The organism is Paenibacillus sp. J2L1-98 (assembly GCF_056269405.1).
In genome coordinates, this window is sequence record NZ_JBWDNW010000031.1 from 1 (window position 1) to 57,671 (window position 57,671).

Here is a 57,671-nt window from a genome sequence, read left to right on the forward strand (position 1 = left end):
GTCCTGTTCGGGGAGCCAGATTTGGAGAGATACCCAAGTGGCTCAAGGGGACCCTCTGCTAAGGGGTTAGACTGCGTAAGTGGTGCGAGGGTTCGAATCCCTCTCTCTCCGTTCTCTTTTTTTCAAGGCCCGTTGGTCAAGTGGTTAAGACACCTCCCTTTCACGGAGGTAACAGGGGTTCGAGTCCCCTACGGGTCACCATATTATTTTTAACGACGCGGGGTGGAGCAGCCCGGTAGCTCGTCGGGCTCATAACCCGAAGGCCGCAGGTTCAAATCCTGCCCCCGCAACCAAATCGCCTTATTAAAAGGTGGATATCATCCACATGCCGTTGTAGCTCAACTGGTAGAGCAACTGACTTGTAATCAGTAGGTTGGGGGTTCAAGTCCTCTCGACGGCACCACTTTTTCTCATGATACAGTTTGGATTTTACCAGATTCAGTATCACAAACCACCGCATTAGGGTGGAAATAACCGATGTGCCGTTGTAGCTCAACTGGTAGAGCAACTGACTTGTAATCAGTAGGTTGGGGGTTCAAGTCCTCTCGACGGCACCACTTTTTCTCACGATGCAGCTTGGCTTTGCCAGAACAGCATCACAAACCACCGCATATGGGTGGATATATACGATGTGCCGTTGTAGCTCAACTGGTAGAGCAACTGACTTGTAATCAGTAGGTTGGGGGTTCAAGTCCTCTCGACGGCACCATCTTTTCTCGGGACGTAGCTCAGCTTGGTAGAGCACCTGGTTTGGGACCAGGGGGTCGCATGTTCAAATCGTGTCGTCCCGACCATTATTTAAATCAATGAATAACACATAAAACCGCTATCTTCAAAGTCTGATGGACTTATGAGGGCAGCGGTTTTTTTATGCTGCAATGGGGGAATATAAATGCAAGTTATCGGTTCATCGCCATAAACATCAATCGAACAAGGAGGGCTTTGCACTTGAAGCTGAATTTGAGGATAGCCGCACTGTTTGCAGTAATAATATGGAGCTCATTAACTCCTGCTTATGCTTTTGGACAGCCCGGCGCGTATCATTTTGGTTTTAAGAAAAGCGTTAACGGCCGTTTGCCTTCTATAGATGAGGAAGGCTTTAAAAATATCGTTACGAAGCACGGAGCGCTGTTTCTAGGGGATACGAGTCAGAAAGAGCTTTATTTAACGTTCGACAACGGCTATGAGAACGGCTTTACGCCAAAAATTCTCGATGTGTTAAAAGAGAAAAAAGTGCCTGCCGCATTTTTTGTAACGGGACATTATGTGAAGGATCAGCCGGAGCTGCTAAAACGAATGGTAACGGAAGGCCATATCGTGGGCAATCATTCTTGGAGTCACCCGGATATGTCCCAGCTTTCGGAGGGGAGCATCCGGACGGAGCTCGACAAGGTGAAGGAGCAGGTTGAGGTCATTACAGGCCAGAAGGAAATGAAATACTTGCGACCGCCGAGAGGCATTTTTAACGAACGAGTGCTCGCTGCGAGTAAACAATTCGGCTACATAAATGTGTTTTGGTCGCTTGCTTATAAGGACTGGGACGTAAATGCGCAAAGGGGCTCCCAATATGCATATAGCGAGGTAATTAAACAGCTGCATCCTGGCGCGATCATTTTGCTGCATTCCGTGTCTAAGGACAATACAGAGGCTCTTGGCAGAATCATTGACGAAGCACGCCGGCAGGGCTATGAATTTAAAAGTCTGGATCAGCTGAGCGTAACGGATAATAATTCTTAATGCACTAACCAACCTTACCCCTGAACGAGGGTTAAGGTTTTTTTGTTGAATGGGACATTCTGTCCCTCTAAAGCATCGTTCCAAGGGCAAGACTATGTGTATAATAACGAATGAATGCAAGACACTGAAATCGTCATAAATGAGCTGTAAACAAGGAGCTTTGGATATGAAAAATATGACATTGCTGCGTGAACCGAATCAGCGGAAATTATTATTTAGTGCCGGTCTTAGCTGGCTTTTCGACGCCATGGAGGTCGGGATGATTTCTTTCATTGTAACCGCCTTAGCGGCGGAATGGCGGTTGGGCGCCCAGCAGATCGGGCTGCTAATGGCTATAAATGCGATTGGCATGGCTGCCGGAGCGGCTGTTTCCGGTTTGCTCGCAGACCGGTACGGACGGCGGGCGATATTGATCTGGACGCTCCTTATTTTCTCTATAGCCAGCGGCTTGTCCGCTTTGGCGACTGGCTTTATCGTCCTAAGCGCACTGCGTTTCATTGCGGGGTTCGGTCTCGGCGGGGAGTTGCCTGTCGCTTCGACGCTTGTTTCGGAGTCGGTACCGGTTAAGGAGAGGGGGCGTGCCGTCGTGCTGCTTGAAAGCTTTTGGGCAGGCGGCTGGATCGTTGCTGCTTTAATCGCCTACTTCATCATTCCCAAATTTGGATGGAGGACAGCTTTTTTTATCGGGGTATTACCTGCCGTTTATGCTTTATATTTGAGACGCTCCATTCAGGATGCGCCTAGTTTCAAAGCGCAGAAAAATCGGAAGCTGACGTTTGGTCAGAGGATGACGTCCCTTTGGTCATCAAAGCACCGAAAAGCAACGGTCACGCTGTGGATTTTGTGGTTCACGGTCGTATTTTCTTATTATGGAATGTTCCTATGGCTGCCTTCCATTATGGTGCTAAAAGGCTATGATCTGGTGAAAAGCTTTCAGTATGTCCTAATCATGTCGCTCGCGCAGCTGCCTGGCTATTTTGCCGCGGCATACTTTATTGAAAAATACGGGCGTAAGTTCGTGCTCGTTACTTTTCTTCTAATGACTGCAGGAAGCGCTCTCTGGTTCGGCAATGCCGAAACGGAGGCGATGCTGATTTTGTCGGGAATTTGTCTCTCTTTCTTTAACCTTGGCGCATGGGGAGGAATGTACGCTTACACGCCGGAGCTGTATCCAATTGCGGTTCGCGGGACGGGCGTTGGCTTTGCCGCTTCGTTTGGACGTATCGGCGGAATAATCGGTCCTTACCTTGTGGGAATGCTGGTTGCACAAAAGATTGCGGTCATTTCTGTTTTTATGGTATTTTTTGTTACGATCGTCATCGGAGCTTTAGCCGTGCTGTTTTTCGGAATAGAAACAAAAGGAACGAACCCGGATAAAGACGCAGACCAGGAGCATAGCGCCATGTGATTTTGGTCATCATAATAGCTGAGTTCATAGAGAATAGGAGGGATTACAATGGCCAAACCGGATAATCGTGCAGATAACGATGAGCGCCTGCAATCACATATCGATCACACGATAGCTAAATTGCAGGCAACAGAGGATTATCTTGATGAGCATGCAAGTGAAATTTCTGCTGATGAGAAGCAAACACTTGAAGCTAAAAATGAACGACGCAAAGCGAGTATTGAGGGATTCGCAGAAGAAAAAAAAGACGAAGCGCAGCAATGACAGCTCAGTTCAACTGCGTTCCGTAAAAAACATTTTCTACCACGATCAGTGTAAAGTGTAATTAGAATGGTCCCGCCGAGCACGTTGCTGTGCAAGGCGGGTTTCTTTCGTTAAGCGCCGCTTACTTGTTTCGAAAAGAACGTTTTAAGCGCTTTATAGACCTCGCCTTTCTCCTTAATGACCGAGTACATAAATTTTTTATGGTTGATATGCTTATACGCCGACATCAGTGTGCTGCTCCGATTGTATTGGTTGACCTCGCCGTAGCCGAACATATTGCTTCTCTCCATGAGCTGGCCAATCAGCTTTACGCAGCGCTCGTTGTCCGAGGTGAGGTTATCGCCATCCGAGAAGTGGAACGGGTAAATGTTCCAATTGGAAGTCGGATAACGGCTGTCAATGACCTCGATTGCCTTCTGATAAGCTGAGGAGCAGATAGTGCCACCGCTTTCACCGCGGTTAAAAAATTCCTCCTCCGTGACCTCCTTGGCCTCGGTATGATGTGCGATAAACACAATCTCCACATGCTCATACTTCCTGCGCAGGAAACGGGTCATCCAAAAGAAGAAGCTGCGGGCACAATATTTTTCGAACGACCCCATGCTTCCCGACGTATCCATAAGCGCAAGGATGACGGCGTTGGATTGGGGCTTTACGATTTCGTTCCAGGTTTTATAACGAAGATCGTCAGGCGAAATGCCTCCGATACCGGATTTACCCGCGTTGGCGTTACGGCGCAGGTTTTCAATTAATGTGCGCTTCTTATCGATATTGGACATAATGCCTTTTTTGCGAATATCGTGAAAAACAATTTCCGTCGTTTGTAATTGATCCTTTTGCTTTTGCTCCAGATTAGGGAGCTCCAGCTCCTCGAACAGCATATCCTCCAATTGGTCGATGCTGATCTCGGTATCGACGACGTCCTCACCCGGCTGGTCGCCGGCATCTTGGCCTTTTCCCGGCCCCTTGGCGGCTTGCGGGTCGACGCCGAGCACATCGCCAACCTGTGAATCTCCATCGCCTTGTCCGACGTGCTGCTTCTTGTTGTAGTTGTATATAAAATGAGATTCGTCGAGACTTTTAATGGGAACCTTGATCGTGCGCCTCCCATCGGACAAAACGATGCTTTCGTCGGAAACCAGATCGGGAAGGTTTTGCTTTATTGCTTCTTGTACCTTCTCCTGATGTCGCGCTTGATCCTCATAGCCTTTGCGGTGGAGCGACCAATCCTCCCTTGACACAACAAACAGCGGCTCTGACTCCATTTCCCTCACCTCATTCCAATAAGTTAACGTTTCAGCATGCAAGAAACTTGAGCAACCTTCGTTTATTTCTTGTCTGTTACTCAATATATTCAAGAGAGGGGCGGTTATGTGAAGGAAAATTAGTCCTTTTCTATTAATCTATCTGATGGCTTGTACAGCTCTATTTGACATTATGTTAAATAAACGGCTTGTTTTTTAACCATTGTGTATAATGTAATTATTATCATGTGTTATATAATATTACATATAAAGGAGCCGATCTATCTCGTACCTGACATAAAAAATAGCATAAACAATGAGGAGGGATTACATGCATCTGTCCGAAGCTGCTAAACAGGCAGAAATCATTGTCGATCAAGTATCGATGCGTTTTGGCAAAAAAGGTCATGAGGTTACGGCGCTTCATCAAGTCAGCTTTCAAATCTATCGGAATGAATTTATTTCGCTCCTCGGCCCCTCCGGCTGCGGAAAGTCCACGCTGCTTCGGTTAATGGCCGATCTGCTTGAGCCAACCGAAGGCCAAATCACGATTCAAAATGAGCATCCTCGCGAAGTTCGCCTCCGCCGAAAGTTCGGTATCGTATTTCAAAATCCCACCCTGTTCGAATGGAGAACAGTTAAAGAAAATATTGAGCTTCCGCTCGAGGTGCTAGGGCAAAAAAAGTCCCAGTATCACGAGCTGACTGAGCAGCTTATCGAAATGGTAGGGCTGTCCTCCTTCAAAAAATATTATCCTTGGCAGCTAAGCGGCGGTATGCAGCAGCGTGTTGCCATTGCCCGCGCGCTTTCCTTAGACCCGCCTATTTTATTTATGGATGAACCATTCTCCGCTCTTGATGAATTTACGAAGGAGAAGCTGCAGCTGGAGCTGCTGGACATTAAGCGTAAAACGAATAAAACGATCGTATTCGTCACGCACAGCATTCCCGAGGCCGTATTTTTGTCAGATCGCATCATCGTGCTTTCGGCTCATCCTGGAAGAGTCCATTCCATTGTGGATATTACAAGGGAGGAGGGCGATGCTGTACATATTCGTGAAACGGAGCGCTTCAACGAAATGACGAGGAAGGTCAGGAATTGCTTTTACGAGGAGAGTGGCTTCCTTGATGGGCAAACGGTTTAGACGCTATGGCCAAGGCGGCGCAATTGCGTTATGGGCGGCAGGTGTGCTCTTGTTGTGGGAGGCTTCGGCATGGTTCATCGCTAACGTTGCGCAGACGATCAATCCGGCCTCTAAGCTGCCGTACTTGCACTTGGTAGCCGGCACATTGATCGACCATTTTCCGGCTTTGCTTGCGCAGGGTACAATTACGTTCGGCAATTCCATTACCGGTTTTGTCATAGGTTCTATGATCGGCTTCCTGCTGGCCATAGTAATGAGCCTATCTCGAACGGTAGAAAACATGCTTTCACCCTATATGGTTGCCTCGCAAATGATTCCGATTATTGGCCTTGCGCCAATCATTTACGGCATTATTCAAGATGCCGCAGTGTCCCGCATACTTATGGCAGGTTATGTCACTTTTTTTCCTGTTACCATAAATGCGCTGCGGGGTTTACATAGTGTAAAGTCCGAGCAGCTTGAGCTAATGCGCTCTTATGCTGCTTCCACGTGGACCTTGTATGTGAGGCTGAAGCTGAAAGCGGCGCTGCCGGGGCTCTTCGCCGGACTTAAGCTATCCGCTCCGCTTGCGATTACGGCTTCCATTATCGTAGAGCTTATGGGGGCTCCGGACGGTATCGGTGTTCTCATGGTTAGCTCTCTGTATTACGGTTCGTCGCAGGTGTATATGTTCTGGTCAACCGTTCTGATTAGTATGGCTATTGGCTTATGCTTGTATCTGATTATTTGCTCGCTGGAGAGGTGGATTACGCCTTGGCAGCCTGAGTTTCGTGCGAAGGGGAGTGAGGAGGAATGAAGGAAATGACTGCAGCCCGCTCAGTCGACAACGTCCCCTCCAAGCCTTCGAAACTCATAATAAACACAGGCCGCATGGGCAAACGTCCAGCCTTTCTGCTTCCGCTTGGATTTGGAGTGCTGTTTCTCGTCATTTGGCAGCTTGAAGGCTTTCATAAGCTATTCGCTTTGGAACAATATCAGCTGCCGATTCCTTCATCGATTGCGGCTTCCATTCGGGACAATATCGATGTTCTGTGGAGCTATTCGCTGTATACGGGAAGCGAAATGATTGGCGGTTGTCTAATCGGATCGCTGCTCGGCCTTCTTGCGGCAGTAGCAGCCTTATGGTTCCCCCGGATGGGCAGAGGCGGCATCACGATGATGGCATCCTTAAATGCGGTGCCCATCGTTGCTCTGGCGCCTGTAATGAACAATTGGTTCGGTGATGGCGTCGCCTCCAAGATGGCCATCGTATCTGTCATGACAATGGCAACGATGGCGGTTACTGCCTTCAAAGGGCTGCGTTCTATCGATCCGATGTCGATTGAGCTTATGCATTCGTATGCGGCGGGAAAGTTTCAGGTGTTCATGAAGCTCCGGCTTCGGACCGCGCTTCCGTATCTTTTTACCGCACTCAAAATCAATATGTCAACGAGCATTATCGGAGCGATTGTGGGGGAGTTTTTTATTTCGTCCCGCGGCCTCGGGTACCTGCTCTCCGACCAAATCAAGCTGGCAAACATGCCGCTGGCCTGGTCCTGCATCGTTATTGCGGCTGTGCTCGGCATTCTGTTGTATTACCTCGTTCAGCTCGCGGAACGGCTGGTTATCCCGTGGCATGTAGCGCAGCGAAAGCGGTAGACAGCTGTAGGCAAATAAGACAATTTGTTCGGCATTTAAGCTGGATCAGGGACTGTCAGAAGCTCTTAGATAGAGAATCGATAATGGAGAGGAATGGTCTGCATGACAAAGAAAAGCCGTATGCTGCAATCCGCTTTAACGATGATGCTAATGCTGGCGCTGCTCGTTGTATCTGCTTGCGGCAACGCGAATGAGCCTGCAGCTTCCACGGATGATCCGGCGGTGACCGGCAAGCCGGCTGCTGAACCGCTCAAGAAGGTAAAGATTCAACTGAAGTGGGTGCCGCAGGCGCAGTTTGCCGGCATTTTCGTCGCGAAGGAAAAAGGCTTCTACGAGGAAGAAGGGCTGGACGTCGAAATCATCCCGGGCGGGCCGGATGTCGTGATCGAGCAGCAGGTCGTAAACGGGGCTGCAGATATTGGGGTAACCAGCTTCGACAGCCTGCTTGTGAACCGTGACAACGGGCTGCCGCTCGTCTCGATTGCGCAAATACTGCAGAAGAGCTCTTATCGCTTCGTGGCGAGCAAGGAGTCCGGCATTGATGAGCCAGCGAAGATGAAGGGCAAGAAGGTCGGCATGTGGACGGGCAGCCAGCAATTCCAAGTGCTTGCGTTCATGGAGAAAAACGGGCTTGATCCGAAGAAGGACGTTGAGCTGGTGAAGCAGGGCTTTACGATGGACCAGTTCTTTAACAAGCAGCTGGACGTCGCCGTCTCTACGATTTACAACGAATACCATGTTGTGCTAGAGAGCGGCGTAAAGGAAGAGGACTTGTACGTTTATGACTTTGAAGATGCCGGCGTCGGAATGCTGGAGGATACGCTGGTCGTGAAGGAAGAGTGGCTGAAGAACAATCGCGACCTTGCCGTCAAAGCGATTAAAGCGACGATGAAGGGCTGGAATTATGCGATAAAGAATCAAGCCGAAGCGGTTGATATTGTGATGGGCGCCGTAACGGAGGGAAGCACGACGAAGGAGCATCAGACGACGATGCTGATGGAAATGGCAAAGCTTGTTAAGCCGGAGGGCTTTACGGAGGCGCAGGTAGGATCGTTTGTGGATGAAGCGGTGCAGCGGACAGTCGGAATAGCGCTCAAATATGAGCTCATTAGGAAGGCTCCCGACCTGGCAGCCGCAATCGACAAAACAATTTTGGAAGATGCGGCGAAGTAGCCGCATAAGCTAGTCTGTAAGGATCGCGGATGGTCTCATCCGCGGTCCATTCTACTATAGAAGCGGCAGCCGCGAAGGAGTGAATGCAGTCTATGGGCGGAAAAGAGACAGCAATGGATACGGAAGCGAAGGAAGCGCTGCTAGAGAAGGACCGCAAATATTTGTGGCATCATATTTCTCCCCATAACGAAAATCCGATGGTTATCGTATCTGGGGAAGGAAGCTGGATTACCGATATTGACGGCAACCGCTATTTGGACGGCATGTCCGGGCTATGGTGCGTCAACGTTGGCCACGGACGAGCGGAAATTGCCGAAGCGGCTGCCGGGCAGATGATGAAGATCGCATATTCGACGCTGATTCAATCGCATGTTCCCGCCATTGAGCTTGCTGCCAAGCTGAGCGAATGGCTGGAGGGTGATTATCGGATATTTTTCTCCAACTCAGGTTCGGATGCGAACGAAGTCGCCTTCAAAATCGGCCGTCAATATCATCACCAGCGTAGAAAGCCATCCAAGCATAAGTTTATTTCGCGTCACCGCGCCTATCACGGCAACTCCATGGGCGCTCTTGGCGCCACGGGGCAGGCGCAGCGCAAGCTGAAATACGAGCCGCTTGGCGTCGGCTTCACACATGTTCCTCCTCCTTATTGCTATCGTTGTCCCTTCGGACAAACGAAGGGGGCCTGCAAGCTGCAATGCGCTCAAGCTTATGAGGATGCGATCGTTTGGGAAGGTCCGGATTCGGTGGCTGGCATTATTGTAGAGCCGGCCATTACGGGCGGGGGAATGATCGTGCCGCCGGACGATTATTTGGCGAAGCTGCGGACAATTTGCGACAAGCATGATGTGCTGCTTATTGTAGATGAGGTTATTTGCGGCTTCGGTCGCTCGGGCGAGAAGTTCGGGCATATGAACTTCGGCGTCCGTCCCGATATTGTAACGATGGCGAAAGGGCTCACGAGCGCATATTCTCCCTTATCGGCAACGGCTGTATCGGCTGATATGTACGAGAGCTTCAAAGAGAGCGGCCCAGACAGTCATTTCCGGCATGTAAACACCTTCGGCGGCAATCCTGTTTCCTGCGCGGTGGCGCTGAAAAACATTGAAATATTGGAGCGGGAAAATTTAGTCAGCCGCTCTGCATCGATCGGCAAAGAGCTGTCCAGCCGTTTGAAGCCGCTCAATGCGCATCCGCATGTCGGAGAAATCAGAATATTTGGCTCGGCGATCGGCATTGAGCTGGTGGAGGATAAACAGACGAAGGAGCCTGCTTCTGCTGCGAGAGTGGCGGCCATTATTGCAGGCTGCAAGGAAAAGGGACTCCTAATTGGCAAAAATGGCGATACAGTACCGGGCTTTATGAATATTTTGACGCTTAGTCCTCCTTTGTCGGCGACGGATGATGAAATCGTGTTTATTACAGATACGCTGCTTCAGGTTTTTGGGAGGGCTGAGAGAGGAGGCGAAATGGATGAAGGCATCGACGGAAGCAGGCATTAATTCCAAAAGGCTGCATGAACGCATTTTTGAGCTGGCGCAAATCGGGAAAATCGGAGATACGGGCGTCTGCCGCTTAGCGCTGTCGAAGGAAGACCGTGAAGGCGTCGAGCTTGTGCGGAGCTGGATGATTGAAGCCGGAATGGAGGCGCGTATCGATCCGTTCGGCAATTTAATCGGGGTACTAAAAGGAGCCGATCGGGCGGCGCCGGTATTAATGCTTGGTTCTCATGTCGATTCGCAGCCGTATGGCGGCAGATATGACGGCGTTATCGGCGTACTGGGGGCTATCGAAGCGGTTCAGACGATGGTCGAGAAGGGCTTTCGGCCGGCAAGGAACATTGAGGTAGTCGCTTTCTGCGATGAAGAGGGCTGCAGGTTTAACAAAGGGTTATTCGGCGTCAGAGGAATGACGGGAAGGCTTGAAGAATGCGAGCTGGATCGAACCGATAAGAACGGAACGACCCGAAGGGAAGCGCTGCTTGAATTTGGCTGCGATCCTGCTGGGTTTGCCGGCTATACCTTCCAGGAAGGACGGATCGGCGCTTTTCTGGAGCTGCATATCGAGCAAGGTCCGGTGCTGGAGGCGCTGGGCGAGCCGATCGGGATCGTTAGCGGCATATCCGGTCCGGTCTGGTGGACGGTTGAAATGACCGGCTTCGCAGGGCATGCGGGCTCCGTGCCGATGCCAATGCGTCAGGATGCGCTGGTCGGCTGCGCGAAGGTCATTGTAGGACTGAATGAATTGGCGCGTCAGGTGCCCGGCGTGCCAACAGTCGGGACGGTCGGCTCGCTGTCGGTATTTCCGGATTCCCGGAACATTATTCCCGAGAGGGTGAGCTTTACGGTCGACTTCCGGGATATCGATCTCACTCGCAGAAACGGTCTGGAGGAGCAGCTTCTTTCTCTTATTGACTCTGTTTGCTTGGAGCATGGCTTGACGTATACCATACGCGAGGATACGAAGAGCGATCCGCGCTATTGCGCGCCAGAGATAAGATCGCTTATGCAGGAGCAGGCAGCGGAGATGGGACTCGCGCCGCCCGAGCTGATGAGCGGCCCCTTTCACGATTCGTTAACGATGTCCTACGTGTGCGATTACGGTATGATTTTTGTCCGCTGCAAGGAAGGAATCAGCCACAATCCGAAAGAGTATTCGTCTCCGGAGGATATTGAGCTTGGAGCGGAGCTGCTCTACAGGACGGCAAGAAAAATGAGCGAATAGAAAGGGGGGATGACAGATGACCAAAGTAAAGATCGGATTGATTCAAGCGTCAAACGATTTGCATGGCGATGAGCCGGTTGATGCCCACAAGCGCTTGGCGATTGAGAAGCACATCGGACTTGTGCGCCAGGCGGCGGCCAAGGGAGCTCAGATCATTTCCTTGCAGGAAATATTTTATGGGCCGTACTTCTGCTCGGAGCAGCAGATGAAGTGGTACGCAGCGTCGGAGGAAATTCCGGACGGGCCGACAACGAGGCTGTTTCAAGAGCTGGCAAAGGAGCTTGGCGTTGTCATCATTCTGCCCATCTATGAGCGGGAGGGGATCGCCACCTATTATAATACGGCAGCTGTCATTGATGCGGACGGCGCGTATCTCGGGAAATACCGCAAGCATCATATTCCGCATGTAGCGGCTGGCGGCGGCTCCTGCGGCTTTTGGGAGAAGTATTATTTTAAACCGGGTAATTTGGGTTATCCCGTCTTCGATACAGCCTTTGCCAAGGTCGGCGTATACATTTGCTATGACCGGCACTTTCCGGAAGGCGCGCGTGCGCTTGGGTTAAACGGAGCGGAGATTGTGTTTAACCCTTCCGCAACGGTTGCCGGCACGTCGGAATATTTGTGGAAGCTGGAGCAGCCGGCGCATGCGGTGGCAAACGGTTATTATGTAGCGGCAATCAACCGGGTAGGCATAGAAGCCCCTTGGAATATGGGCGAGTTTTACGGTCAATCGTATTTGGTCGATCCTCGCGGGTCAATTGTTGCTATGGGCAGCAGAGACCAGGACGAGGTCATCATCGGCGAAATGGATAAGGAGCTTATTCGCGAGGTCAGAAACGTATGGCAGTTTTACCGTGACCGCAGGCCGGAAACGTATGACAATATCGTAAGTTTATGAGGAGGGGATTGACATGAGCATGACGGTCAATGCGGCGTTTATCCCCGTCGATTCGCTAAGGCGGAATTTTGCCGAGGTGAAGGCGGGGATGCGGCCGAAGGAAGCTGTGGAGGAATCGAACCGCTGTCTGTATTGCTATGATGCTCCTTGTATTAAGGCGTGCCCGACCGGCATCAACATCCCTTCTTTCATTAAAAAAATTGCTTCCGGCAATATGAAAGGGTCGGCGCGCGCCATTATGGATGCGAATCCGGTAGGCGCTTCCTGCTCACGGGTTTGCCCGACAGAAGAGCTTTGCGAGGGAGCATGTGTGCTGAATCATTCGTCTAAGCCGATAATGATCGGGGATCTGCAGCGCTATGCGACAGATTGGGCGATCAAGAACGAGCAAAACTTGTTCTCGGCCGGTCAAAGCAACGGCAAGTCTGCCGCGATTATAGGCGGCGGTCCGGCGGGACTGTCCGCGGCGCGCGAGCTTGCGAGATTCGGCTTCGCCGTCACGATATTCGAAGCGAAGGAGCAGGCGGGCGGCCTTGACACGTACGGCATTGTTTCGTTTCGCTTGCCGCAGAGCATATCGCTTTGGGAAGTCGAGCAGGTAAAGCAGCTGGGTGTCGATATTCGGACAAATACAAAGGTTGGCACCGATGTCAGTGTGGATGATTTGCTTGGGCAGTATGATGCGATTGTGCTGGCGGCCGGCATGTCCAAGGTGCCTGATCTCGGCATTGAGGGCGAACAGCTTACAGGCGTATACGATGCAATCGATTTTGTGGAAGCGACTAAAACGGAGCTTACGACTGATTTTATCGGCAAACGGGTAGCCGTCATCGGGGCCGGCAATACGGCGGTTGACGCCGCAACCTGTTCGGTGAGATTGGGAGCGGCAAACGTGAAGATGGTTTATCGCCGGACGAGCGAGGAAATGACCGCATATGATTTTGAATTCGAATTCGCAAAGCAGGACGGCGTGGAGTTTGTGTGGCTGAGCGCTCCAAGCCGGATTATCGGAGATGAAGGCGGAAACGTCAAGGCGCTCGAATGCATGAAGATGAAGCTGGAAGCAGCTGCTGATGGAGGCAGAAAAAGACCGGTTCCCGTAGAAGGCTCCGCATTTCTGCTGGAGGTTGACGCCGTCATTAAGGCGATTGGGCAGACGCGGCATTTGCCGCTAATCGAGCAGCTTGGTTTGGAGCATAAACGCGGTATCGTAAAGGTGGATACTAAAACGTATCAAACGTCCAATCCCCGCGTTTATGCGGCAGGCGACGTTGTTTTCGGCGGGGGCCAAGGCGAAGCGATGGTGGTAGCCGCAGCGCAGCAGGGCAAGCTGGCCGCATACTCGATTTACAATACGCTTATTGCAGGGAGGGAAGTTTATGGCTGATTTACGTATTCAGTTGGCAGGCATTTCTTCGCCCAATCCATTCTGGCTCGCTTCGGCGCCGCCAACGAATACCGGGTATCAGGTGCAGCGCGCTTTCGAAGCGGGCTGGGGCGGAGCCGTATGGAAGACGCTTGGCGATCCGATCATCAATACCTCGTCCCGTTTTGCCGCGGTTCATTTCAATGGCCAGCGCGTAGCGGGCTTCAATAACATAGAGCTGATTACGGACCGGCCGCTCGAGGTCAATCTGAAGGAAATCTATGAAACGAAAAAAAGGTTTCCGGATCATGCGCTCGTCGTATCGTTGATGGTGGAGCCAAAGCGCGATAAATGGCATGAAATTGTAAAAAGAGTCGAGGATGTCGGCGTTGACGGACTGGAGCTGAACTTCGGCTGTCCGCACGGCATGGCTGAACGGGGAATGGGCGCCGCTTCCGGACAGCAGCCGGATCTGGTTGAAATGCAGACGATGTGGGTCAAAGAGGCCGCAAAAACTCCGGTTATCGTCAAGCTTACGCCGAATATTACCGACATTACGGCTACGGCCAAAGCGGCCGTTCGAGGGGGAGCAGATGCGATATCGCTGATCAACACGATAAACTCGCTTGCCGGTGTAGATATCGACACGTGGAATACGATTCCGCATGTTGGCGGCAAAGGGGCGCATGGCGGCTATTGCGGTCCTGCGGTTAAGCCGATCGCGCTTAACATGGTTGCGGAATGCGCCCGCAATCCATTAGTCGGCGTTCCCATCTCAGGCATCGGAGGCGTATCGAACTGGCGGGATGCGGTTGAATTTCTGCTGATGGGCTCGACAGGCGTACAGGTGTGCACGGCAGCGATGCATCACGGCTTCAGCATCGTAGAGGACATGATCGACGGCTTGAACAATTACTTGGATGATAAGGGTCTGAAATCCGTCAATGAACTGATCGGCAAATCAGTAGAGCGCTATTCGGATTGGGGAGATCTCGACCTGAATTATGCGGTAGTCGCGCGAATTGAGCAGGATAACTGCATCGTATGCAATAAATGCCATATTGCTTGCGAGGATACGTCGCACCAGTGCATCGAGCGGCATACGGACGATAACGGCACAGCATATCTCAAAGTTCGCGAGGAGGATTGCGTAGGCTGCAACCTCTGCTCGATCGTTTGTCCGGTGGAAGGCGCGATTTCGATGATCGAGGTTCCGTCGTCGGAGCTGCCGCTCAGCTGGAATCAGCGGCAAGCGGCGATTGGAGCGATAGGGAAAGGCAAGGAATCGGACGGTACCGATAAGAAGGAGGCGGTGTAGGATGACGGCCAAGCTAATTAAAAACGGTACGATCGTAACGGCAGCCGATACGTATGCAGCTGATGTGCTGATTAAAGAGGGCGTGATCGCCAAAATCGGCTTTGACTTAGAGGCGGAAGCGGATGAAGTGATCGATGCTTCAGGCAAATACGTGTTTCCCGGCGGCATTGATCCGCATACCCATCTCGAAATGCCGTTCGGCGGTACGGTTACGGCCGACGATTTCGCAACCGGCACAACGGCGGCGGCATTCGGAGGAACGACGACGATCGTCGATTTTTGCCTGACGACGAAGGGGAAGCCGCTCAGCGAGTCCATTGCGGCGTGGCATAACAAAGCGAATGGAAAAGCCGTTATCGATTACGGCTTTCATCTCATGATCGGTGAAATTAACGATGAGGTGCTGGCTGAGCTTCCGTCGATTGTCATGGAAGAGGGCATTACATCCTTGAAGGTATTCATGGCTTACAAAAACGTGTTTCAAGCCGATGATGGCACGCTATTCCGCACGATGCTTGCTGCCAAGGAGCTTGGGGCGATGGTGATGGTGCATGCCGAAAATGGCGACGTCATCGAATATCTCATTAAGAAGGCTTTGGATGAAGGTAACACCGAGCCGATCTATCATGCGCTGACGAGACCTTCGATTATTGAAGGGGAAGCGACAGGACGCGCGGCTAAGCTGGCTGCGCTTGCCGGGGCAAGGCTGTATGTTGTTCATGTAACGTGCGCAGAGGCTGTGCTGCAAATCGCAGAGGCGCGAATGCAAGGCGTGGATATTTGGGGCGAGACCTGCCCGCAATATTTGGTGCTGGATCAGTCGTATTTGGAGAAGCCGGATTTTGAAGGGGCCAAATACGTATGGTCGCCGCCGCTTCGCGAAACGTTCCATCAGGAGATGCTGTGGAATGCGCTGAGGAACGGTCAATTGCAGACGCTGGGCTCGGATCACTGCTCTTTTAATTTTATCGGGCAAAAGGATCTCGGGCTCGGCGATTTCAGCAAGATTCCGAATGGCGGACCCGTCATTGAGGACCGTTTCTCGCTCTTTTATTCGGAAGGCGTTAACAAGGGGCGCATAACGCTTAATCAATTCGTGGATATCGTATCGACGCGCAATGCGAAGCTGTTTGGTCTCTTCCCGCGGAAGGGGACGATTGCGGTTGGCAGCGATGCGGATATCGTAATCTTCGATCCGCTAGCGCAGCGTACGCTCTCAGCGGAAACACATCATATGAACGTGGACTACAATCCGTTTGAAGGCATGCAGGTGACCGGCTTGCCGGTGAGCGTGCTGTCGCGCGGCGAGTTTGTCATCCAAGACCGGCAATTTGTTGGTGCGCTTGGAGCGGGACGATACTTGAAGCGGGCGCCATATACTTCGGTAAGCGCAGCGGCGCCCGCATCGTTGGAAAAGGTCGAGCAATAGTGCCGAAGGAGGAGTAGGACATGTCCGCTTATGAGCAATTTGCAGAAGAGAAAAATAAAATTGATGCCTATATGAAGCAGCAATACGTCATTACGGGCGTCCGCGAAGGCTTAAGCGGCGATTGGCTGGAGCTAAAGCATCCCGGCGGCGATCAGGCCTCTCTGCTCGTAGAGACGGCGGATGCCCGGAAATATTTTGCCAATCTATTGATTAAACAGTCCCGTATTCCCTAAGCGATAGGGCCATGCACGTACTCATATGCGCGCAGCGCGAGCTCGATGGTTAACCTTTTGCCGGGCTCCATAAAATCATCTCCAAGCAGCGCAGCGAGCTTATCGAGCCTGTGATAGAGCGTCTGCCTTGCGATGAATAACGCCTTGGCCGTTTCCTGCTTAGAGCCGGACAGCTTCAAATACAAATTTAAAGTTTGCAGCAGATGGCCGTTCTTCTCCTGGTCGCTGGCGACGACGGGCCCGATATAGTCCTCCATTAAAGCAGGGAGGGCATCCGCCTTTTTAAGTGTGTAAATGATTTTGTGCAGATGCAAATCGCTATAGAACGGCGATGGCAGCGACCCGATATCCTTTTGAATCGAAATCGTTTCCTTGGCGGTCTCATAGCTTTCCTGCACATTCGTTAATTGCGTCATATAGCTGCCGATGCCAATATGCGACGAGAAGAAGGCCGGCTCCTGAAGCTGTTCCGTTTTTTGCAGGCGGTTAATTGCCCGCAGCAGACGTTCCTTGTATTTAACGGCGCCAAGCTGGTCAAGCACGATGAATACGATTTGGCCGTGCAGAAGCAGCGGCAGGAGCAGGAAGCCTTCTCCTTCAAAAATTGCGCGGGCAACCATGTTTTTCTGAATGAGCAGAGCGCCGTCTTCCTTGTCGGTCAACTGCTCCGCGTTATTGTCAAATTCAAAGAGGCAGACGGTTACGCCCGTCAGCTTGGCGCTCGGCTTAAGCGAGCGGAAGTAGTCGCGGATCTCATTAGCCGAATGTTTGCCGCTAAGCCAATCCACCGACCACAGATCCTCCTTATGACGGCGCCGCTCCTCCATGTACTTGGTCCGCATCATTTCCTGGGCAATGGCAGTTGCAGCGCGATCCAGTGCTAATATTTGAAATTCACTTAGTTCTTGCTTGCCTTGCAGCAGCAAATCGGCGAATAAATGATCGAGCGCCAGTATCGGACGATGAGCGATTAGGGGCTTCTGCTGCGGCTCGGCGAACATTTTGCCATAAATCCATTGCTCATAAAAGCTGTCGGCCTTGGCCTTTGGCACATGAGGGATGAAATGCGCCTCTGCCCCTAATGGAAAGAAAGCGACCTGAGCGCCGGTCGTTTGATGCAGAAGCCGCAGCAGAGACATCATTCCTTTGCCGGAGAGCAGCAGTTGATTGAGTGCGGTAGACAAGGTCTCCAGCTCAGATACCATGCGATGATGCTGATGAATGAAGTAGGCGTGAAGATCCTGGGTGATGTCGATATAGCGGACCTCTTCGTGGAAAAAAATGAGGGGGAAGTTCTCGCGCACGGCGAGTTCCTTCATTTTATCGAACGGCTGCTTGGCGTAGAGGCCAAGCTCAATGCATAGACCCGACGCGCCGCTGTCGATAAGCTGCTGCAGAAACGATAAGCTAAGCGCTTCGTCGTCATGCCACCCGATACCGGTGCACAGAATAAGCTCATGGCCGTTTAAGAGATGACCGACTTGGGTTACTTCCATGATATGAACCCATTTTACAGTGCGGTTCAGCGCTTCCTCGCTGGCGATGGCTTCCGCTTTATGAAACAGAGGACGCTTCAAAATTTCTTTTACCGTAAGCTGCAGCACCGTCTTTACCATAGGCAGTCACCGTCCATATCGGATTTGTAACGCTTTTTTTACGATTATACAAGATGTCCGATTCATTGTGTGGAATATTTGTATGATCGGGAGCTGATGGAAATGGTCATTGAACCAATTACATTGCAGGAAAAGCAATTAGGAGGCGGATTGTGATGGAGATAGGTGTTCCCAAAGAGCTGAAGAATCAAGAAAATCGTATCGCCATTACTCCGGGCGGCGCTCATGAGCTAATTCGTAACGGGCATCAGGTATTTGTAGAAAGCGGGGCGGGGATTGGCTCCGGAATAACAGATGCGGAGTTTCAAGCAGCCGGGGCTGTTATCGTACCCTATCCGGAGGATGCGTGGAGCAGGCAGCTTGTGCTAAAGGTGAAGGAACCTCTGAAAGAGGAATTCCGGTATTTTCACGAAAAGCTGTTATTGTTTACTTATCTGCATCTGGCTGCTGAGCCGGAGCTGACGGAGGCGCTCATCCGCAATAAGGTGACAGCAATTGCCTACGAAACGGTCCAGCTAGCTAGCGGCCAGCTGCCGCTATTGACGCCTATGAGCGATATTGCAGGACGCATGGCGGCGCAGATTGGAGCTCAATTTCTGGAGAAGACGCATGGCGGACAAGGAATATTGCTTGGCGGCGTTCCAGGTGTCAGAAAGGGCAAGGTTACGATTATAGGCGGGGGTGTTGTCGGAACTGGCGCCGCTCTGATTGCCGCCGGGTTAGGCGCAGACGTGACGATTATGGATACCGATGCCAATCGTCTTCGTTACTTAGACGAACGCTTTGCCGGTCGGGTCCATACGCTCGCATCATCATCGAATCAAGTGCATGATGCGGTAGCTGTATCCGACTTGGTTATCGGCGCGGTGCTTATTCCGGGAGCGCGAGCGCCAAAGCTGGTGCAGGAAGCTGCCGTGAGCGCCATGCGCAGCGGGTCGGTCATCGTGGATGTGGCTATCGATCAAGGCGGCATATTCGAGACCGTTGACCGAATTACGACGCATGCTTCACCTGTCTATGAGAAACACGGCGTGCTTCATTACGCGGTTGCTAATATGCCTGGAGCCGTGCCGCAAACCGCAACGGCAGCTTTAACGAATGCAACCTTGCCTTATGTGCTCTCGCTTGCAAATACTGGATTGATGGCGGCGCTGTTTAACAATGATGCTTTAAGCAAAGGGGTAAATACGATGGCGGGCTATGTCACATACGAGGCTGTCGCCAAAGCACATGGACTGGTCTACAAAAAGCTGAATGAATGCCTGCAGTCGATATCGGCATGATGAACAAGAAGGAATCTTATCCAATTAGATGAAAATGCCCCTGCGGCCCGCTGTGATTCAGCGCGTGCAGAGGCATTTTTTATTAAAGCACAGCATTCCTTTTCTTAAGCATTAGGAAGAGGATGAGCGAGGTGACTGAGCAGAGCAGCGCGCAGCTCCCTATGAAAATATATCCGCCCTGCAGCCCGGCGATGAGACTGGCTTCTTCATGCCCGCCATAGGCAAACAGCTGCTTCGTCCATTCCGTAATGGCGCCTATTGCCAGGTTGCCGATTACACCGGCAATGCCCATTAAGGTAACGGTAAAGGTGATGGCCGTATCGGCGTTGTTCATGTAACGCCTCGCAAGCAAGGCCATTACAGTCGGATAGATGGGTGCGATGCCGACGCCTGCCAGCGCAAATAGAAAGGCGCCCGGCTCGCCTATAATAATCGCGGCAATTGAGCATATACCGGAGAATGCCGATAACAGAATGAGAGACTTGGTATAGCCGATCTTGTCGGTGATTGGCCCGAGAACCAGCCGGGCAAGCATAAAGCAAAAGAAAAACGCGGATAGCATTTTGGCCGATGCGTCGCCGCTCCAGCCATACGCCTTCTCCAAAAAGTTTACGAGCCAGCCGCCGATGGCGAGCTCCGATATGACGCCGAATGACAGCACCGCTACGATAACCCAAGCGATCTTATCCCGCGCATATTCCTTTAGCGATATCCGTTCCTCATGCTTGTCTTCATCACTCGTATACCTGGCGAACAGTCCGGGCAGCAGCGGCAGAATGGAAAGCGCGAGCATGAGCATATACATCCCGCGCCAGCCAAGCGCGGAGCCAAATAACGGAACACCCATCAAAGACGCAGCGATAATTGGCGCGAAGGTCGAGCTGAGCCCGTAAAAAAAATGCGCGAGATTCATCATGGTACCCGTGTTTTTGATAAAGATCCGGGCAGCTAGTATGGCGAGAGCGATTTCCAGTATCCCGTTGCCTACGTACATCAGGAAGTAGGCGGAGGAGAGAGAGGTGTAATTGGCAGCAAAATACATACAAACACCCGATATGACCATGGAGCCGAACGCTAGCGCGAGCGTCAGCTTCATGCCTGCTTTACGGGCTAGCCAGCCGGTAAAGCTGCATGCCAGCAAATACCCAAGGGAGTTAAAGGCAAGCAAAATACCAACCTGCAGCTCATCGAGCGCAAGATCAGCCTGCATCCTGGGGAGCGCAGGTCCCTTTATATTTTCCGAAAAGCCAAAGATGAGAAAGCCTCCAAATACGACGATAAGCAGCAGTATGTAGTTTTTGGATAAAGTGGCAGTTAGACGAGACAAGGTTTGTTGACCTCCACAAATATACTTATAATAGTAGCAGCTGCTAGTGAACGGAGCTTGAACCGCTCTTAACTTTAACTCGAATTCCAGCGCTGCGCAAGGCGCGATGAAAGCTGTAACTGCTGTACTATGCGCGGCGCCGATACGAATGGTAATATAAATGATAGAATTACAGGCTGATAGACTTGATTATCGATGAGCCGGGAAGGGATGTTTGGAACGAATGAAGCTATTTCATACCGCGGACTGGCATTTGGGCAAGCTTGTTCAAGGCGTTTATATGACGGAAGACCAGCGCTACGTGCTGCAGCAGCTGCTGCAAGCGATAGAAGCGGAGCGGCCGGATGCCGTGATTATAGCAGGAGATCTCTATGATCGCGCTGTTCCGCCGACCGAAGCGGTTGAGCTGCTCGACGAGGTTCTAGCACGTATCGTAATCGATTTGAATACACCGGTGCTTGCTATTTCGGGTAATCATGACAGCCCGGACCGGATTAATTTCGGCACAAAATTAATGGAAAGCCGCGGGCTTCATCTGGCCGGTCAGCTGAAGAAGGAGCTAAAGCCCGTCGTGCTCCGGGATGCGCATGGGGAGGTGCATTTTCATCTCGTGCCCTACGCTGATCCCGCGCAGGCTCGGTATTTGCTCGGCGATGACTCCATACGCACGCATGATGATGCTATGCGCGTAATAACTGCGAAGTTGGAGCTGATCATGGATCCAGCGGCTAGGCATGTGTTCATTGGGCATGCTTTCGTCACGGCGGCAGGAGAGCCCGGGCTAAATACGAGCGACTCCGAACGGCCATTGTCGGTTGGCGGCGCTGAGCACGTGAGCGCAGCCTATTTTGATAAATTCCATTACACAGCGCTCGGTCATTTGCATCAGGCGCATTTCGTTCGGGACAATACGATAAGATATGCCGGCTCGCCGCTAAAATATTCGATTTCAGAGGAAAACCATGCGAAGGGCTATTTCGTTATTGAGCTTGATGAGGCTGGCGGCGCGGCGGTAGAGAAACGCGAGCTGCAGCCGCTGCGGAACATGCGCCGGGTAGCGGCTTCTATCGAGGAGCTGGAGAAGCATCCGGTTAACGAGGATTATGTGTTTGTCACGCTGCTTAACGATAATCCCGTTTTGTTTCCTATGGAGAAGGTACGGGCGGTTTATCCGAATGCACTTCATGTGGAGCGCCGGCCATCGCTCTCCGGCAGCTTGAGCGGGGAGGGCCAGTCCGCGGAAGCAGGCGGCAGTGCGGGAAGGCGGGAGGCTGATCCGATCGAGCTTTTTACAGCTTTTTATCAGGAGATTAAAGGACAACAGCTAACCGATGCGAAAAAACGGCTGTTTTCGGATACGTATGCGGAGCTGCTGCGTGAAGAAGGAGGCGCTGTATGAGGCCGATTAAGCTAACGATGACTGCTTTCGGTTCCTATCGCGATACCGAAACGATTGATTTTAGCCTGCTGGAGCATCGTAGATTGTTCGTAATATCGGGAAATACGGGAGCAGGCAAGACATCGATATTCGATGCGATTTGCTATGCTTTTTACGGGACGGCCAGCGGTGAGGACCGCTCTGATTCCCGTATGCTGCGCAGTCATTTTGCCGCTGAGGATACGCATACTTGCGTCATATTCGATTTTGCGGTAGGGCGAAGAAGCTATTTGGTTATCAGGCAAATGCCTCACCGCAAGGCAGGCAACAAAAGCGAGACGGGCGGCAAGGCAGAGCTGTACGAAACGACTAGCGGCGAAGCTATTCCAGCGGTGGACCGTTTTATTGTCTCCGATGTGAACGCCAAGCTCGAGCAAATTATCGGATTGACCAAGGAGCAATTTAGTCAGATCGTCATGCTGCCGCAGGGAGAATTTCGCAAGCTGCTGACCTCCGATACCGATAATAAGGAAGAGATATTGCGGCGAATATTCCGCACTGAGCTATATGAACGGCTGGAGAACCGTTTTCAGCAAAAAAATCGCGGTTTGCAGGACCAGCTTAAGGAAGCGAAGGCCACGGCGAATGCTTATATGAAGCAGGTGCAGGAGGCGCTCCCTGAGCGGGCGGACAGCGAGCTGTCCCGCACGTTCAAGCAGGAAGTATTTAATGCGGCCCAAGTGACTGAGGCGCTGGAGCTGGAGTTTGAATTTTACAGGCAGCTTGCGGAACAAGCGGAGGAGCAGAAAGAAGCGCTCTCGGTTCTGTTGGAGGAACAGGAGGCGCAGCTGCGACTAGGTATGGCGCTAAATAGCAAGCATGAGGAGCAGGAAAGGAAGCTTGCCCAGCAGGAGCAGCTTGATGGACAGAAGGCGGACTATGCGGCCTTGGAGCAGCGCCTTGCGCTTGCGGAGAAGGCTCGGCATCTGACACCTTATATGGAGCTCGCTGAGCGGACAAGCGCCGACGAAACCGCAAAGCGGAACCAGCTTGCCGTAAGGCGCGATGAACTTGAGATTGCCCAGCGTGAGCATGCGCTTGCTGCTGAACGATATACGGCAGAGGAGCAGCGCGAGGAGGAACGGCGCGAGACCGAGCGCGAGTTAAGCAGGCTGATGGAGATGGCTCCAGTCGTGAAGACGCTCGCTGGTCAGCAGAAAGAGATCGACAAGCTGGTGCAGGGAGAGAAGGACTGCACGGCTAAGCTGCTGGCTTCGGATGCCGCGCTTACGCAGCTGCGCGAAACGAAGCAGACTGCCAATGTTCAAGTCAAGGAAATGGAGCTTCAAACGGCTGAATTAGCGGATAAGCTGGACAAGATGCGCCTTGTGGAGCAGCAGGGGAAGCAGCTGAAGCGGTTGGTAGATGTGGAGAAGGAAATGACGCGCTTTACCAAGCTTGAGGCTGAATTTGCTCAGTCGCTCGCCAAAGCGAAGGACGAGCATGACCGGCTTGAGGCTTCCTGGATCGAAGGACAAGCATCACTGCTAGCCGCTCATTTGCATGACGGCCTGCCTTGTCCAGTATGCGGCAGCGAGGAGCATCCTATTAAGGCGGTCATGAACGCGGAAGTACCTTCCCGGGAGCGGCTGCTGGAGACTAAGGCGCAGCTAAGCGCTGTGGAGCGTGAATGGCATGAAGCACGCGCCCAAGCAGCGGCTGCAAAAGCGACTCGTGAAGACGGGGAGCGGGAGCTGGCTGAATTTGGCTTGCAGGCTGTGAGGCTGGAGGAGCAAAGAGCGCAGCTGCAGCAGCAATGGCGCATACTTAAAGAAGAAACGGATAATCTTCTGCATAAGTCGAAGCAGCTTCCGGAGCTCAAGCAGCTGATCGAGCAGCAGGAGCAGCTGCTTGAGAAGCAGCTGCTTGTGAAGGAACAGCTGCAGCAAGAGCAGCAGCGGTTAATCATTGAGCGGACTTCGCAGCAATCGGCGCTGCAGAAGGAGCTGGACCGCATTCCGGAGACGCTTCGTTCGCCGGAGCTGCTGACAGCAAGGCTTAATGAGCAGCAAGCAGCCTCTGACAGGCTGGCTGCAGCTTGGAAGTCCGTTCAGGAACAGCTTCAAAGGAGGACTGCAAAGCTGGCCGAGCAGAAGGCCTATGTGGATCAAGCGGAGAGTCAGCTTGCGGAGGCGGAAAACAATAAGCAGCTTGCAGCGCAGCGGCTGCAGGCGGAGCTTCTGAAAGCAGGCTTTGAAACGGTTCAGAAATATCGTGATGCAGCACTGTCAGAAACCGCAAGTGATCTTCTTAAGCAGGACATTACTGCCTATCGCTCGGCGGTTACGCTGTTAATGCAGCAGCTAGCAGAGCTTCAAACCGAGCTTGCCGGCAGGCCGAGAGCCGATCTTGCCCAGCTTCAGGAGCGGCTTGCTGCATTGAAGCAGCGGTTGGAGCAAATGATTAACGCCGCTCAAACGGCGCTGCGCACCGGTCAAGTGGCTCAGCGCTTGTCGGCCTCTATCGGAAAGGCAAACGAACAGGTGAAGGAGCTTGAAGCGAAGCTTGAGGAAGTCATGGACATCTTCCAAATGCTGAAGGGCGATAACGCACTTAAAATTTCGTTCGAGCGTTATATTCTTATCGAGTTTTTGGAGCAAATTTTGTTTGCGGCAAATGCGCGGCTGCGCGACTTGTCGAATGGCCAGTTTTCCTTGCAAAGAAGTGACCGCCTTGAGAATCGGGGGAAACAGAGCGGTCTCGGGCTCGATGTCTATGACGCTTATACGGGTCAAAACCGTGATGTGAAGTCGTTATCCGGCGGCGAGAAGTTTAATGCGTCTCTTTGTCTGGCGCTCGGAATGACGGATGTCATTCAGTCCCATTTGGGCGGAGTGACGATCGAAATGATGTTCATAGACGAAGGCTTTGGCTCGCTGGATGAGGAATCGCTGCAGAAGGCGATTACCGCGCTCGTTGATTTGCAGAAGGCCGGAAGAATGATCGGCGTGATATCCCATGTGCAGGAGCTGAAGGATGCATTCCCGGCTTGCCTTGAGGTTAATAAGACGAGGGAAGGCTTCAGCCGCACTCGAATTACAGTGAAGTAGGCGGAAGGAACAAAAAAAGTCTGCTTCAAGCACGCCATTTGAGGCCGAAGCAGACTTTCAACATTATGGTTTAAACGGCGACGTTAGAAGCAATGGCAGCTGCGCCTGCAAAAAACAATCCGATACCGCCTACAAAAGCGAGAACGTTCAGCACGATGCCGATAACGCTGAACAATTTGCGGCGTTTGCTGGAGAATGCGCCGATAATTGCCAATATAAGGCCGACAAGCGAGAGTAGACCTGCTCCGAAGATGCTGAAAACGGCCACCATAACAGAAACCAGCACTTCTTCTCCGAGCGCTTCGATAGATTCTTGAATTGCTGCTGTATCTGACGGGTCAGCTATGGTCAGGTCGGTATTTGCGATTTGATCAACGAATGAGGAGCCTGAGACGAAAGCAATTATAAGCAATACGGCTGATAGTAAGCCAATGATGAAGGATGCTATGCCTAGTCCAGATTGCTTCTTCGGACCTTCTTGAACGGCAAGCTCGTTTGAGAAGACCGGTCTAGCTGCATAAGGGTCATCAGGGGAAAGATTGTTGGCCTCATTTCTCGGTTCATTATCCATTTAGATCGTCTCCTTTACTAATTACGGTAAAATTATACACAATTTTGAAAGGAATGAAAACCACATGTTTCCAAAATATTTTGCAATTGGTGCCATAAACGCTGCGATTGCGATCGCGCTGGGTGCCTTCGGGGCACACGGTTTGGAGAAGCATTTGTCAGACCATTACATTGAAATTTTTGAAACGGGCGTTCGATATCATATGTACAGTGCCCTGGGACTTATGCTCATTGCCTTGTTCGCCAAGCAAATCGGAGCAAGTAAGCTGGCATTAAACGGAGGACGTCTTATAGTTGCGGGAATCGTGCTTTTTAGCGGCAGCCTCTATGTGCTCTCGCTTAGCGGCGTTAGCAAGCTGGGTATTATTACCCCTTTTGGCGGCGTGGCACTTCTTGCAGGCTGGACCTGTATTATCGTTGCAGCATTCAAAAAAGCATAATTATCAGGTTAAAAAATATGTCATAAATTGCGTTGGCGGCAGAATAAGTTGTAAAGTAACAAAAAAATAAATAACTTTAGTAAATATTTCTATACCGGAACTGATACATCGTTTATAATAAAATGAACACTCACTTGACTCGAAAAAGAGGAAGGACGTTTGTGCGTGACGAAACGGATGGATGGTTTTCCTGAAAGTAGCAAGAGACAGCCGCTCAAGCAATCTTTGAACGGATCGTTGTTCATCAGCGTTCTGCTAACAGCACTCGCATCGGTTTGGATCGTTGTATCTTTTTTATTGATTTCTAACTCGATGTACAAATGGACCGCCGCCGCAATAGCCGCATCGTTATTCGTAACCGCAATAATTGTTTATATAAAACGCAATGAGAATTTCAGCTTCCAAAACTACCACACAGCAATCGTTGAAACCTTGCTTCGCTCGGATGCCGTTCCGCTTGCTGTATTGGATAGAAGCGGGTTAGTGCTCGAGATAAACGAAGCGTCGAGCCGCATGCTTGGGTATCACCGCTCTGAGCTTATCGGAGCGCCGATATCACGAATGGTCGAGCCCGCCAGCCGCCAATCGCTGCATGAAACGTTTGAGCAGGCGCTGCTCGGAGAAACGAAGCAGATGAACATTAGCATTACGCATGGTTCCGGTTTCCCGCTTGAGCTTCAAGTCATTTGCTCTCCGATGATTCAAGATGATGAAGTCATCGGTACCTTATTAATAAGCCAGGATTTAAGCGATAGGAAACGGAATGTTGAACGGATCCGCTACATGGCTTATTACGACGATATGACCGGCTTGCCGAACAGGACATTGTTTCAAATGAAGCTGACCGAGACGCTGGCAAGAGCCAAGGAAGAAGAGCGTGTCGTCGGGATATGTTATTTGGATCTGGACCGCTTTAAGCTGGTTAACACATCCTTCGGACGTGAATCGGGCGATATTCTTCTAATGCAGGTCGCGGAGAGACTGAACCGAAACCTCTCCGACAATGATTTTGCAGCCCGTATGGAAGGTGATGAATTCGCCCTTTTGTTTTGCAACTTAGAATCGGATCATCATTTGCTTGAGCTTTCGAAGCAGATCCTCAAGTCGATTGAAGAGCCTTATGAGCTAAGCGGTTTCCCCTTACATATTACAGCAAGTATAGGCTCTGTCACGAATAAGAGCGAGCATGATGACAGTTATGCGCTGATCAAGAAAGCCGATATGGCGCTTGTAAAGGTAAAGGAAAGCGGAAAGAATGACTGCCTGCTTTATTCGGAGAGCTGGAGCAACTCATCGCTTGAGCGCCTTACGCTTCAACATGAGATGTACCGTGCCATTCAGCGGGGGGAGTTCATTCTACTTTATCAACCGCAATATGATTTGGGTTCAGGAAAGATGGTTGGCGTAGAGGCGCTTGTGAGATGGAATCACCCGCTCAAGGGAATGATTCCGCCAGGCAGCTTTATTCCATTGGCCGAGGAGAGCGGAATGATCGTTCAGATTGGCGATTGGGTTCTGGAAGAGGCATGCCGCCAAAACAAAGCATGGCAAAATGCGGGTCTTCCGTCAATTCCGGTATCCGTTAACTTATCCATTAGACAATTCGTCCAAAATGATTTAGCAAGCAAGGTATCCGCTGTACTCGAAAAAACAGGTTTGGATGCAAAATATTTGGATTTGGAAATTACGGAGTCGATGACGATGGATGTTAGCCATGTATCGCGCTGCTTGTTGGATCTAACGGAATTAGGCGTCAACATTAGCGTCGACGATTTCGGCACCGGCTATAGTTCATTCCATTATTTAAAAAATTTCCCGATCGATCGTTTGAAGATCGACCGTTCCTTTGTACGCGATATTCAGCAGGACCCGAGCGATGCAGAAATCGTTGCGGCCATAATTGCAATGGCGCATAATCTGAACATTCAGGTTATAGCAGAGGGTGTGGAGACAGAAGGGCAAATGGAGTTTTTACGGAAGCATAAATGCGATGAAATGCAGGGCTACTTCTGGAGTCCTCCCGTATCAAGTGAAAATATTAAACAGATGCTTTCCCCTGGTTACATATAAAAAACCGTTCTTTGGCTGTTTTGACAGCGAAAGAACGGTTTTTTACGTTACATCGTCATTAATAAGAAAAGTCCTCAATTTCGTTTAACCGGAACGTATATACTTGCTTCTCATCGACATGGTAAACCGTAATGAAATTTTCGGTTTCATCCACATTAATGATTCTGCAAGGTATGCTGAGCTTTATGCCTAGTCCTTTATTTACGATCAGCCGGATTAAGGTGTTGTTTTTCATAAGCGTTCTTATTTTTTCAAAATAGCATAAAGTTTCTAAGGACTCCTGTGCGGGCTTGGCGGCGTTTGCGGTCTGGCTGGATACGGGAACGGGATGAACGGAAGTTGCGCCGCTTCTTCGTTCATCGATTTGCTCTCCAAGCAAGATGCCGGACAGTATGCGAAAATCGACGAAATTAGAGTTGTTTAAATTGTGCAGTAAGTGCTCCAGCGCAGCTGCGTTGTTTTTCCCTTCAACAAGCACCTCAATATTGAAAACAAAAGATGATTGGTCTTGGGATGAGGGATGTTTTTTCATAGGACCTCCGAACTTGTAATATAGTACTAATATATCACTAAATCGGCCTTCCATGTAGTACTATAAATGCGCATTTAGCCAACACTGTAAAATTTTTTTTGCATATAATGATGTTGCAGGTGCAGTGCCTCTTATTACTAAAACGAAGGGGGTGGATCCTATATGATGCGGATGGTTCCTTTTACACTTGAGAATGGGGAAACCGTTCTAGGCGTTGAAGTGAAGCTGCCCAAAACAACTTTGCTCGCGATTATGACGGACAAAGGATACATTATGTGCGGTGCGCTTGATGTTTCACTACTTAATAGCAGGCTTAAGGACCGGGAGATATTGGCCGGTCGCGCAGTTGGAGTAAGAACGTTGGAGGAGCTGATGGAAGCCCCTTTGGAGTCTGTTACATTAACAGCGGAGACAAAGGGCGTCGTTGTAGGCATGAAGGGCTCGGAAGCGCTGCAGTTAATGCTCTAAAAGAACGGAAAAAGGCCCTAATCAGCTTAGCGGTCGGTGGTACTCAGCCGAGCGCATCTGATTAGGGCCTTAAATCAATCCATTATTCGAATAGCTGTCGCAGATTGACATCGTAAGGAGCTTGCACAATGCCCTTTTCGGTGATGATAGCTGTTACATATTCATTAGGCGTAACGTCAAAGGCCGGATTGTATACTTTAATGCCTTGCGGTGCGGTACGCTTGCCGAAACCTTCTGTAACCTCTTCCGCATTGCGTTCTTCGATCGGGATTTCCGCGCCGGTAGGCGTGTTCAAATCGATCGTTGACAGCGGACAGGCTACATAAAACGGAATGCCGTGCGCTTTTGCCAAAACAGCTACGCTGTATGTGCCTATTTTGTTAGCGACATCGCCGTTTGCGGAAACGCGGTCGGTACCGACGATAACCGCATCGACCCAGCCTTTGGCCATGATCATGCCGGCCATATTATCGCAAATAAGCGTTACATCGACGCCAGCCTGCTGCAATTCGAATGCGGTCAACCGGGCTCCTTGAAGGACAGGACGCGTTTCATCGGCATATACACGCAGCGTAATTCCGCGCTCCAGAGCTAAGTAGAACGGCGCGAGCGCCGTACCGTATTTGGCCGTGGCCAAGCCGCCGGCATTACAATGCGTAAGCACGCCCATGTCATCCTTAAACAGCGACAGTGCATGCTCGCCGATCAGTCTGTTCGTTTCTTCATCTTCGCTTTGAATTGCGATCGCTTCCGTCAGCAAAGCAGCCTTGCACTCTTCAATTGACATGCCCTGCTGGATGAAGGAAGCAGCGGCTGCTTTCATGCGGTCAAGCGCCCAGAACAAATTGACGGCAGTTGGCCTCGATGTAGCGAGGTATTCCGCTTGTTTGCCTACTTGAGTGAACCACTCTTCCGCTGTTTGCTCGTCTTGGCTGCCGAGCACTACCCCATAGGCAGCTGAAATCCCGATTGCCGGCGCTCCGCGGACCTTCAGATGGCGAATCGCTTCCCACACATCCTCTGCCGTCGTTAAAGGCAAGTATACGATTTCCTCGGGCAAAAGCCGTTGGTCGAGCAGATCAAGCCTGCCTTCGGTCCAAATAACCGATTGTAAGCCAGCATAATTAGTTGTCATGATGTCATTCCTTTCTGTCTTCAATCAATTACTAACAGCCGATAAGGCAGTATCGATGACTTCCTCGATGGAATTCGCCTTACGGTTATTGCGAATAAGCGATGTTCCAATAGCGAGCGCCAGGCGCTGCGCTCTTTCGCGGGCAGCCGCATCCGGAATGCGGTCAATGTCTACGACATGCGACAGGCCGACGATTCGGCGGACGATTTTGCAGCCTGCAAAACCGATAGCATCCTGCAGCAAGCGATTCATGTAATAATCCTGATAGCCCGGCGTTGAAGTAGCTATGCGGTCTATCCCATGCTCATTCCACAAAGCACGGAATTTCTGATCGAACAAGTTCCACACATCGCGCACAGTATCCGTTAAATAACGGCGGAAATCGCTGCGCTTGTCCGCATCCGGCGTCCAGTGCTCCTGGCCGGCAAAGTTAAGGAGCAGATTCGCGATAACAGCACCGATATCGAAGCCGATCGGCCCGTAAAAAGCAAATTCAGGATCTATGACCTTTGTGGATTCAGGCGTTACGAATACACTGCCTGTATGAAGATCTCCATGAAGCAGAGCTTGTGCATTCGTCAAAAATTTGTCGCGCAGTATCGCCACTTCGAGTTGAAGCCCGTTATCCTGCCATAGCGCTTCGGCAGCGTCACGGATGGCCGGATCGAAGCTGTTATTTGGAGAGTTCGTATAAGGATCGTCAAAAATAAGATCTTCTGTTATTTTGCACAGCTCGGGATTAATAAAAGCTTTTACGCGAAGCTTTTTATTTTGCTGATTCATTCCGAGATCGGAGGTGAAAAATAATGTGCGGGCAATAAATGTTGAAATATCGTCTGCAAATTTGGGATAGCGCGTACCGCCGATCAGTCCTTGCCGCATGATGATGTGATCGCTGAGATCCTCCATTACGGTCAGATAAAGGTCCGGATCATATTTATAAACGGCCGGAACGAGTCCAGGCGCGAGCTCGCCCTCCAAAATAAGCTTCTCGCTCTCGATCCGCGCACGGTCGAGCGTAAGCGGCCAAGACTCGCCTACAACTTTAGCATAAGGCAATGCTTGCTTCATAATCAGGCTCTTGCCGCTTGCAGAGTCTGTGATGTGGAAAACCAAGTTTAAGTTGCCGTCGCCGATTTCACGGCTGCTCAGGGTTGCTCCCTCCGGGAAGAACCCGTCAAGCGTAAGGGCTATTTGAATGGCTTCTTGTTCAGTTAAAGGATGATATGCAGACATGGCTGTCCACCTCCGGTTCATAGTATCGGGCAGCAATGCCCAGTATTCATCTCAACATAGTATAATGTATATTATTTCGCCTTGGAATACCCTCATTTGATATAATGTTATCAATTATAGACAAAATGGATGGAGGAAGCTTGATGACTAAAGAAAATGAACAGCAGCCAATCGCTTTGAAAGAGTGGGCGGTCAGCGTAAAAGCACTCGCAGAGGGACAGCAAATTATCATTATGCGCAAAGGCGGAATAATTGAAGAAACACGTGATTTTCAGCTTATAAGCCCAACCTTTTATTTAATGCCCGCTTATGAACATCAGAAAAAGCATCTTTTAAAAGAGCAGTATGAAAGTGAACTGGATGAGACGCTTGCAGATTGGTCGCCAAATATGGAGACGATTAAGCTTGAATCATACGCTGAGGTTGTCGAAGATATTGAAGTAACCGACCAGGAAACGCTGGACCGTCTGCGTGATTTGCATATATGGACAGATACGTTTGCCGAGGAAAGATTGCGCTGGAAGCGGACGAAGCCGCTTCATGTATTGGTTCTTCGAGTGTTCCGTTTAACGTCGCCGATAGAATTACCTATGCGTCCCGCTTATAACGGATGCAAATCTTGGGTAAGACTGGAAGATGAGTTTTCCGTTCCCGAAAAGACTCCCGTACTGGAAGAGGAAAAGTTTCAAATGGAAGTTCAGAAAATTAAGCAGGCTCTGGCATAGCCGAAATTTGCAAGTTCGAAAGGCTTATACAAGCCTAAGGCAGCAAATTCTCATTTCGCTGTGAAGTATAAGATGTGTAGAGAGCTCAAATTTACGCATTCTTATACTCAACAAAAGTACATATTCAGCGAAACAGAGACATCCTGCATTGATTTATAACAAAAACTATATTAAAATGATTATTGAGAATCAATGAGAATCACTCTATAATTATTTAGGCTAATCTATATAGATGTGATGAACGACTTAAACCAACCTTGGAGGGATCAGCATATTATGGCAACGCATTTTGTCATCGATGGCCTGAAAGCGGCAATTGAGGGAAAAGAGATTTTAAAAGGAATTAACCTTGAAATTAAAGGTGGAGAAATTCACGCGATCATGGGCCCGAACGGTACCGGTAAATCGACACTGGCATCCGCTTTGATGGGACATCCTAAATATGAAGTAACGGAAGGCACAGCAGTACTCGACGGCGAGGACATTCTAGAAATGGGCGTAGACGAGCGCGCGCTTGCTGGTTTGTTTCTGGCTATGCAATATCCAAGCGAGATTCCAGGCGTAACAAACTCCGACTTCTTGCGCAGCGCGCTTAACGCTCGCCGCGGCGAAGGCAACGAAATTTCCCTCATTAAGTTTATCCGTCAAATGGAGAGCAAGATGAAGGATCTTGAAATGAATCCTGAGTTTGCGCACCGTTATTTGAATGAAGGCTTCTCCGGCGGCGAGAAAAAACGTAATGAAATTTTGCAAATGATGCTGCTTGATCCAAAAATCGTTGTTTTGGACGAAATCGATTCGGGTCTCGACATCGATGCGCTCCGCATCGTATCGCAAGGCGTAAACGCTATGCGTTCCGAAGATCGCGGTTTCCTTATTATCACTCACTATCAACGTTTGCTTAACTACATCACTCCGGATTTCGTTCACGTTATGATGCAAGGCCGCATCGTTAAATCCGGCGGTCCTGAGCTTGCAGAGCGTTTGGAAAACGAAGGTTATGACTGGGTAAAAGAAGAACTTGGCATCGTAGATGAAACGGTCGGCCAGGCTTAAGCGGAGAAGGGGGCATAACGGATGAGTACACAACTATCGACGCAGGCCAACCGTCAAGCTGCTGAAGCGCTGGCACGCAGCAAAGGCGAACCGGACTGGCTCGTTGAATTGCGCGGAGAAGCGGCTGACCTTGCCGGAACACTCGGCTGGCCAAAGCCAGAGAAGGTTCGTATTGAACGGTGGAATCTGACTGCAGTAGGGAACTACGAGCAGCCGACAACGGTTGGAGCAATCGGCGATCTGCCAGCGGTCGTTCGCGAATTGGTTACAGAAGGAACGGAGAATTTGCTTGTACAACGTAATTCCGGCATCATTTGGAATCAGTTTTCAAGCGAATATGCAAGTAAAGGCGTAATTTTTACAGATATGGAGACAGCTTGCAAGCAGCATGGCGAGCTTGTCCAGAACTATTTGTTCAAAGCTGTAGCGAAGGACGAGGACAAGCTGACGGCCCTTCATGCAGCAATCTGGAACGGCGGAGTTTTCGTCTACGTTCCAAAAAATGTTGAAGTAGAGCTTCCGCTGCAAGCTATTTTCTACAATGATGATGCAGAAGCGACGTTTGCTCCGCATATCCTTATCGTTGCGGACAATAATAGCCGTGTGACATATGTGGATTGCGTCGTATCGGAACCGGGCGCAGGCAATGGTCCGTTCGTACATCCATCCATCGTTGAAGTATTCGTGAAGCCGGGCGCTCACGTGCGTTTCAGCTCTATACATCATATGGCTGAAACGGGCGTCGATATGTCGATCCGCCGCGCAATTATTGAAAACGACGGCCAAATGGAATGGATTATCGGCGATCTGAATGACGGAAATACGTTGTCCGACACGAAATCGATTCTGAAGGGATCGGGCTCCACATCGGATACGAAGGTTATCAGCGTAGGCAAAAACACGCAGCAAAACAGCTTGACAACACAAGCTGTGCATTTTGGCAAAAGCTCGGACAGCAACATGGTAACCCGTGCCGTAATGAAGGATTCAGCTTCGGCGATTATTAACGGTATTACAAAAATCGAACATGGCGCAACGAAAGCAAACGGCGTACAAACCGAAAAGGTGCTCATGCTGAGCCCTAAGGCGCGCGGCGACGCCAATCCGATTTTGCTTATAGATGAAGACGATGTAACTGCCGGTCATGCGGCAAGCGTAGGGCAAGTTAACCCGGAGCAGGTTTATTACCTGATGTCACGCGGTATATCTAAGCAGGACGCTGAACGTTTAATTATTTACGGCTTTTTGGCTCCGGTCGTATCGGAAATTCCGGTCGAGGCGGTACGCGGGCAGCTTCAGCGTTTGCTCGAAAGGAAGCTAGAGGGATGAACATAAATGCGATACGGGAGCAGTTCCCGATATTGCATCAAGATATAAACGGGCATCCGCTTGTTTATCTGGACAGCGCGGCATCTTCGCAGAAGCCGCGCTCCGTCATTGATGCGGTTAATCGGTACTATGAGCTGGATAACGCGAACGTTCATCGCGGTGTGCATACACTTGGTTCCAGGGCGACTGATGCCTATGAGGGAGCGCGCGAGAAGGTAGCGAAATTGCTAAATGCAGGTGCGCCGGAGCAAATTATATTTACGCGCGGCACAACGACGGCGCTCAATCTGGTTGCATCGAGTTATGCACGCTCGAATTGCGGAGAAGGCGACGAGATCGTCATCACGCCAATGGAGCATCACAGTAATTTGATCCCTTGGCAGCAAGCGGCAAAAGCGACAGGCGCAACCTTGAAATATATTCCGATGCAGCCGGACGGCACGATTTCTCTTGAAGATATTGAGAAGACGATTACGCCGCAAACGAAGGTGGTTTCTGTCACCTATGTCTCAAACGTTCTCGGTCTCATTAATCCCATCAAAGAAATTACGCAAATTGCTCACCGCAACGGCGCAATCATGGTTGTTGACGGCGCGCAAAGCACGCCGCATATGAAAATCGATCTGCAGGATTTGGACGTTGATTTTTATGCTTTTTCCGGTCATAAAATGTGTGGTCCTACAGGCATCGGCGCATTATACGGCAAGAAATCACTGCTTAACAAGATGGAGCCGATCGAGTATGGCGGCGAGATGATCGATTTTGTTGATCTTTATGAGTCCACGTGGAAAGAGATTCCTTATCGCTTCGAGGGCGGCACTCCTATTATTGCGGGCGCTGTTGGACTTGGGGCGGCGATTGACTTTTTGCAAGAAATCGGACTTGATGAAATTGATCGGCATGAGAGACAATTGGCAGCCTATGCATACGAGAAGCTGTCATCGCTTGATGGCATTACCTTGTACGGTCCAAAGCAAAATCGTGTTGGTCTCGTAACCTTCAATTTGGAGGACGTTCATCCGCATGATGTAGCAACCGTTCTTGATTCCAAAGGCATCGCGATCCGGGCAGGTCATCATTGCTGCCAGCCGCTTATGCGATGGCTGAATGTATCGGCAACGGCAAGAGCAAGCTTTTATTTGTATAATACTGAAGATGACATTGACCGCTTAGCCGATGCGTTACTACAAACAAAGGAGTTCTTCGGTCATGCAATTGGATGATTTATATCGCAGAGTCATTATGGATCATTATAAAAACCCGCGGAATCGCGGCACCATGAATGAAGAGTCGGTGACGATCAATCTTAATAATCCGACCTGTGGCGACCGTATTTCACTTCAGCTTCAAGTTGTTGAGGGCAAAGTTACCGATGCGAAATTCAGCGGTGAAGGCTGCTCAATCAGCATGAGCTCTGCATCGATGATGACAGAGGCGGTTAAAGGAAAAACATTTGATGAGGCGCTGGCTATGGCTGAGAAATTTTCAGCTTTAATGAAAGGCGATCCCGTCGAATTTGATGAATACGAGGAATTGGATGCACTTTCGGGCGTGAACAAATTTCCTGCAAGAATTAAATGTGCGACTCTAGCGTGGAACGCCTTGCGCAAAGGGATCGAGCAGCAGCAAGAATCACATTAAACCAGATTTATGAGGAGCGTGAATGACCATGGCTAAATCAATGCCGGAAATGGAAGATTATAAGTATGGTTTCCGTGACGAGCACAAAGCCGTTTTCGAATCAGGCAAAGGATTAACGGAAGAAGTCGTGCGTACGATTTCGGAAATTAAAAACGAGCCGCAGTGGATGCTTGATTTCCGCTTGAAGTCGCTTGAGCAGTTTTTCAAAATGCCAATGCCTAAATGGGGCGGCAATATGGATGAGCTTGATTTTGAGGATATCCAATATTATGTGCGTGCGTCCGACAAGCAAGGTAAGACGTGGGAAGAGGTTCCTTCCGAAATTAAAGAAACGTTCGACAAGCTGGGTATTCCAGAAGCTGAGCAAAAGTTTCTTGCCGGCGTATCGGCTCAATACGAGTCCGAGGTCGTTTACCACAGCATGCAGGAGGACCTGGAGAAGCAAGGCGTTATCTTTACGGATACCGATACAGCGCTTCGCGAGTACCCTGAGCTTATGAAAGAATATTTCGGGACCATTATCCCTCCTAACGACAATAAATTTGCAGCTTTGAACAGTGCGGTATGGTCGGGCGGAAGCTTCATCTATGTGCCTAAGGGCGTGAAATGCGAAGTTCCGCTGCAAGCCTATTTCCGTATCAACTCCGAGAACATGGGTCAATTCGAGCGTACGCTTATCATCGCTGACGAAGACAGCTCCGTTCACTATGTTGAAGGCTGTACGGCACCGGTATACAGCACAAACTCGCTGCACAGCGCGGTAGTTGAGATTTTGGCTAAGAAAAATGCGCGCGTTCGTTACACGACGATTCAAAACTGGGCACCGAACATTTACAACCTCGTTACAAAACGTGCGGTTGCGGATGAGAACGCAACGATGGAGTGGGTAGACGGAAACATCGGCTCCAAGCTGACGATGAAGTACCCGGCAGTCGTATTGCGCGGCCGCGGCGCGAAAGGTATGGTATTGTCGATTGCCGTTGCCGGTAAAGGCCAGCATCAGGATGCAGGCGCGAAAATGACACATCTAGCTCCTGACACTAGCTCGACGATCATTTCGAAGTCGATCAGTAAACACGGCGGTAAAGTAACGTACCGCGGACTTACATCCTTCGGACGTAACTCCGACGGCGCGAAATCGAACGTGAAATGTGATACGCTCATCCTCGATAATGAATCGACTTCGGATACGATTCCTTACAACGAGATTTTTAATGACAACATCACGCTTGAGCATGAAGCAACGGTATCCAAGGTTTCCGAGGATCAGTTGTTCTACCTGATGAGCCGTGGTCTTAGCGAAGCGGAAGCAACGCAAATGATCGTTATGGGCTTTATCGAACCGTTCACGAAAGAGCTGCCGATGGAATACGCGGTAGAGATGAACCGTTTGATCAAATTTGAGATGGAAGGCTCCATCGGTTAATACGAACAGCAGCAAGGCCTTGTATGCAGCGAGTAATATCGCTGCATACAAGGCCTTTTTTTTCACAGCCAGATCAGAAAAAATAACCCTCAGCAGCGATCGAGGATCGGTACGGAGGGTTCAGACTGGTGCTGGTTATAGATAGACATGCCGGATTTCGTAATCGCGCTCAATGGACATGTCGATGAATTGGGAGTCAATTTGGATGAGCGGACGGAAAAATTCGGTTGGATGCGTCATAATAATAATTCCAATCCCGCCATTTACAAGTTCGACCCGTTTGCCAATGAAATTAGGGATCATATGCTTGATAAACGTCTGAGTCGTGAAAGGATCAAGCTCCTTGAAGCTTAGACGGTATAATTCCTTCAATACAAACAGCAAGTCGCGTTTCTGCTGATAAACCCGCTCTGAGATCATCGCACTGTAAATATCCGCTACAGATATGATTTTGGAGAAAGGATGGATTTCATCGCCGGTAAGACCGTAAGGATATCCCGAACCGTTATTTCGTTCATGGTGCTGAAGCGCCCCAATTGCAATGAACGGATCATCGAATGAGTTTGAAATAATTTCATGCCCGTAAAGGGTATGCTTCTTAACTTCCTCGTATTCATCTTCGGTAAGCTTACCGGGCTTGTTTATGATACTCTCATGGATGCGGCATTTACCGATATCGTGGAGAAAACCGGCTTTGCCAATATGTACGGCTTCTTCACTGGAATATCCGACCCAGGTGGCGAGATAATAGGAGAGCATGCCTACCTGTACGGAATGCTGATAGGTGTACTCGTCATTTGTGTTGAGCAAAAGGAGCATCGATACGACATCGCGTTCCAGTTGTAGATTGTTCAACAAAGGCTGAATCATGGAAGTTACTTCTTCCTCGTCCACTTTTCCTTGATGAAGAGCTTTGGTAAACAATCCCTCGATGTTTTTGACAGCGTTTTCGTATATGGGCTGCACGGTAGGGAGCCATTTTGGATTTACTGTAGTTTCAAGCGTCGGGGCTTTATTATCTTCGTTAACTCGTTCGTCGATATCAACATAATCAATTTGATGCTGAAATAATCTTGATATTTCTTGGCTGTAGACGATTGTTCCTTTGGAGAGTACATGAAGCCCGAAATTGTTAAACGTATCATGGCTTAATCGGTCTCCGTTGATTAAATCTGAAACATGAACCCTCATCAAGACACCTCAATTGATTGTAGTCACTAATATAACTACAATAGTAGCAATGAATGATTGGATTGGCAATAAGAGGATATTAGAAAAGAGACTAATTACCTAATATTTTAGCATAAATCGATCTTGCTTTTGTTAATTGATCCGTATTTTGTATGATATCGTGACTATCGCTGAATAGGTCAAAGGTCAAGGTGAATTGAACGGGAAGTCTGGAATGATTGCATCGGTCGGCCTGAAACAGTGTGCGTTGCAGCACCTTCCAGCAGCCGGAGAGCAGAGCAGTTTGATTGCCGCTGCAGCTTGTACGAAGCTGACAACGTCTGCGATGGGTGAGATGACGCCAGCGCGCGGCACCCGGGAAGCAGCAGCTGCCCTTTCTTCCCAACCGGTGCGAAACGGATTTGTCCAGCATAGCGAGCTGGGCTAGAAGGGTCTGACGCTGACTGCCGGCTATCAGTTTTAAAATTCGGTTAACTGCTCGGTCGGGTTCCACGGCCCAAGTTGATGCCCTTTCCACTCCGAGCCGTCCTCCCAAATTTCTTTCTTCCATATGGGCACGATTTGTTTAAGCCGTTCGATGGCATATCTGCTTGCCTCGTAGCAGCGGTCCCGGTGCGGCGAGGATACCGCAATAACGACACTTGTCTCGGCAAGACCTACTACGCCAATCCGGTGGCTGATGGCACATAAGGCGCCTTGCCAGCGCTCGGCGATTTCATCACCAATTTGCCGCATTGTCGCAACAGCCATTGGCGCATAGGCTTCATATTCCAGCCTCACCGTACGCTGTCCATGCGTCCATTCGCGCGTTGTCCCGACGAAAGCGATCGCTGCCCCGTTCTCTGGTACGATTACCTTTGCAAGCACATCATCTGAACAAATGACATCGGAAGTAACGATATAGCGCTCGAAAGGCTCTTTGACTGGCTGAGCCTGCTCCTCTCCGCCTGATACAGGAGGAAGCAGAGCAAGCTCATCTGAAGCGTGCAAAATCGCATCATCGGCCGCATAAGCATGGTTGCGAGCGATGAATGATATTTGGATTAACGATTGATGCTCCGGATATTCGGCTGAAATAACTGCTTTTAGCTCGGAAACGCTCATTTGTCCGGTATCGGCTCGAAGATTTATGGAAGAAACACCCAGACGTTCGGGCAATCCGGCAAAAAGTTTAATAGACCAATTACATGTCATGGTATAAAACCTCTCATCATTTAGGCTTAAAGCTGTTTATAGAATATCATAAATCGCAAAAAAATGTTATGCTGATACATAGACAGAAGGGAGTGGGACTCATGCCGACGTTGATGGATCGTTTTGGTCGGGTACACGATTACTTGCGAATCTCAGTAACGGATCGTTGTAATTTACGATGCTTGTACTGCATGCCTGAAGAAGGAATGGAGTTCACAGAATCTGAAAATTTATTATCCTATGATCAAATCGTGGAGGTTGTTGAAGCGGGTGCTGCGCTTGGCATTACGAAGCTGCGCATTACGGGCGGCGAGCCGCTGATACGTCCAAACTTAGACGGTTTAATTAGCCGATTATCTGCCATTCCTGGCATTCGAGATATAGCATTAACGACAAACGGTATTTTTCTGGCCAAGCAAGCCGAGGCGCTTCGTGCAGCTGGATTGAACCGCGTTAATATCAGCTTAGATACGTTAGATTCCGCCAGATTCCGTTTTATCGCGCGGCGCGGCGAATTAAAGCGGGTGATGGAAGGGATCGAGGCGGCTGCGGCCGTAGGTTTCGATCCGATTAAGCTGAATTGCGTGCTGCTGAAGGAAGTTAATGAAGACGAAATTGCCGCCTTTCTTAAGCTGGCTTACGAGCAGCCGATGCATGTCAGGTTTATTGAATATATGCCGATCGGTCATGCCGATGAAAACTGGAAAAAGCATTATTTACCGCTCTCGCGAGTATTGGAGGTGGCAGAGCAAGAGGGTTACGATATTGCCCGCGGCCCTAACGTACACGGTAACGGCCCTTCCGACGACTGGCAAATGAAGGGCGGACGCGGCTCCTTCGGGCTTATTCACCCGATTAGCGACCACTTCTGCAGCAATTGCAACAGGCTGCGCTTAACCGCGGATGGCTCGATTAAGCCTTGCCTATATTGGGTGGATGAATTGAATGTTAAGGATGCCTTCGGCCATCCGGAAGAAATGCAGCGCTTGCTGCTAAAAGCGATGGATATTAAGCCGGAAAATCATGAAATGGCGGCAAAGCTGGCGGATGGTGCGCAATCTCACGTGCCTACGGAGCGGCGCATGTCGCAAATTGGGGGTTAACGATTACCTATGCAAGAAATTAAGATAGAGCATTTTGAGCTGGGCTTGTCCGTGACAAGTCCAGCCGAGATGGCGAAGCTGGCTGGATCCAGCTTCCCTATAGACGATAGAGTGCCTGAGACGGCAGGAGAGGCATTTGATTGGCATAACTGGTATTCGGCATGGCTTCAGCATGTCGGCAAGACAGAGGCGGCCATAACGCCCTCATACCTGATCGTAGAGGCAGCGGATACTTTCGAGGCCTCTATTCCATGGGAGCAACTTGAGCAGGCAGCCGTATTGTACCAGCTTAATGGCGAGCCCTTATCGAAAACGGGGCCGATTCGCCTCTATGTGCCTAACGGAAGCAGCAAATGCTTAAACGTAAAGAGCATCGTCAAGCTAAAGATTGGGTACAATGCAGCTAGTGAGCAAGAAGAGGCGACATATGGGTTTAAGAATACATTTTCTGCTGATGATTTGCGTAAGAACAAATAGAGTGTTTATTCGGCGCTGAGAAGAAGCAATGAGGAGGCGTGCATGAATTTGACTGACACCTTTCGTACACGAGTAGTGCTCCTTCATAGCAACGATATACATAGTCGTCTGGAGCATGCCGCTAAAATAGCCTCTTTCATCGCAGAGGAGCGGCGGACCTACGGCAGCGATCTTGTGCTTGCCGTAGACTGTGGCGATCATATGGATCGGATGCGGGTAGAAACGGAAGGCAGCGACGGAATCGTAAATGTAGAACTATTGAATGATGCAGGCTATGAAGTCATTACGCTCGGCAATAATGAAGGACTTACTTATTCCTTTCGAACGATAGCGGATGCATACGTTAATCGCGCAAATTTCGCGGTTGTGTGCGCCAATATGCATGATTCCGCAACAGGGGAGCTGCCCGAGTGGATGCTCCCAAGCACTATTATTGATAAAAATGGACTGCGGATCGGGATCATCGGCGTTACGGCGGCCTTCTCGGAATTTTATTCGCTGCTTGGCTGGCGGGTTACGGATCCCTTTGAAGCGGTACAAGCGCAGGCAGCTCAGCTGCGAGATTATGTCGATGTATTGATCGTCATGTCGCACCTTGGCCTATCTTCGGATCGTCTGATGGCCGAGAAGCTGGAGGGTATCGATCTCATCCTGGGGGCGCACACCCATCATTTGCTGGAGGAGCCGATTGTTATCGGCAGCACGACAATTTGCGCAGCCGGAAAATTCGGCGAGTACATCGGGCGTGTAGAGATCGGGATTGATCCGATTTCTGCACGCCCTGTGTTCCGCGCTGTTTGCGTCCCTACGGCCGCAATGGCGGAGCATCCTGGGGCTGCCGCCATAATCGACAGCTATCGCGAGGCGGGACAGCGGCGTCTGAGCCGGATCATCGCCCGGCTCGCTGCGCCGCTGCCCGCCAGAGCCGAGCGGGAATCGCCGCTGGGCAACCTGCTGGCCGCTGGCCTGCGCCGCTGGACCGATGCTGAGATCGGCATCGTCAACACGGGTCAGCTGCTCGGCGGCCTCCCGCAGGGAAACGTGACAGCCGGCGAATTGCACGCCCTCTGTCCGTCGCCGATCAATCCGTGCCTGATGACCATTTCCGGCACCGATATAAGGACAGCGCTGGAGCAAGCGCTGCTGCCTGAATTCATTCACAAGCCGATTAAAGGCTACGGCTTTCGCGGTGAAGTGCTCGGTACTCTTGCGGTTGACGGCTTGTCCGTTTCCTATGACGCATCAAGGCCTCCGATGAGCAGGCTCATCGCGGTATCCGTCAACGGAGCCCCGCTTGAAGATGAACGGCTGTATAAGCTTGGCACGATCGATATGTTCAGCTTCAAAGCGGGTTATGAGTCGTTAGCGAACGCGGTTCAATTAAAGTTTTATTTGCCGGAATTTATTCGGGACGTCATCGCTGCTCAGCTCCAAAGTGCGTCAGCTCTTATCGAATGCCGTCAATTGCGATGGCATAATGAGTCGATATAACGAAGAATATGTATTTTCTCGACGATTATTGTCGAAAAAAATAGTATAAAATGGTTGCGATTTCCTCATTTTTCCCGTACATTAACATTACGAACGGCTTTTTCCGATGTAATTGTTAATACATCTTTTTATGGGAAGGATCGAGAAAATGCGTTTGTTGCCAATAGCGGGATGCAGGCCGGGTATGAAGCTGGCCAAAAAAATATTTTCTCAGGAGGGCCTCGTCCTTCTTGGCGAAAACATAGAGCTTACGGAACGTCTTATTTCTCGTTTGGAGCAGTGCGGGATTCAATATGTTTATATAGCAGATCCGAGAACAGACGATATTGTCCGGCCTTCCTTAATAAGCGAAGAAACGACGCAGGCCGCTCTCAAAGAAATACGAACCAGTTTCCGCGGGATGATGGATCGCCCGAAGCGTAAGAAGGGAGTTACCTATCCTTATATCGCTCAACCATTTAAGCAAATGATGAATATGATCATCGATGATCTGTCCAATCATCAGGATGCGATGATCATGCTGATGGACATGAGCTCCGTCGATTATTATTTGTACCAGCATTCCTTGAACGTCTGCGTCTACACGACGCTGCTCGGCATGTCGAACGGCTACTCGAGAGAGGAACTGACAACGCTCGGCATGGGTGCGCTTCTGCATGATATCGGCAAAACGCAAATTGCGACCGATGTGCTGAGGAAGCCCGGCTCTCTCACGAAAGAGGAATACGAAGCGATGAAGCAGCATGCCAGAATCGGCTACGAGCTGCTGAAGGATGAGCCTAACCTGCCGCTGCTGGTAGCTCACTGCGCATTCCAGCATCATGAGCGAATTGACGGAAGCGGCTATCCGCGCGGTATTAAAGGCAATGAGATTCATGATTATGCCAAGTGGATCGGTCTAGTGGATTCGTACGACGCGATGACGACAAACCGTGTCTATAGCGCGCCAATACTGCCGCATCATGCGATTGAGCGGCTGTATGCAGGGACAGGAACGCTGTATGAGCAAAAGATGCTTCAGCTGTTCCGCGACAAGGTAGCTATTTATCCAATCGGGATAACGGTTAAGCTGCATACGGGAGAATCGGGTATTGTAGCGGACCTAAATCACTCCTATCCGCATAGGCCGATTATCCGCATCTTGTACAATGAAGCGGGCGAGGCGCTTAAATCGCCTTATGAAATTGACTTGTCGAAGCACCTTACGACGATGATCGTCAGCGTGAATGAAGACTCTAATGAAGTGCAGCATGCAGCGGGCATTTAACAAATGTTAAGCTTGGGAGCCGATGAGGCTCCTTTTTGCTCTTTTTTTGTCGATTTATTTGCTTACTTTGCAGCCGCGCATTACAATAAATAAAGAATGTTTCATTCCAGATAATAAGTCAGGTGCTGAAAAAAATGAATACAATAGATTTGCAACAAACTAGAAGGCCGTTATCCGAATTATCGAAGGCGAATGATCCGTGGGATCCGATTCGTTCGCTGCAGAAATATGGAAGACATCGTCTGACAAGCGTGGAAATGACTGTTTCCAACCAGTGCAATATGCGTTGCGAGCATTGCGCGGTTGGGGACACACTCGTAATAGCCGAACCTGCCAAGCTGCCGCTTAAGCAGATGCTGGACCGACTGGATGAAGTGGAGCATCTCGAGACGATCAGCATAACAGGGGGGGAGCCCTCCTTCTCCGATCGAACGGTGCGCGACTATATGGTACCGCTGCTTCAATACGCCCGCAGCCGGGGCATTCGCTCGCAAATTAATTCGAACGTGACACTCCCTTATAGCCGTTATGAGCAGCTGGCCCCGTATCTCGACGTCATGCATATTTCGTTTAACTATACGTCGCCGGAAGATTTTCACCAAATCGGATTTGCGAAAGCAGGACATCATGTGTCCCTTGAAGCGGCGACCAAGCTTTACGAGAGAATGATCGAGAATGCGCGTCGCTTAAGCGAAACTGGCGTACTTGTTTCTGCGGAGTCCATGATCAATTACAGAACGCATGACAAGATCGATGAGATTCATAAGCTGATCGTTGAAATGGGCTGTCTGCGGCATGAGGTGCATCCGATGTATCCAAGCTCCTTCGCGAAGGATTTGCCGGTGCTCTCGCGGGAACAAATGCTTGAGGCTATCAATCGTTTGCTTCAGGCAAGAGACAAATCGGTATGGATGCTGTTCGGAACATTGCCCTTCTACCAATGCAGCGATAATCTATCCGAGCGTATGCTGCTAAGAAGATTAACGAATGAGCCGAATGTGTCGGTTCGAAATGATCCTGACGGCCGCAACCGGTTAAACGTTAATTTGTTTACAGGTGACGTTTTTGTAACGGATTTTTCGGACGTACCGGCTTTCGGCAACATCAGTTCGTCTAAGCTGGAGGATTTATTCGATAAATGGCTGGACCATTCTCTCGCGCAAAGCGTGAATTGCCATTGCCCGGCCGCGGCATGCTGCGGACCGAACCTGCTGGTAAAAGATATGTACTACAAGGACGTTAATTTCCATGAGCGGAACGCGATGCTTGATTAGTGTGACGGTAAGCGGTAGGTTCAGGCTTAATAGCGGAATAAAGCGCATATAAACTATTAGAGAGGAGGAGAAGCTGTTGTCTATCAAGACAATCATCTTTATCGCATTAGGATTACTGCTGCTCTACTTGTTTTTTACGGTCGGGGCCCCATTCCTGCTTGCGCTTGTTGTAGCTATATCTCTAGAGCCGCTTAACCAGCTTTTCATGAAGAAGTTCCAAATGAATCGGCTAATGGCGGCCACCATATCAAGCAGCCTCTTCACAATTATTCTTATTGGCTTAATCGCCTTGCTTGGCGTCAAAGTTGTGGCTGAGCTGATCGCCTTCTTCAAAAAAGTGCCGAACTACTTCGAAAATGCCAATAACTTGGTTGACGATCTTATGCTTCAGGCGCAATCGCTATATCAAAATTTCCCGCCCGATGCGATTCAAACGCTGGAAAATTGGTTAATGGGTCTAACGAGCGCGCTGACTAAAATGGTGGGCACCTTATCGAACACGGTCATTACCCTCGCCTCAAGCATTCCAGGGATGTTCATCTTCTTTATCGTCTTTTTGGTAGCGGTCTACATGATGAACTTTAGCCTGAATACGATGAAGACTACCGTATTGTCATTGTTTGAGGAGAAGTCGCAGCCGCAGGTCAATGATTTGCTGAACAATCTCAAGAAATCGATTTTCGGCTTTTTGCGTTCGCAATTCATTTTGAGTGCCCTTACATATATCATTTCTTTAATTGGCCTGCTGGTGCTTAACGTGAAATATCCGCTGGCGATCGCGCTGCTTATTATTATCGTTGATATTATGCCGATTCTTGGAACAGGCTCTGTGCTAGTACCGTGGGGAGGCTATTTGATGCTTACAGGTAACTTATATGTGGGCGTCGGGCTTATCGTGCTGTTTCTCGTCATTACCGTATTCCGTCGCATCGTTGAGCCGAAAATTCTCGGCGATTCCGTTGGTATCGGCTCTTTGTCAGCACTCATAAGCTTATATGTAGGCTTCAAGCTGGTTGGCGTAATAGGTGTATTCATCGGGCCGCTGGTCGTTATTATATATATGGCGGCACGTAAGGCCGGATTATTCCAGATGAAATTCAAGCTGTAAGCTTGCAAGGCCGTGTCAAAGTCATTTCCCTTCGCGTATGATACTGCAAAATAGCAGATCATGTAGGAGGCATCCGAGTAGATGGCACCAATCAAAATGGCGATTGTGACGCCGGGCTCTTTCCCGATTCCATCATCAGGAAGCAGCTCCGTAGAGCGTGTAATAGAGAAGTTTGCTCCGCTGCTGAAACCTTACGCAGAACCGCGTATTTTCGGAAAATTAAGTAAGCGGCTGCCCCGTCGGGGATCGTTTAACGGTGTATTCTGCGAACGGTTTCCAACCGGCAGCATAGAGCGATATATTCAGAATGTAGGACAGGCGGTGCGGCAGTTTTCTCCTCACGTCATTGACGTCGAGAATCGCCCGCAATTTGTGCTGACGATGAAGCGAATGAACCCAGGCAAACGTGTCTGGCTTTATTTGCATTCATCAACTTTTATATCCCCCAAGTATATATCGCCCGCCCATCTCCATAAGTGCCTGCAGGCAGCGGATAAAATCATTGTAAATAGCGAGTTTCTTAGGCGGATCATTATGTCTAAAGCGCCAGAGGTTGCGTCTAATCTGCGAGTGATTTATCCTGGGGTCGAAATCGCTCGATTCCCGTCGCAGTATTCCGCTGAAGGTGCAGCAAAAAGGGAGAAGCTGCGTAAAAAAAGGGGCTTGAGCGGCAAAAAGGTAGTGCTGTTCATGGGACGGCTCATCCCGCTTAAGGGCGTTCACCATTTGCTGAAAATCGTGCCGCAGCTTGCCAAAAGCAATCCCAATCTTGTCGTCGTAATCGTAGGCAGCCCGTTTTACGGTTCGCATCGCAAAACAGCCTATGTCCGCAAGCTCGAAAAGCTGGGACGCAAAAGCCCGGGCCATGTTCGTTTTGTGCCTTATGTGCCGCATACCGAGGTGCCGGGCTGGATGCTCGTTGCTGACGTAGCGGTCGTTCCGTCCGGGCAGCGCGAGGCGTTTGGCCTCGTTAATGTGGAGGCGATGTCCTGCGGCGTACCTGTTGTAGCGACGCGAGCAGGCGGAATGAAGGAAATTATCCGTAACGGCATAACCGGCTATTTGGTTAATCCGGCTAAGGTTGAATCGGAGCTGAAGGAAAAGCTGGATTTGCTTCTGCGTGATAAGCAGCTGCGGCAGAAGCTCGGCAGGAATAGCCGCGAGCGGGTCGAGCAGACGTTCACATGGCGGCATACGGCAGATCGTTGGGTGAAGCTGATGAAGGAAAGCGGTCTTTAGCGGGACCTGTTTTTCCGGCTGATGGTAATAAAGGGTTGACATCCCTCATCTCTAAACGTTATAGTCAAACAAGGAAATCCACTAGGGGCGCCGTCACGGCTGAGATAAAGCGATTCGCTTTGGTCCCTTTGAACCTGATCTGGGTTATGCCAGCGTAGGAAAGTGGGATTGTGCGTTTATGCAATTGCGCGTGAGAGCTCTGCCGAATTCAGCTGAAACGTCAGCTGAAATAAGCATGACTTTTGAAGCCTCATCTATCCGGAGGGAAACCCCGGCCAGATGACATGCGCCTGACGACACACTTCGACCGCTCCTTCGCTGGAGCGGTTTTTTTGTTATATAAGACTACACGCTCCAGCGATTGCAGTGCATGCACCACTCATGCAGTGTATTACAGCGGTGCTTTAAACTTTCTTATAAGCTCGCATATGCCTCAAGGAGATATTCTACATATACCAAATTGGGAGGTTTTTGATATGCCGATTATTACGACTCCGCTTCCGGGCAGCCGGAAAGTTTATGTAACTGGCTCGAAGGAAAGTATCCGTGTACCAATGAGAGAAATTGCTTTGGAGGCAAGCTCGGGAAGAAATGGCGAAGAGCTGCCGAACGAACCGATAAGAGTTTATGATGCAAGCGGCCCTTATACCGATGAAAGCTATACAGCAGATGTGCGGCGCGGATTGCCGAACCTTCGCAGCGAATGGATTAACGAACGCGGAGATGTGGAGCATTATGGAGGCCGGGAAATAAAGCCTGAGGATAACGGGTTTTTGACAGAGGAAAAGGCAAATCAACGGGGGGCCGAGCGCTTTCCTGGCCTGATGAGACAGCCGCTGCGGGCAAAAGCCGGACAAAATGTGACGCAGCTTCATTATGCCCGTAAGGGGATTATTACTTCGGAGATGGAATACATCGCGATTCGCGAAGGAATGGACGCGGAGTTTGTACGCAGCGAGATTGCAGCCGGGCGTGCGATTATCCCGACAAACATCAATCATCCGGAGAGCGAGCCGATGATTATCGGACGTCATTTTCACGTAAAAATCAATGCGAATATCGGTAATTCCGCCGTTGCGTCCTCGATCGAAGAGGAAGTGGAGAAAATGACGTGGGCGACCCGTTGGGGAGCCGACACGATAATGGATTTGTCCACGGGCAAAAATATCCACACGACGCGTGAATGGATCATCCGTAATTCTCCGGTTCCGGTTGGAACGGTGCCGATCTATCAAGCGCTGGAGAAGGTAAACGGCAAAGCGGAGGACCTCAGCTGGGAAGTATTCCGCGATACGCTTATCGAGCAAGCGGAACAAGGCGTCGATTATTTCACCATTCATGCGGGCGTGCTTCTGCGTTACATACCGCTCACAGCTAAACGCGTTACCGGCATTGTCTCGCGGGGCGGATCAATTATGGCCGCGTGGTGCCTGGCTCACCATAAGGAAAACTTCTTATATACGCATTTCGAAGAGATTTGCGAGATTATGAAGGCATATGACGTGTCGTTCTCTTTGGGCGACGGTTTGAGACCGGGTTCGATTGCCGATGCGAATGATGCAGCACAATTCGCCGAGCTTGATACGCTGGGCGAACTGACGAAAATCGCTTGGAAGCATGACGTTCAGGTTATGATCGAAGGCCCGGGTCATGTGCCGATGCATCTTATAAAAGAAAATATGGACCGTCAGCTGGAAGTTTGCGATGAAGCTCCTTTTTACACGCTAGGGCCGCTTACGACAGATATTGCACCAGGCTATGACCATATTACGTCGGCTATCGGAGCCGCAATGATCGGTTGGTTCGGTACGGCCATGCTTTGCTACGTAACGCCGAAGGAGCATCTGGGGCTTCCGAACAAGGAGGATGTGAAAGAAGGCGTTATTACTTACAAAATCGCAGCTCATGCTGCCGACTTGGCGAAGGGCCATCCGCGGGCGAAATACCGTGACGATGCGTTGTCCAAGGCGCGTTTCGAATTCCGCTGGCGCGACCAGTTCCATCTATCGCTTGACCCTGAGCGCGCAATGGCGTATCACGATGAAACGCTCCCGGCGGATGCGGCAAAATCGGCACATTTCTGTTCCATGTGCGGTCCTAAGTTTTGCAGCATGCGCATAACCCAGGATATCAGGGAATACGCTGCGCAAAACGGGATGGAAACGACAGATGCGATTGAAGCGGGGATGAAGGAAAAGTCGGATGCGTTTAAAGCGGCAGGAAGCAGCATTTATAGCTAGCGCTGCCTGGACGTACAGCCGATTGTTGGAATAATTTAGAAGAAATGCCGTCAGTGATCATGTCAGCCGGACATGATCGCTGGCGGCATTTTGTTTGCATCACTGCCATGGAATGATTGAATTTTAGCGTTGAAAATGTATGAATTATCTGCTATATTGAAAACGAGAATCGTTATCAATATAGCAGATTATTCATACAGAAGGGTAGTTAGAAGATGTCTTCTTCATTAAACGCGAAAGCAGCGGCAGGCACGAAGCTGCCTACACGGCCTCTGATGGCCACGGTCATTCTGTTTGGCGGGATAGCTGCACTGATCTTGTCCTTGGCGTTATCGATATCTGTCGGAGCGGCGGATATTAGCCTATCCACGGTTTGGGAAGCCGTCTTCCACTTTAATCCGGATCAAATTCAGCATCAGATTATTAAAGAGCTTCGGATGCCGCGTGCGATCGCAGCGGCATTGGTAGGGGCCGCATTCGCTGTCGCAGGCTCTGTTATGCAGGGGCTGACTCGAAATCCGCTCGCGGATTCGAGCTTGCTTGGCATTAACGCAGGCGCGGGCTTCATGCTGGCGCTTTGCTTTGCTTTTTTTCCATCGATATCTTACTTAGGGCTGATGATTATATGCTTTGCCGGCGCAGCTGTTTCAATGGGGCTTGTATACGGAATCGGCTCGCTTGCGAAGGGCGGCTTGACGCCCGTCCGGCTTACGTTAGCCGGCGCAGCCGTAGGGGCTTTGCTGCTTGCTCTTACTGAAGGAATTGCGATCTATTTCAAAATTGGCCAGGATTTGGCCTTCTGGTATGCCGGCGGCGTAGCGGGGACAAAATGGCTGCAAATTGAAATCGTTTCTCCGTGGGTAATCGGCGGCTTGCTTGGCGCTATTGCGCTGTCCCGTTCGATTACGCTGCTCAGCTTAGGCGATGACGTTGCCGCAGGGCTTGGCCAGCGTACGGGCTTGGTGAAGGCGGCAGGCGTAATTATCGTCTTATTGCTTGCCGGCACCTCGGTATCGGCCGTAGGTTCGATCGGTTTTGTCGGACTCATTATCCCTCATATTTCACGCTTTCTCGTTGGCGTTGACTACAGATGGATCATTCCATGCTCGGCAGTCCTCGGCAGCTTGCTCATGGTTTTGGCGGATATTGGAGGGCGCCTCGTTATTCCGAATCAGGAAGTGGCGATCGGCATCATAATTGCGGTAATAGGCGTTCCTTTCTTCCTTTATCTCATAACTAGAATGAAGGGGGAATAGGCGTGGATACATTATTCATAACAGCGACCGAGCAGCGCCGCAAAAAACGCGCGATTCTCGTCATGTCGGTGCTTAGTGCGATGATCGTCATATCCTTTATCATTAGTATGAATACAGGTTTTATCCGATTAGCGCCGCTCGATGTAGTCAGAACCTTATTTGGGGCCGGCACAGACAAACAGGAGCTTATTTTGTTTGATTTTCGCTTGCCGCGAATTGTCGTTTCAATCTTGATAGGTGCCGGCTTCGCCGTTTCGGGCTGCATAATCCAAGGCTTATCCCGCAACCCGCTTGCCGACCCGGGACTTCTCGGCATTAACGCGGGGGCGGGACTTGCCGTTATTTTGTTCATTTCCTTTTACCCGACGACGGAGAAGGGCTCTATTTTTTTGATGCCGTTTCTGGCGTTGCTCGGCGCTTCCTTGACAGCATTGCTTATTTTTGCGCTCTCCTATAAGAGGCATCGCGGCTTAATGCCAACCCGGATGATATTGGCGGGTATCGCAGTAGCAGCGGGCATAAGCGCAGTGATGCAAATATTGATCCTGCGTCTTACGCCGGAAAAGTATCAATTTTTTGCCGTGTGGATGGCGGGAAGCATTTGGGGCACGAGCTGGAAGTACGTGCTGGCGCTGCTGCCTTGGCTAATCCTTATTTTCCCGTTCGTGCAATATAAGGCGAAAGCGTTAAATGCTTTAAATCTTGGCGATCAAATGGCGATAGGCTTAGGGGCGCAGGTGAACAAGGAGAGGGCGTGGCTGCTTACGGCATCCGTAGCGCTTGCAGGCTCATGCGTCGCCGTCGGCGGAGGCATAGGCTTTGTTGGACTCATTGCTCCGCACTTGGCAAGAAGGCTTGTCGGTCCGCAGCATCAGGTGCTGTTACCAGCGTCGGCTTTCGTAGGGGCATTGCTCGTCATTGTAGCGGATACGCTCGCTCGCTGGGCATTCCAGCCGAATGAGATTCCAGCAGGCATCGTGGTAGCTGTTATAGGGGCGCCTTATTTCCTATACTTGCTGTCAAGATCGAAATAATTGACCTTATTACAAACCAAAACCGCGGAGAGCAGCGCAAGTGAGCTCCCGCGGTTTTTATTTTTGGTTTAACGGTACATGCATAATTGTCTTCACACCTAGTAGCCAGCCCATGGGTAAGTGCATATATTACCTATGACATTTCAGGTGGAAGAAGGAGAGGACTATGACAAAAAGCAATAGAGGGAAGAGCCCGAAAGGGCGAAAGCCGCTTTTTTATGTTGATAATCCGAATACTTCCGAGTTAAAGTGGCTGGATGATTTGAATAAGAAAGTTGCTGCGCAAAATTCGGTTGCCAATCGAACGATAAAAGTTCAGGATGATAATCACCTAACTTTGAATATTAATGCACTTATGGCAACTCCGGAAGCGGAAACTGGAACTAGAACGGGGACGGGAACGGTAGGCGAGGAAGCTGAATTGTCAGATGATGATCAGCCTGAATTTATCGAGATCGATGCATCTCAATTAGTAGAAATATTTGAAGTAATTGATGAAGAGGAAATAAGCCAAGAAGAGAAGATGGAGAAGATTGAAGAGAAGAAAAACCCGGATGGGCCTGTTCCGTTTATTTATACGGATGATTTGGTCAATTTCGCAGTTACCGCCGAAAAAATTGCATCAGGCGCTATCGACAGCAGCAAACTCGGGGCGGGAATTGTCACTTCAGACGTTATTGCAGATTACGCGGTAGATACTGTCCATATTGCAGACGGCGCCATAAAGTCCGCAAAAATCGCTCCGGAGTCGATCACGGGTAATCACTTGACTAACAATTCGATATCCGGCGAAAAAATTTTGGATCACTCCATCTACGGAAGCAAGCTGCAGGACGGGAGCATTTCGTCAGAGAAGCTGGCAGATCGAACGATAAGCTCTCACAAGTTAGCAGAAGGTTCGATCGAATCCAGACATCTAAAATCGTTTATTATTACTGCGGAGCTGCTGGCAGACCAGTCGATCACATCGGATAAAATAAAAAGCGGAGCCATCCGGGCTGAAAATTTGACGAATGAAATCATTAACAACTCCAAGCTGGGTGAAGGTTCCGTTACTCGCTCTAAGCTGCGCGATGAGGCTGTGTCGGGTGAGAAGATTGCGGCGGGAGCGGTTGACACGGTTCATTTGAAACCAGGCTTATTGTTTTCAGAACACATAGCGCCCGGTGCTATTCAGGGAAAACATCTGGCCGCAGGTGAAATTGCAGCCGAGCATTTGGTTGAGGGCGTAATTGGAAAAAGAGAACTGCAAGCAGACGCTGTCAGTGCCAAGAACTTAGCGGCAGGCTCGGTTTCTTCGGAGCATCTGCAAGCGGGTGCCGTGCAAAGCGTCCACGTCGGAGCGGAACAAATCAAAAGCGGGAATCTCGCTGACCATTCTGTCACATCAGCGAAGCTGGCTGACCAATCGGTATCGACGATCAAAATTGTCGATCATTCGATTACTTTATCAAAGCTGTCGGACCAAAGCGTGAATGCGCAAAAGCTATCTAATGATGCGGTACAAAACCGTCATCTGGGACGTTTCAGCGTCACTTCAGACAAAATCGCTGAAGCTCAAGTGCTGCAGTGGCATCTGGCAGCCGATTCGGTAACAATGGAGCAGCTTGCACCGAATGCAATTATGAGAGAGCATGTGCAGGATGGAATTATTAATGAGGCTAAGCTTGCTCTTCAATCCGTCAGGAAGGAACATATCGTTCATTCAGCTGTCGGCACGTCGCAAATAGCAGACGAGTCAGTCACTAAAAATAAGTTAACCGAAGGCGCGGTGACGGCGTCCATTTTGGCGAATGGATCAGTTGAGTCCAGACATTTGCAGGATGAGATTATTACGTTTCAGAAAATAGCTCCGGAAGCGCTGAGGGCGTATCATTTTTCGGATGGCGCTGTAACGGAAGCGTCAATTTCACCGAATGCTGTGAGCGGGGAGCATTTGCAGCTTGGAATTATAGACAATTGCCATTTGGCAAATGACGCAGTAGATACGGAGAAGCTGCAGGATGGCTCGGTAACGAGCAATAAGCTGGCTTTTGGCGCAGTAACGGAACGTTATATTGCTCCAGGAGTCGTATTTTCACATCATTTGGCCGATCATATCGTTAATTCACTTAAGCTGTCTCCGGAATCCGTTACTTCAGATAAACTTTCTGATCTAAGTGTTTTATCTTCTAAGCTTGCGGACGGAAGCGTAATAAGCTCCAAAATTGCACCGAATGCAGTGCAATCGGAGCATTTTTCGGATGGCTCTGTCGTGTCTAGGCACATTGGGCTTGGCGCGATCGATTCATCGCATTTACAGAACCGAATCATTGGGGCTAATCATTTGATTGCCCAATCGGTAGGAACCGAAGCGCTGCAGGATGGATTAATTAAGACTGAAAAGTTATCTGCCGGCGCTGTCCAGTCTAAGCAAATCGCCGATGAGGCAGTACAGAGCCGTCATTTGGCTAATGCTTCAGTGCTCGGCATTCACTTAGGCGAGAATAGTGTGCATAGTGCCCATATTGTGGATGGATCGATTTCAAACGAGAAACTGTCCGCTTACAGTGTAGGAGAAAAACAGCTGCAGAACGATTCTGTCGGGGCTGCTGCATTGAAGCAAGGCGCTATAAGCACTGCGCATGTGGCAGACGGTGCGATTACGTCGGACAAAATTGCAGAATTGTCAATCAGCTCGAAGCAGCTGCAGCCGGCTGCTGTGAAGGCGGCGAATCTGGAAGCGGCGAGCGTAAGCGAAGCAGCCCTGCAGGACGGAGCGGTGACGGGAGCGAAGATTGATTTCGGTGCGGTGACGTCAGAACATGTGCAGCTGGAATCGTTAGCGGGTAAACATTTTAAGGCCGACACGATCCAAGGGTATCACATTCGTAAAGGCACGATTACAGTTGGACATCTCTCAGAAGAAGTGCTTTCGTTCGAGAAAATATCCGATGATACGATTCCCGGCAGCAAGCTTAAGCAAGGATCGATTAACCGGAAGCACTTAGCCGATTTCAGTATAGGAAGAAATCAGCTGGATACAGGGGCCGTCACGCGTGACAAGTTGTTCACGGCTGCTGTCGGCAGTGAGCAAATCGAAGCGGGTGCGATCAGGGCTGAACAGCTTGCGGCAGACAGCGTAACGAGGGAGAAGCTGGCACCCGGAAGCGTAGGAGAAGAGCAATTAGAAGCTTGGAGCGTAACGACGGAGAAGCTGGCAATCGCCAGCGTATGTTCGGAACAGCTCTCGGCTGGCAGTGTAACGACGGAAAAGCTGGCGCATGGAAGTGTTGGAGCAGAACAATTGGAAGCCGGCAGTGTAACGAGGGGTAAGCTGGCTCTCAGAAGCGTAGGAGAGGAACAGCTCTCAGCAGGCAGCGTAACGACGGAGAAGCTGGCGCATGGAAGTGTTGGAGCAGAACAATTGGAAGCCGGCAGTGTCACGATGGAGAAGCTTGCTCTCAGAAGTGTAGGCGAGGAACAGCTCTCAGCAAGCAGCGTAACGACGGAGAAGCTGGCGCTTAGAAGCGTAGGCGAAGAGCAATTGTCCACACATAGCGTAACGGCCGAGAAGCTTGCTTCCGGAAGCGTGACTGAAGAGAAATTGGCGCTCGGAAGCGTAAGCACGGAGAAGCTGGCAGCCGGAAGCGTAACGACGGAAAAATTGGCGTTTGAAACAGTAGGCCCGGATCAACTTGCTGCAGGCAGCGTAACAACGGAGAAGCTTGAAAATGGCTGCATAAGCGAGGAGAAGCTTGCATCCGGAAGCGTAACGACGGAGAAGCTTGCGCTCGGCAGTATCGGCGCTGAACAGCTTTCGGCAGGCAGTGTTACGACGGAGAAGCTGGTGATTGGAAGTGTCGGCACAGAACAGCTTGCTGCAGGCAGCGTAACGACGGAGAAGCTGGCGCTCGGAAGCGTGAGCGAGGAGCAGCTTTCGGCAGGCAGTGTAACGAATGAGAAGCTGGCACCCCAAAGCGTAGGCGAGGAGCATCTGTTAGTCGGCAGTGTAACGACTGAAAAGCTAGTGTTCGAAAGTGTTGGTACGGAACAACTTTCGGAAGGCAGCGTAACGACAGAGAAGCTGGCGCCGGATAGTGTAACGATGGAGAAGCTGGCGTTCGGAAGTGTCGGCACGGAACAGCTTGCTGCAGGCAGCGTAACGACAGAGAAGCTGGCGCTTGGCAGTATTGGATCGAAGCAGTTAACGGCGGGCAGTGTAACATCAGATAAGTTGGCGTTCGGCAGCGTTGGAACGAAGCAGCTGTCGGCAGGAAGTGTAACGACAGAGAAGCTGGCATTCGGAAGCGTGGGATCGAAGCAGCTTTCCGTGAACAGTGTAACGACGGAAAATTTGGTGCCAGGAAGCGTAGGCGCTGAGCAGCTTTCGGAAGGCAGTGTTACGACGGAGAAGCTGGCGCTAGGAAGCGTGGGCACTGAGCAGTTGTCGACAGGCAGCGTAACGACGGAGAAGCTGGCACTGGGCAGTGTAGGAACGGAGCATCTTTCGGCAGGCAGCGTAACGGCGGAGAAGCTGGCGTTAGGAAGCGTAGGAACGGAGCATCTTTCGGCAGGCAGTGTAACGGCGGAGAAACTTGCACTGGGCAGTGTAGGGACGGAACATTTTTTGGCAGGCAGCGTAACGACGGAGAAGCTGGCGTTAGGAAGCGTAGGAACGGAGCAGCTTTCGGCAGGCAGTGTAACGACGGAGAAGCTTGGGCTCGGAAGCGTAGGCGAGGAGCAGCTGTCGATTGGCAGCGTAACGACGGAGAAGCTGGGACTCGGAAGCGTGGGCGAAGAGCAGTTGTCAGCAGGCAGCGTAACGACGGAGAAGCTGGCGCTCGGAAGCGTGGGTGAGGAGCAGCTGTCTGCAGGCAGCGTAACGACGGAGAAGCTG

At 50.3% G+C, this 57,671-nt stretch carries 47 protein-coding genes, 7 tRNA genes and 1 riboswitch (1 of these 55 running past the window's edge); of the genes, 45 read left to right on the forward strand and 9 right to left on the reverse strand.

Going from position 1 to position 57,671, the window contains the following annotated elements:
- Positions 1 to 23 precede the first annotated feature (23 nt).
- The 10 genes from AC0YNZ_RS28900 to tlp all read left to right on the forward strand — a co-directional run bounded on the left by AC0YNZ_RS28900 (position 24) and on the right by tlp (position 3,409).
- A tRNA-Ser gene (locus tag AC0YNZ_RS28900) sits at positions 24 to 111 on the forward strand.
- A gap of 15 nt (positions 112 to 126) precedes the next feature.
- Positions 127 to 201, forward strand: a tRNA-Glu gene (locus AC0YNZ_RS28905).
- Between the two features lie 15 nt (positions 202 to 216).
- Positions 217 to 293, forward strand: a tRNA-Met gene (locus tag AC0YNZ_RS28910).
- A 34-nt stretch (positions 294 to 327) separates the two neighbouring features.
- Positions 328 to 403 (forward strand) — tRNA-Thr (locus AC0YNZ_RS28915).
- A 78-nt stretch (positions 404 to 481) separates the two neighbouring features.
- Positions 482 to 557 (forward strand) — tRNA-Thr (locus AC0YNZ_RS28920).
- 76 nt (positions 558 to 633) lie between these two features.
- A tRNA-Thr gene (locus AC0YNZ_RS28925) sits at positions 634 to 709 on the forward strand.
- A gap of 8 nt (positions 710 to 717) precedes the next feature.
- Positions 718 to 794 (forward strand) — tRNA-Pro (locus AC0YNZ_RS28930).
- A gap of 154 nt (positions 795 to 948) precedes the next feature.
- Positions 949 to 1,737, forward strand: coding sequence for a delta-lactam-biosynthetic de-N-acetylase (pdaA, locus tag AC0YNZ_RS28935; protein WP_475829854.1), 789 nt, complete (start codon positions 949 to 951; stop codon positions 1,735 to 1,737).
- A gap of 166 nt (positions 1,738 to 1,903) precedes the next feature.
- A complete protein-coding gene (locus AC0YNZ_RS28940) occupies positions 1,904 to 3,145 on the forward strand; it encodes an MFS transporter (RefSeq protein WP_475829855.1) in 1,242 nt (413 codons plus the stop codon).
- A 48-nt stretch (positions 3,146 to 3,193) separates the two neighbouring features.
- Entirely contained in the window at positions 3,194 to 3,409 is a 216-nt protein-coding gene (tlp, locus tag AC0YNZ_RS28945; protein ID WP_475829856.1) for a small acid-soluble spore protein Tlp, read from the forward strand.
- Positions 3,410 to 3,519: 110 nt separating this feature from the next.
- Here the strand turns inward: tlp and yhbH are convergent, their stop codons facing one another.
- The gene (gene yhbH, locus AC0YNZ_RS28950) at positions 3,520 to 4,674 is read right to left on the reverse strand and encodes a sporulation protein YhbH (protein ID WP_475829857.1); all 1,155 of its coding nucleotides are present in this window, start codon (positions 4,672 to 4,674) and stop codon (positions 3,520 to 3,522) included.
- A gap of 310 nt (positions 4,675 to 4,984) precedes the next feature.
- Here yhbH and AC0YNZ_RS28955 point away from each other — a divergent pair, with 310 nt between their 5' ends.
- The 11 genes from AC0YNZ_RS28955 to AC0YNZ_RS29005 all read left to right on the forward strand — a co-directional run bounded on the left by AC0YNZ_RS28955 (position 4,985) and on the right by AC0YNZ_RS29005 (position 16,576).
- Entirely contained in the window at positions 4,985 to 5,797 is an 813-nt protein-coding gene (locus tag AC0YNZ_RS28955; RefSeq protein WP_475829858.1) for an ABC transporter ATP-binding protein, read from the forward strand.
- Entirely contained in the window at positions 5,781 to 6,593 is an 813-nt protein-coding gene (locus tag AC0YNZ_RS28960) for an ABC transporter permease (protein ID WP_475829891.1), read from the forward strand. Before AC0YNZ_RS28955 ends, AC0YNZ_RS28960 begins: the two co-directional genes overlap by 17 nt.
- Entirely contained in the window at positions 6,590 to 7,435 is an 846-nt protein-coding gene (locus AC0YNZ_RS28965; protein ID WP_475829859.1) for an ABC transporter permease, read from the forward strand. Before AC0YNZ_RS28960 ends, AC0YNZ_RS28965 begins: the two co-directional genes overlap by 4 nt.
- Before the next feature lie 102 nt (positions 7,436 to 7,537).
- Complete coding sequence (locus AC0YNZ_RS28970; RefSeq protein ID WP_475829860.1) at positions 7,538 to 8,608, forward strand: ABC transporter substrate-binding protein; 1,071 nt, start codon at positions 7,538 to 7,540, stop codon at positions 8,606 to 8,608.
- 92 nt (positions 8,609 to 8,700) lie between these two features.
- Positions 8,701 to 10,110 (forward strand): aminotransferase, encoded by a 1,410-nt coding sequence (locus AC0YNZ_RS28975; RefSeq protein ID WP_475829861.1) that lies wholly within the window; start codon positions 8,701 to 8,703, stop codon positions 10,108 to 10,110.
- On the forward strand, positions 10,082 to 11,332 hold the full coding sequence (locus AC0YNZ_RS28980; protein ID WP_475829862.1) for a M20 family metallo-hydrolase: 1,251 nt from the start codon (positions 10,082 to 10,084) through the stop codon (positions 11,330 to 11,332). Before AC0YNZ_RS28975 ends, AC0YNZ_RS28980 begins: the two co-directional genes overlap by 29 nt.
- Before the next feature lie 16 nt (positions 11,333 to 11,348).
- Positions 11,349 to 12,230, forward strand: coding sequence for a nitrilase-related carbon-nitrogen hydrolase (locus AC0YNZ_RS28985; RefSeq protein ID WP_475829863.1), 882 nt, complete (start codon positions 11,349 to 11,351; stop codon positions 12,228 to 12,230).
- Positions 12,231 to 12,249: 19 nt separating this feature from the next.
- On the forward strand, positions 12,250 to 13,617 hold the full coding sequence (locus AC0YNZ_RS28990; protein ID WP_475829892.1) for an NAD(P)-dependent oxidoreductase: 1,368 nt from the start codon (positions 12,250 to 12,252) through the stop codon (positions 13,615 to 13,617).
- Entirely contained in the window at positions 13,610 to 14,914 is a 1,305-nt protein-coding gene (gene preA, locus AC0YNZ_RS28995; RefSeq protein WP_475829864.1) for an NAD-dependent dihydropyrimidine dehydrogenase subunit PreA, read from the forward strand. Before AC0YNZ_RS28990 ends, preA begins: the two co-directional genes overlap by 8 nt.
- Position 14,915: 1 nt before the next feature.
- Positions 14,916 to 16,343: a dihydropyrimidinase gene (gene hydA / locus AC0YNZ_RS29000; RefSeq protein WP_475829865.1), complete on the forward strand. Its 1,428-nt coding sequence runs from the start codon at positions 14,916 to 14,918 to the stop codon at positions 16,341 to 16,343.
- Positions 16,344 to 16,363: 20 nt separating this feature from the next.
- Positions 16,364 to 16,576 carry a hypothetical protein gene (locus AC0YNZ_RS29005; RefSeq protein WP_110772471.1) on the forward strand — a complete coding sequence of 71 codons (213 nt, stop codon included), beginning with the start codon at positions 16,364 to 16,366 and terminating at the stop codon, positions 16,574 to 16,576.
- Here AC0YNZ_RS29005 and AC0YNZ_RS29010 read toward each other — a convergent pair.
- Positions 16,573 to 18,192, reverse strand: a complete 1,620-nt coding sequence (locus tag AC0YNZ_RS29010) for a PucR family transcriptional regulator (RefSeq protein ID WP_475829866.1) — start codon at positions 18,190 to 18,192, stop codon at positions 16,573 to 16,575. The genes AC0YNZ_RS29005 and AC0YNZ_RS29010 overlap by 4 nt on opposite strands.
- A gap of 155 nt (positions 18,193 to 18,347) precedes the next feature.
- Between AC0YNZ_RS29010 and ald the strand changes: the two genes are divergently transcribed.
- A complete protein-coding gene (gene ald, locus AC0YNZ_RS29015) occupies positions 18,348 to 19,475 on the forward strand; it encodes an alanine dehydrogenase (protein ID WP_475829893.1) in 1,128 nt (375 codons plus the stop codon).
- An 82-nt stretch (positions 19,476 to 19,557) separates the two neighbouring features.
- Here the strand turns inward: ald and AC0YNZ_RS29020 are convergent, their stop codons facing one another.
- Positions 19,558 to 20,802, reverse strand: a complete 1,245-nt coding sequence (locus tag AC0YNZ_RS29020) for an MFS transporter (protein WP_110772468.1) — start codon at positions 20,800 to 20,802, stop codon at positions 19,558 to 19,560.
- A 223-nt stretch (positions 20,803 to 21,025) separates the two neighbouring features.
- On the opposite strand from AC0YNZ_RS29020, the gene AC0YNZ_RS29025 reads away from it, so the two are divergent.
- Positions 21,026 to 22,201 carry an exonuclease SbcCD subunit D gene (locus AC0YNZ_RS29025; protein WP_475829867.1) on the forward strand — a complete coding sequence of 392 codons (1,176 nt, stop codon included), beginning with the start codon at positions 21,026 to 21,028 and terminating at the stop codon, positions 22,199 to 22,201.
- On the forward strand, positions 22,198 to 25,290 hold the full coding sequence (locus AC0YNZ_RS29030; RefSeq protein ID WP_475829868.1) for an AAA family ATPase: 3,093 nt from the start codon (positions 22,198 to 22,200) through the stop codon (positions 25,288 to 25,290). Before AC0YNZ_RS29025 ends, AC0YNZ_RS29030 begins: the two co-directional genes overlap by 4 nt.
- A 70-nt stretch (positions 25,291 to 25,360) precedes the next feature.
- On the opposite strand, the gene AC0YNZ_RS29035 is transcribed toward AC0YNZ_RS29030, so the two are convergent.
- A complete protein-coding gene (locus AC0YNZ_RS29035; protein ID WP_475829869.1) occupies positions 25,361 to 25,861 on the reverse strand; it encodes a hypothetical protein in 501 nt (166 codons plus the stop codon).
- A gap of 64 nt (positions 25,862 to 25,925) precedes the next feature.
- On the opposite strand from AC0YNZ_RS29035, the gene AC0YNZ_RS29040 reads away from it, so the two are divergent.
- Complete coding sequence (locus AC0YNZ_RS29040) at positions 25,926 to 26,300, forward strand: DUF423 domain-containing protein (protein ID WP_475829870.1); 375 nt, start codon at positions 25,926 to 25,928, stop codon at positions 26,298 to 26,300.
- A gap of 165 nt (positions 26,301 to 26,465) precedes the next feature.
- Entirely contained in the window at positions 26,466 to 28,370 is a 1,905-nt protein-coding gene (locus AC0YNZ_RS29045) for a putative bifunctional diguanylate cyclase/phosphodiesterase (RefSeq protein ID WP_475829871.1), read from the forward strand.
- Positions 28,371 to 28,428: 58 nt separating this feature from the next.
- Here AC0YNZ_RS29045 and AC0YNZ_RS29050 read toward each other — a convergent pair whose 3' ends face one another.
- Positions 28,429 to 28,902: a hypothetical protein gene (locus AC0YNZ_RS29050; protein WP_475829872.1), complete on the reverse strand. Its 474-nt coding sequence runs from the start codon at positions 28,900 to 28,902 to the stop codon at positions 28,429 to 28,431.
- Between the two features lie 162 nt (positions 28,903 to 29,064).
- Here AC0YNZ_RS29050 and AC0YNZ_RS29055 point away from each other — a divergent pair, with 162 nt between their 5' ends.
- Entirely contained in the window at positions 29,065 to 29,370 is a 306-nt protein-coding gene (locus tag AC0YNZ_RS29055) for a DUF1805 domain-containing protein (RefSeq protein WP_110772462.1), read from the forward strand.
- 82 nt (positions 29,371 to 29,452) lie between these two features.
- Here the strand turns inward: AC0YNZ_RS29055 and mtnA are convergent, their stop codons facing one another.
- On the reverse strand, positions 29,453 to 30,505 hold the full coding sequence (gene mtnA / locus AC0YNZ_RS29060; protein ID WP_475829873.1) for an S-methyl-5-thioribose-1-phosphate isomerase: 1,053 nt from the start codon (positions 30,503 to 30,505) through the stop codon (positions 29,453 to 29,455).
- A gap of 24 nt (positions 30,506 to 30,529) precedes the next feature.
- Positions 30,530 to 31,741, reverse strand: a complete 1,212-nt coding sequence (mtnK, locus tag AC0YNZ_RS29065) for an S-methyl-5-thioribose kinase (RefSeq protein WP_475829874.1) — start codon at positions 31,739 to 31,741, stop codon at positions 30,530 to 30,532.
- 143 nt (positions 31,742 to 31,884) lie between these two features.
- On the opposite strand from mtnK, the gene AC0YNZ_RS29070 reads away from it, so the two are divergent.
- The 6 genes from AC0YNZ_RS29070 (at position 31,885) to sufB (ending at position 37,918) form a co-directional block, all read left to right on the forward strand.
- Positions 31,885 to 32,466 (forward strand): DUF1802 family protein, encoded by a 582-nt coding sequence (locus tag AC0YNZ_RS29070; RefSeq protein WP_475829875.1) that lies wholly within the window; start codon positions 31,885 to 31,887, stop codon positions 32,464 to 32,466.
- A 276-nt stretch (positions 32,467 to 32,742) separates the two neighbouring features.
- Positions 32,743 to 33,522 carry a Fe-S cluster assembly ATPase SufC gene (gene sufC / locus AC0YNZ_RS29075; protein ID WP_110772458.1) on the forward strand — a complete coding sequence of 260 codons (780 nt, stop codon included), beginning with the start codon at positions 32,743 to 32,745 and terminating at the stop codon, positions 33,520 to 33,522.
- Positions 33,523 to 33,543: 21 nt separating this feature from the next.
- Positions 33,544 to 34,851 (forward strand): Fe-S cluster assembly protein SufD, encoded by a 1,308-nt coding sequence (gene sufD / locus AC0YNZ_RS29080; protein ID WP_475829876.1) that lies wholly within the window; start codon positions 33,544 to 33,546, stop codon positions 34,849 to 34,851.
- Complete coding sequence (locus tag AC0YNZ_RS29085; RefSeq protein WP_475829877.1) at positions 34,848 to 36,074, forward strand: cysteine desulfurase; 1,227 nt, start codon at positions 34,848 to 34,850, stop codon at positions 36,072 to 36,074. The genes sufD and AC0YNZ_RS29085 overlap by 4 nt, the downstream gene beginning before the upstream one ends.
- On the forward strand, positions 36,061 to 36,492 hold the full coding sequence (gene sufU, locus AC0YNZ_RS29090) for a Fe-S cluster assembly sulfur transfer protein SufU (protein ID WP_110772455.1): 432 nt from the start codon (positions 36,061 to 36,063) through the stop codon (positions 36,490 to 36,492). The genes AC0YNZ_RS29085 and sufU overlap by 14 nt, the downstream gene beginning before the upstream one ends.
- 28 nt (positions 36,493 to 36,520) lie before the next feature.
- The gene (sufB, locus tag AC0YNZ_RS29095; protein WP_110772454.1) at positions 36,521 to 37,918 is read left to right on the forward strand and encodes a Fe-S cluster assembly protein SufB; all 1,398 of its coding nucleotides are present in this window, start codon (positions 36,521 to 36,523) and stop codon (positions 37,916 to 37,918) included.
- Between the two features lie 135 nt (positions 37,919 to 38,053).
- Here the strand turns inward: sufB and AC0YNZ_RS29100 are convergent, their stop codons facing one another.
- Entirely contained in the window at positions 38,054 to 39,109 is a 1,056-nt protein-coding gene (locus AC0YNZ_RS29100; protein ID WP_475829878.1) for an HD domain-containing phosphohydrolase, read from the reverse strand.
- Between the two features lie 214 nt (positions 39,110 to 39,323).
- Between AC0YNZ_RS29100 and AC0YNZ_RS29105 the strand changes: the two genes are divergently transcribed.
- A complete protein-coding gene (locus AC0YNZ_RS29105) occupies positions 39,324 to 39,536 on the forward strand; it encodes a hypothetical protein (RefSeq protein WP_475829879.1) in 213 nt (70 codons plus the stop codon).
- Between the two features lie 32 nt (positions 39,537 to 39,568).
- Here the strand turns inward: AC0YNZ_RS29105 and AC0YNZ_RS29110 are convergent, their stop codons facing one another.
- Positions 39,569 to 40,303 carry a molybdenum cofactor biosynthesis protein gene (locus tag AC0YNZ_RS29110; protein WP_475829880.1) on the reverse strand — a complete coding sequence of 245 codons (735 nt, stop codon included), beginning with the start codon at positions 40,301 to 40,303 and terminating at the stop codon, positions 39,569 to 39,571.
- 101 nt (positions 40,304 to 40,404) lie between these two features.
- On the opposite strand from AC0YNZ_RS29110, the gene moaA reads away from it, so the two are divergent.
- The 11 genes from moaA to AC0YNZ_RS29165 form a co-directional block, all read left to right on the forward strand.
- Entirely contained in the window at positions 40,405 to 41,406 is a 1,002-nt protein-coding gene (gene moaA / locus AC0YNZ_RS29115) for a GTP 3',8-cyclase MoaA (RefSeq protein ID WP_475829881.1), read from the forward strand.
- 9 nt (positions 41,407 to 41,415) lie between these two features.
- A complete protein-coding gene (locus tag AC0YNZ_RS29120) occupies positions 41,416 to 41,883 on the forward strand; it encodes a hypothetical protein (protein WP_475829882.1) in 468 nt (155 codons plus the stop codon).
- Positions 41,884 to 41,925: 42 nt separating this feature from the next.
- Entirely contained in the window at positions 41,926 to 43,374 is a 1,449-nt protein-coding gene (locus tag AC0YNZ_RS29125) for a bifunctional metallophosphatase/5'-nucleotidase (protein WP_475829883.1), read from the forward strand.
- 148 nt (positions 43,375 to 43,522) lie between these two features.
- Positions 43,523 to 44,641 (forward strand): HD-GYP domain-containing protein, encoded by a 1,119-nt coding sequence (locus tag AC0YNZ_RS29130; protein WP_475829884.1) that lies wholly within the window; start codon positions 43,523 to 43,525, stop codon positions 44,639 to 44,641.
- A 134-nt stretch (positions 44,642 to 44,775) separates the two neighbouring features.
- Entirely contained in the window at positions 44,776 to 45,915 is a 1,140-nt protein-coding gene (yfkAB, locus tag AC0YNZ_RS29135) for a radical SAM/CxCxxxxC motif protein YfkAB (RefSeq protein ID WP_475829885.1), read from the forward strand.
- Positions 45,916 to 45,991: 76 nt separating this feature from the next.
- Complete coding sequence (gene ytvI / locus AC0YNZ_RS29140) at positions 45,992 to 47,023, forward strand: sporulation integral membrane protein YtvI (RefSeq protein WP_475829886.1); 1,032 nt, start codon at positions 45,992 to 45,994, stop codon at positions 47,021 to 47,023.
- An 81-nt stretch (positions 47,024 to 47,104) separates the two neighbouring features.
- Positions 47,105 to 48,262: a glycosyltransferase family 4 protein gene (locus tag AC0YNZ_RS29145; protein WP_475829887.1), complete on the forward strand. Its 1,158-nt coding sequence runs from the start codon at positions 47,105 to 47,107 to the stop codon at positions 48,260 to 48,262.
- 73 nt (positions 48,263 to 48,335) lie between these two features.
- Positions 48,336 to 48,440: riboswitch (TPP riboswitch) on the forward strand.
- 298 nt (positions 48,441 to 48,738) lie between these two features.
- Positions 48,739 to 50,502, forward strand: coding sequence for a phosphomethylpyrimidine synthase ThiC (thiC, locus tag AC0YNZ_RS29150; RefSeq protein ID WP_475829888.1), 1,764 nt, complete (start codon positions 48,739 to 48,741; stop codon positions 50,500 to 50,502).
- A gap of 215 nt (positions 50,503 to 50,717) precedes the next feature.
- Complete coding sequence (locus AC0YNZ_RS29155) at positions 50,718 to 51,758, forward strand: FecCD family ABC transporter permease (RefSeq protein ID WP_475829889.1); 1,041 nt, start codon at positions 50,718 to 50,720, stop codon at positions 51,756 to 51,758.
- A 62-nt stretch (positions 51,759 to 51,820) separates the two neighbouring features.
- Positions 51,821 to 52,792 carry a FecCD family ABC transporter permease gene (locus tag AC0YNZ_RS29160; protein WP_475829894.1) on the forward strand — a complete coding sequence of 324 codons (972 nt, stop codon included), beginning with the start codon at positions 51,821 to 51,823 and terminating at the stop codon, positions 52,790 to 52,792.
- Positions 52,793 to 52,958: 166 nt separating this feature from the next.
- The coding region annotated (locus AC0YNZ_RS29165) for a hypothetical protein (RefSeq protein WP_475829890.1) crosses the window boundary (this coding region is incomplete at its 3' end): on the forward strand, positions 52,959 to 57,671 show 4,713 of its 6,619 nt. The annotated region continues 1,906 nt past the right edge of the window.

What these genes read in the sequence shown, in the direction of transcription:
- sufD (WP_475829876.1), top strand. Translation starts at nt 33,544, where the DNA reads ATGAGTACACAACTATCGACGCAGGCCAACCGTCAAGCTGCTGAAGCG.
- AC0YNZ_RS29070 (WP_475829875.1), top strand. Translation starts at nt 31,885, where the DNA reads ATGACTAAAGAAAATGAACAGCAGCCAATCGCTTTGAAAGAGTGGGCG.
- AC0YNZ_RS29035 (WP_475829869.1), bottom strand. Translation starts at nt 25,861, where the DNA reads ATGGATAATGAACCGAGAAATGAGGCCAACAATCTTTCCCCTGATGAC.
- yfkAB (WP_475829885.1), top strand. Translation starts at nt 44,776, where the DNA reads ATGAATACAATAGATTTGCAACAAACTAGAAGGCCGTTATCCGAATTA.
- AC0YNZ_RS28940 (WP_475829855.1), top strand. Translation starts at nt 1,904, where the DNA reads ATGAAAAATATGACATTGCTGCGTGAACCGAATCAGCGGAAATTATTA.
- yhbH (WP_475829857.1), bottom strand. Translation starts at nt 4,674, where the DNA reads ATGGAGTCAGAGCCGCTGTTTGTTGTGTCAAGGGAGGATTGGTCGCTC.
- AC0YNZ_RS28960 (WP_475829891.1), top strand. Translation starts at nt 5,781, where the DNA reads ATGGGCAAACGGTTTAGACGCTATGGCCAAGGCGGCGCAATTGCGTTA.
- AC0YNZ_RS29145 (WP_475829887.1), top strand. Translation starts at nt 47,105, where the DNA reads ATGGCACCAATCAAAATGGCGATTGTGACGCCGGGCTCTTTCCCGATT.
- preA (WP_475829864.1), top strand. Translation starts at nt 13,610, where the DNA reads ATGGCTGATTTACGTATTCAGTTGGCAGGCATTTCTTCGCCCAATCCA.
- AC0YNZ_RS28990 (WP_475829892.1), top strand. Translation starts at nt 12,250, where the DNA reads ATGACGGTCAATGCGGCGTTTATCCCCGTCGATTCGCTAAGGCGGAAT.
- mtnA (WP_475829873.1), bottom strand. Translation starts at nt 30,505, where the DNA reads ATGACAACTAATTATGCTGGCTTACAATCGGTTATTTGGACCGAAGGC.
- AC0YNZ_RS28980 (WP_475829862.1), top strand. Translation starts at nt 10,082, where the DNA reads ATGAAGGCATCGACGGAAGCAGGCATTAATTCCAAAAGGCTGCATGAA.
- sufB (WP_110772454.1), top strand. Translation starts at nt 36,521, where the DNA reads ATGGCTAAATCAATGCCGGAAATGGAAGATTATAAGTATGGTTTCCGT.
- AC0YNZ_RS29105 (WP_475829879.1), top strand. Translation starts at nt 39,324, where the DNA reads ATGATTGCATCGGTCGGCCTGAAACAGTGTGCGTTGCAGCACCTTCCA.
- tlp (WP_475829856.1), top strand. Translation starts at nt 3,194, where the DNA reads ATGGCCAAACCGGATAATCGTGCAGATAACGATGAGCGCCTGCAATCA.
- moaA (WP_475829881.1), top strand. Translation starts at nt 40,405, where the DNA reads ATGCCGACGTTGATGGATCGTTTTGGTCGGGTACACGATTACTTGCGA.
- AC0YNZ_RS28955 (WP_475829858.1), top strand. Translation starts at nt 4,985, where the DNA reads ATGCATCTGTCCGAAGCTGCTAAACAGGCAGAAATCATTGTCGATCAA.
- AC0YNZ_RS28985 (WP_475829863.1), top strand. Translation starts at nt 11,349, where the DNA reads ATGACCAAAGTAAAGATCGGATTGATTCAAGCGTCAAACGATTTGCAT.
- AC0YNZ_RS29005 (WP_110772471.1), top strand. Translation starts at nt 16,364, where the DNA reads ATGTCCGCTTATGAGCAATTTGCAGAAGAGAAAAATAAAATTGATGCC.
- AC0YNZ_RS28970 (WP_475829860.1), top strand. Translation starts at nt 7,538, where the DNA reads ATGACAAAGAAAAGCCGTATGCTGCAATCCGCTTTAACGATGATGCTA.
- AC0YNZ_RS29155 (WP_475829889.1), top strand. Translation starts at nt 50,718, where the DNA reads ATGTCTTCTTCATTAAACGCGAAAGCAGCGGCAGGCACGAAGCTGCCT.
- AC0YNZ_RS29025 (WP_475829867.1), top strand. Translation starts at nt 21,026, where the DNA reads ATGAAGCTATTTCATACCGCGGACTGGCATTTGGGCAAGCTTGTTCAA.
- mtnK (WP_475829874.1), bottom strand. Translation starts at nt 31,741, where the DNA reads ATGTCTGCATATCATCCTTTAACTGAACAAGAAGCCATTCAAATAGCC.
- AC0YNZ_RS29110 (WP_475829880.1), bottom strand. Translation starts at nt 40,303, where the DNA reads ATGACATGTAATTGGTCTATTAAACTTTTTGCCGGATTGCCCGAACGT.
- AC0YNZ_RS29030 (WP_475829868.1), top strand. Translation starts at nt 22,198, where the DNA reads ATGAGGCCGATTAAGCTAACGATGACTGCTTTCGGTTCCTATCGCGAT.
- AC0YNZ_RS29055 (WP_110772462.1), top strand. Translation starts at nt 29,065, where the DNA reads ATGATGCGGATGGTTCCTTTTACACTTGAGAATGGGGAAACCGTTCTA.
- sufC (WP_110772458.1), top strand. Translation starts at nt 32,743, where the DNA reads ATGGCAACGCATTTTGTCATCGATGGCCTGAAAGCGGCAATTGAGGGA.
- AC0YNZ_RS29100 (WP_475829878.1), bottom strand. Translation starts at nt 39,109, where the DNA reads ATGAGGGTTCATGTTTCAGATTTAATCAACGGAGACCGATTAAGCCAT.
- AC0YNZ_RS29130 (WP_475829884.1), top strand. Translation starts at nt 43,523, where the DNA reads ATGCGTTTGTTGCCAATAGCGGGATGCAGGCCGGGTATGAAGCTGGCC.
- AC0YNZ_RS29160 (WP_475829894.1), top strand. Translation starts at nt 51,821, where the DNA reads ATGTCGGTGCTTAGTGCGATGATCGTCATATCCTTTATCATTAGTATG.
- hydA (WP_475829865.1), top strand. Translation starts at nt 14,916, where the DNA reads ATGACGGCCAAGCTAATTAAAAACGGTACGATCGTAACGGCAGCCGAT.
- AC0YNZ_RS29010 (WP_475829866.1), bottom strand. Translation starts at nt 18,192, where the DNA reads ATGGTAAAGACGGTGCTGCAGCTTACGGTAAAAGAAATTTTGAAGCGT.
- sufU (WP_110772455.1), top strand. Translation starts at nt 36,061, where the DNA reads ATGCAATTGGATGATTTATATCGCAGAGTCATTATGGATCATTATAAA.
- AC0YNZ_RS29040 (WP_475829870.1), top strand. Translation starts at nt 25,926, where the DNA reads ATGTTTCCAAAATATTTTGCAATTGGTGCCATAAACGCTGCGATTGCG.
- AC0YNZ_RS29125 (WP_475829883.1), top strand. Translation starts at nt 41,926, where the DNA reads ATGAATTTGACTGACACCTTTCGTACACGAGTAGTGCTCCTTCATAGC.
- AC0YNZ_RS28965 (WP_475829859.1), top strand. Translation starts at nt 6,590, where the DNA reads ATGAAGGAAATGACTGCAGCCCGCTCAGTCGACAACGTCCCCTCCAAG.
- AC0YNZ_RS29085 (WP_475829877.1), top strand. Translation starts at nt 34,848, where the DNA reads ATGAACATAAATGCGATACGGGAGCAGTTCCCGATATTGCATCAAGAT.
- ald (WP_475829893.1), top strand. Translation starts at nt 18,348, where the DNA reads ATGGAGATAGGTGTTCCCAAAGAGCTGAAGAATCAAGAAAATCGTATC.
- AC0YNZ_RS29050 (WP_475829872.1), bottom strand. Translation starts at nt 28,902, where the DNA reads ATGAAAAAACATCCCTCATCCCAAGACCAATCATCTTTTGTTTTCAAT.
- AC0YNZ_RS29120 (WP_475829882.1), top strand. Translation starts at nt 41,416, where the DNA reads ATGCAAGAAATTAAGATAGAGCATTTTGAGCTGGGCTTGTCCGTGACA.
- AC0YNZ_RS28975 (WP_475829861.1), top strand. Translation starts at nt 8,701, where the DNA reads ATGGGCGGAAAAGAGACAGCAATGGATACGGAAGCGAAGGAAGCGCTG.
- thiC (WP_475829888.1), top strand. Translation starts at nt 48,739, where the DNA reads ATGCCGATTATTACGACTCCGCTTCCGGGCAGCCGGAAAGTTTATGTA.